This is a genomic window from Sphingomonas azotifigens NBRC 15497 (genome assembly GCF_002091475.1).
GTDB classification, from domain to species: domain Bacteria; phylum Pseudomonadota; class Alphaproteobacteria; order Sphingomonadales; family Sphingomonadaceae; genus Sphingomonas; species Sphingomonas azotifigens.
The window spans coordinates 1-55132 of the sequence record NZ_BCTR01000024.1; the positions used below are offsets into that span (position 1 = coordinate 1).

At 67.6% G+C, this 55132-nt stretch carries 55 protein-coding genes and 2 tRNA genes (1 of these 57 cut by a window edge); 21 read left to right on the plus strand and 36 right to left on the minus strand.

What is annotated here, in order from left to right; all coding sequences use genetic code 11:
• Window positions 1-49 precede the first annotated feature (49 nt).
• The 3 genes from SAZ01S_RS10120 to SAZ01S_RS10130 form a co-directional block, all read right to left on the minus strand.
• A complete protein-coding gene (locus SAZ01S_RS10120; protein ID WP_084582155.1) occupies window positions 50-1813 on the minus strand; it encodes a putative bifunctional diguanylate cyclase/phosphodiesterase in 1764 nt (587 codons plus the stop codon).
• Between the two features lie 69 nt (window positions 1814-1882).
• Window positions 1883-3493 carry an NAD(P)/FAD-dependent oxidoreductase gene (locus tag SAZ01S_RS10125; protein WP_084582156.1) on the minus strand — a complete coding sequence of 537 codons (1611 nt, stop codon included), beginning with the start codon at window positions 3491-3493 and terminating at the stop codon, window positions 1883-1885.
• Between the two features lie 227 nt (window positions 3494-3720).
• Entirely contained in the window at window positions 3721-4152 is a 432-nt protein-coding gene (locus SAZ01S_RS10130) for a MarR family winged helix-turn-helix transcriptional regulator (protein ID WP_084582202.1), read from the minus strand.
• Window positions 4153-4291: 139 nt separating this feature from the next.
• Here SAZ01S_RS10130 and SAZ01S_RS10135 point away from each other — a divergent pair, with 139 nt between their 5' ends.
• On the plus strand, window positions 4292-4717 hold the full coding sequence (locus tag SAZ01S_RS10135) for an organic hydroperoxide resistance protein (protein ID WP_084582157.1): 426 nt from the start codon (window positions 4292-4294) through the stop codon (window positions 4715-4717).
• 180 nt (window positions 4718-4897) lie between these two features.
• Here the strand turns inward: SAZ01S_RS10135 and SAZ01S_RS10140 are convergent, their stop codons facing one another.
• The 4 genes from SAZ01S_RS10140 to SAZ01S_RS10155 form a co-directional block, all read right to left on the minus strand.
• Window positions 4898-5314 (minus strand): flagellar basal body rod protein FlgC, encoded by a 417-nt coding sequence (locus tag SAZ01S_RS10140; RefSeq protein WP_084582158.1) that lies wholly within the window; start codon window positions 5312-5314, stop codon window positions 4898-4900.
• Window positions 5315-5436: 122 nt separating this feature from the next.
• The gene (locus SAZ01S_RS10145) at window positions 5437-6267 is read right to left on the minus strand and encodes an alpha/beta fold hydrolase (RefSeq protein WP_139810025.1); all 831 of its coding nucleotides are present in this window, start codon (window positions 6265-6267) and stop codon (window positions 5437-5439) included.
• 391 nt (window positions 6268-6658) lie between these two features.
• A tRNA-Ala gene (locus tag SAZ01S_RS10150) sits at window positions 6659-6734 on the minus strand.
• An 83-nt stretch (window positions 6735-6817) separates the two neighbouring features.
• On the minus strand, window positions 6818-7144 hold the full coding sequence (locus tag SAZ01S_RS10155) for a TIGR02300 family protein (RefSeq protein ID WP_084582160.1): 327 nt from the start codon (window positions 7142-7144) through the stop codon (window positions 6818-6820).
• A 104-nt stretch (window positions 7145-7248) separates the two neighbouring features.
• Here SAZ01S_RS10155 and aroA point away from each other — a divergent pair, with 104 nt between their 5' ends.
• The 5 genes from aroA (at window position 7249) to SAZ01S_RS10180 (ending at window position 12048) form a co-directional block, all read left to right on the plus strand.
• On the plus strand, window positions 7249-8577 hold the full coding sequence (gene aroA / locus SAZ01S_RS10160) for a 3-phosphoshikimate 1-carboxyvinyltransferase (RefSeq protein ID WP_084582161.1): 1329 nt from the start codon (window positions 7249-7251) through the stop codon (window positions 8575-8577).
• A 60-nt stretch (window positions 8578-8637) separates the two neighbouring features.
• The gene (cmk, locus tag SAZ01S_RS10165; protein ID WP_084582162.1) at window positions 8638-9264 is read left to right on the plus strand and encodes a (d)CMP kinase; all 627 of its coding nucleotides are present in this window, start codon (window positions 8638-8640) and stop codon (window positions 9262-9264) included.
• 478 nt (window positions 9265-9742) lie between these two features.
• The gene (gene rpsA, locus SAZ01S_RS10170) at window positions 9743-11455 is read left to right on the plus strand and encodes a 30S ribosomal protein S1 (RefSeq protein WP_084582163.1); all 1713 of its coding nucleotides are present in this window, start codon (window positions 9743-9745) and stop codon (window positions 11453-11455) included.
• A 180-nt stretch (window positions 11456-11635) separates the two neighbouring features.
• Window positions 11636-11914 carry an integration host factor subunit beta gene (locus SAZ01S_RS10175; protein ID WP_084582164.1) on the plus strand — a complete coding sequence of 93 codons (279 nt, stop codon included), beginning with the start codon at window positions 11636-11638 and terminating at the stop codon, window positions 11912-11914.
• 47 nt (window positions 11915-11961) lie between these two features.
• Window positions 11962-12048: transfer RNA gene (locus SAZ01S_RS10180), tRNA-Leu, on the plus strand.
• A gap of 12 nt (window positions 12049-12060) precedes the next feature.
• On the opposite strand, the gene SAZ01S_RS10185 is transcribed toward SAZ01S_RS10180, so the two are convergent.
• Entirely contained in the window at window positions 12061-12531 is a 471-nt protein-coding gene (locus SAZ01S_RS10185; RefSeq protein WP_245824755.1) for an NUDIX domain-containing protein, read from the minus strand.
• A 137-nt stretch (window positions 12532-12668) separates the two neighbouring features.
• Between SAZ01S_RS10185 and SAZ01S_RS10190 the strand changes: the two genes are divergently transcribed.
• Together SAZ01S_RS10190 and SAZ01S_RS10195 are read left to right on the plus strand one after the other, a co-directional pair.
• Window positions 12669-14126 carry an ABC transporter substrate-binding protein gene (locus tag SAZ01S_RS10190; RefSeq protein WP_084582165.1) on the plus strand — a complete coding sequence of 486 codons (1458 nt, stop codon included), beginning with the start codon at window positions 12669-12671 and terminating at the stop codon, window positions 14124-14126.
• Window positions 14127-14135: 9 nt separating this feature from the next.
• Window positions 14136-14555, plus strand: coding sequence for a DUF4112 domain-containing protein (locus SAZ01S_RS10195; RefSeq protein ID WP_084582166.1), 420 nt, complete (start codon window positions 14136-14138; stop codon window positions 14553-14555).
• Between the two features lie 265 nt (window positions 14556-14820).
• Here SAZ01S_RS10195 and SAZ01S_RS10200 read toward each other — a convergent pair whose 3' ends face one another.
• The 3 genes from SAZ01S_RS10200 to SAZ01S_RS10210 are packed head-to-tail and all read right to left on the minus strand — an operon-like array spanning window position 14821 to window position 17383.
• Window positions 14821-15531 (minus strand): ribonuclease T2 family protein, encoded by a 711-nt coding sequence (locus SAZ01S_RS10200; protein ID WP_084582167.1) that lies wholly within the window; start codon window positions 15529-15531, stop codon window positions 14821-14823.
• 11 nt (window positions 15532-15542) lie between these two features.
• Complete coding sequence (gene nadC / locus SAZ01S_RS10205; protein WP_084582168.1) at window positions 15543-16388, minus strand: carboxylating nicotinate-nucleotide diphosphorylase; 846 nt, start codon at window positions 16386-16388, stop codon at window positions 15543-15545.
• Between the two features lie 32 nt (window positions 16389-16420).
• Window positions 16421-17383, minus strand: a complete 963-nt coding sequence (locus SAZ01S_RS10210; RefSeq protein ID WP_245824757.1) for a helix-turn-helix domain-containing protein — start codon at window positions 17381-17383, stop codon at window positions 16421-16423.
• Between the two features lie 145 nt (window positions 17384-17528).
• On the opposite strand from SAZ01S_RS10210, the gene SAZ01S_RS10215 reads away from it, so the two are divergent.
• Window positions 17529-17909, plus strand: a complete 381-nt coding sequence (locus SAZ01S_RS10215) for a helix-turn-helix domain-containing protein (RefSeq protein WP_167693133.1) — start codon at window positions 17529-17531, stop codon at window positions 17907-17909.
• 13 nt (window positions 17910-17922) lie between these two features.
• Here the strand turns inward: SAZ01S_RS10215 and nadA are convergent, their stop codons facing one another.
• From nadA to SAZ01S_RS10295, 17 genes are all read right to left on the minus strand, one after another.
• Window positions 17923-18924: a quinolinate synthase NadA gene (gene nadA / locus SAZ01S_RS10220; protein WP_084582171.1), complete on the minus strand. Its 1002-nt coding sequence runs from the start codon at window positions 18922-18924 to the stop codon at window positions 17923-17925.
• 77 nt (window positions 18925-19001) lie between these two features.
• Entirely contained in the window at window positions 19002-19778 is a 777-nt protein-coding gene (locus tag SAZ01S_RS10225; protein ID WP_245824759.1) for a hypothetical protein, read from the minus strand.
• Window positions 19779-19884: 106 nt separating this feature from the next.
• Window positions 19885-20748, minus strand: a complete 864-nt coding sequence (locus tag SAZ01S_RS10230; protein WP_139810022.1) for an MBL fold metallo-hydrolase — start codon at window positions 20746-20748, stop codon at window positions 19885-19887.
• 125 nt (window positions 20749-20873) lie between these two features.
• Window positions 20874-22514 carry a M56 family metallopeptidase gene (locus SAZ01S_RS10235; protein ID WP_084582173.1) on the minus strand — a complete coding sequence of 547 codons (1641 nt, stop codon included), beginning with the start codon at window positions 22512-22514 and terminating at the stop codon, window positions 20874-20876.
• The gene (locus tag SAZ01S_RS10240; RefSeq protein WP_084582174.1) at window positions 22511-22879 is read right to left on the minus strand and encodes a BlaI/MecI/CopY family transcriptional regulator; all 369 of its coding nucleotides are present in this window, start codon (window positions 22877-22879) and stop codon (window positions 22511-22513) included. Before SAZ01S_RS10240 ends, SAZ01S_RS10235 begins: the two co-directional genes overlap by 4 nt.
• 539 nt (window positions 22880-23418) lie before the next feature.
• Entirely contained in the window at window positions 23419-23751 is a 333-nt protein-coding gene (gene grxD, locus SAZ01S_RS10245; protein WP_084582175.1) for a Grx4 family monothiol glutaredoxin, read from the minus strand.
• A gap of 3 nt (window positions 23752-23754) precedes the next feature.
• Window positions 23755-23994 (minus strand): BolA family protein, encoded by a 240-nt coding sequence (locus SAZ01S_RS10250; RefSeq protein WP_084582176.1) that lies wholly within the window; start codon window positions 23992-23994, stop codon window positions 23755-23757.
• Between the two features lies 1 nt (window position 23995).
• Window positions 23996-24319, minus strand: a complete 324-nt coding sequence (locus SAZ01S_RS10255; protein ID WP_084582205.1) for a DUF1476 domain-containing protein — start codon at window positions 24317-24319, stop codon at window positions 23996-23998.
• A 319-nt stretch (window positions 24320-24638) separates the two neighbouring features.
• Window positions 24639-24791, minus strand: coding sequence for a hypothetical protein (locus tag SAZ01S_RS24030; protein WP_167693134.1), 153 nt, complete (start codon window positions 24789-24791; stop codon window positions 24639-24641).
• Window positions 24792-24876: 85 nt separating this feature from the next.
• Window positions 24877-25878, minus strand: a complete 1002-nt coding sequence (locus SAZ01S_RS10265) for an NADPH:quinone oxidoreductase family protein (protein ID WP_174596102.1) — start codon at window positions 25876-25878, stop codon at window positions 24877-24879.
• Window positions 25841-26470, minus strand: a complete 630-nt coding sequence (gene leuD / locus SAZ01S_RS10270; protein WP_084582178.1) for a 3-isopropylmalate dehydratase small subunit — start codon at window positions 26468-26470, stop codon at window positions 25841-25843. The genes SAZ01S_RS10265 and leuD overlap by 38 nt, the downstream gene beginning before the upstream one ends.
• A gap of 98 nt (window positions 26471-26568) precedes the next feature.
• Window positions 26569-26709, minus strand: coding sequence for a hypothetical protein (locus tag SAZ01S_RS24035; protein ID WP_157105662.1), 141 nt, complete (start codon window positions 26707-26709; stop codon window positions 26569-26571).
• Window positions 26710-26729: 20 nt separating this feature from the next.
• Complete coding sequence (gene leuC / locus SAZ01S_RS10275) at window positions 26730-28172, minus strand: 3-isopropylmalate dehydratase large subunit (protein ID WP_084582179.1); 1443 nt, start codon at window positions 28170-28172, stop codon at window positions 26730-26732.
• Window positions 28173-28263: 91 nt separating this feature from the next.
• Window positions 28264-28749, minus strand: coding sequence for a DUF6680 family protein (locus SAZ01S_RS10280; protein ID WP_084582180.1), 486 nt, complete (start codon window positions 28747-28749; stop codon window positions 28264-28266).
• A 754-nt stretch (window positions 28750-29503) separates the two neighbouring features.
• Window positions 29504-32470 carry a TonB-dependent receptor plug domain-containing protein gene (locus tag SAZ01S_RS10285; protein ID WP_084582181.1) on the minus strand — a complete coding sequence of 989 codons (2967 nt, stop codon included), beginning with the start codon at window positions 32468-32470 and terminating at the stop codon, window positions 29504-29506.
• A 376-nt stretch (window positions 32471-32846) separates the two neighbouring features.
• Window positions 32847-33803, minus strand: coding sequence for an NAD-dependent epimerase/dehydratase family protein (locus tag SAZ01S_RS10290; RefSeq protein WP_084582182.1), 957 nt, complete (start codon window positions 33801-33803; stop codon window positions 32847-32849).
• A complete protein-coding gene (locus tag SAZ01S_RS10295) occupies window positions 33803-34765 on the minus strand; it encodes a bile acid:sodium symporter family protein (protein ID WP_084582183.1) in 963 nt (320 codons plus the stop codon). The genes SAZ01S_RS10290 and SAZ01S_RS10295 overlap by 1 nt, the downstream gene beginning before the upstream one ends.
• Before the next feature lie 165 nt (window positions 34766-34930).
• Here SAZ01S_RS10295 and SAZ01S_RS10300 point away from each other — a divergent pair, with 165 nt between their 5' ends.
• Genes SAZ01S_RS10300 through SAZ01S_RS10310 form a run of 3 tightly spaced genes read left to right on the plus strand, consistent with a single transcriptional unit; the run spans window position 34931 to window position 36374 of the window.
• Window positions 34931-35419: a DUF2975 domain-containing protein gene (locus tag SAZ01S_RS10300; RefSeq protein WP_084582184.1), complete on the plus strand. Its 489-nt coding sequence runs from the start codon at window positions 34931-34933 to the stop codon at window positions 35417-35419.
• The gene (locus tag SAZ01S_RS10305) at window positions 35419-35637 is read left to right on the plus strand and encodes a helix-turn-helix domain-containing protein (protein WP_084582185.1); all 219 of its coding nucleotides are present in this window, start codon (window positions 35419-35421) and stop codon (window positions 35635-35637) included. The genes SAZ01S_RS10300 and SAZ01S_RS10305 overlap by 1 nt, the downstream gene beginning before the upstream one ends.
• Complete coding sequence (locus SAZ01S_RS10310; protein WP_084582186.1) at window positions 35634-36374, plus strand: hypothetical protein; 741 nt, start codon at window positions 35634-35636, stop codon at window positions 36372-36374. Before SAZ01S_RS10305 ends, SAZ01S_RS10310 begins: the two co-directional genes overlap by 4 nt.
• Here SAZ01S_RS10310 and SAZ01S_RS10315 read toward each other — a convergent pair whose 3' ends face one another.
• The 5 genes from SAZ01S_RS10315 to SAZ01S_RS10335 all read right to left on the minus strand — a co-directional run bounded on the left by SAZ01S_RS10315 (window position 36375) and on the right by SAZ01S_RS10335 (window position 40431).
• The gene (locus tag SAZ01S_RS10315; protein ID WP_084582187.1) at window positions 36375-37049 is read right to left on the minus strand and encodes a hypothetical protein; all 675 of its coding nucleotides are present in this window, start codon (window positions 37047-37049) and stop codon (window positions 36375-36377) included.
• 31 nt (window positions 37050-37080) lie between these two features.
• Window positions 37081-37491, minus strand: coding sequence for an acyl-CoA thioesterase (locus SAZ01S_RS10320; RefSeq protein ID WP_167693135.1), 411 nt, complete (start codon window positions 37489-37491; stop codon window positions 37081-37083).
• Between the two features lie 105 nt (window positions 37492-37596).
• Window positions 37597-38367 carry a FadR/GntR family transcriptional regulator gene (locus SAZ01S_RS10325; RefSeq protein WP_084582188.1) on the minus strand — a complete coding sequence of 257 codons (771 nt, stop codon included), beginning with the start codon at window positions 38365-38367 and terminating at the stop codon, window positions 37597-37599.
• 55 nt (window positions 38368-38422) lie between these two features.
• Window positions 38423-39496, minus strand: coding sequence for an NAD(P)/FAD-dependent oxidoreductase (locus SAZ01S_RS10330; protein WP_084582189.1), 1074 nt, complete (start codon window positions 39494-39496; stop codon window positions 38423-38425).
• Entirely contained in the window at window positions 39493-40431 is a 939-nt protein-coding gene (locus tag SAZ01S_RS10335; RefSeq protein WP_084582190.1) for an alpha/beta fold hydrolase, read from the minus strand. The genes SAZ01S_RS10330 and SAZ01S_RS10335 overlap by 4 nt, the downstream gene beginning before the upstream one ends.
• Before the next feature lie 47 nt (window positions 40432-40478).
• Between SAZ01S_RS10335 and SAZ01S_RS10340 the strand changes: the two genes are divergently transcribed.
• From SAZ01S_RS10340 to SAZ01S_RS10380, 9 genes are all read left to right on the plus strand, one after another.
• Window positions 40479-40955, plus strand: coding sequence for an A24 family peptidase (locus SAZ01S_RS10340; RefSeq protein ID WP_084582191.1), 477 nt, complete (start codon window positions 40479-40481; stop codon window positions 40953-40955).
• Window positions 40956-41012: 57 nt separating this feature from the next.
• Entirely contained in the window at window positions 41013-42032 is a 1020-nt protein-coding gene (cpaB, locus tag SAZ01S_RS10345) for a Flp pilus assembly protein CpaB (RefSeq protein ID WP_084582192.1), read from the plus strand.
• Window positions 42033-42034: 2 nt separating this feature from the next.
• On the plus strand, window positions 42035-43624 hold the full coding sequence (locus tag SAZ01S_RS10350) for a type II and III secretion system protein family protein (RefSeq protein ID WP_084582193.1): 1590 nt from the start codon (window positions 42035-42037) through the stop codon (window positions 43622-43624).
• A 23-nt stretch (window positions 43625-43647) separates the two neighbouring features.
• On the plus strand, window positions 43648-44283 hold the full coding sequence (locus SAZ01S_RS10355) for a CpaD family pilus assembly protein (protein ID WP_245824760.1): 636 nt from the start codon (window positions 43648-43650) through the stop codon (window positions 44281-44283).
• Window positions 44280-45554: a CpaE/TadZ family protein gene (locus tag SAZ01S_RS10360; protein ID WP_084582195.1), complete on the plus strand. Its 1275-nt coding sequence runs from the start codon at window positions 44280-44282 to the stop codon at window positions 45552-45554. Before SAZ01S_RS10355 ends, SAZ01S_RS10360 begins: the two co-directional genes overlap by 4 nt.
• Before the next feature lie 7 nt (window positions 45555-45561).
• Window positions 45562-46542, plus strand: coding sequence for a type II secretion system F family protein (locus SAZ01S_RS10365; protein WP_084582196.1), 981 nt, complete (start codon window positions 45562-45564; stop codon window positions 46540-46542).
• Between the two features lie 5 nt (window positions 46543-46547).
• Window positions 46548-47537 carry a type II secretion system F family protein gene (locus tag SAZ01S_RS10370; RefSeq protein ID WP_084582197.1) on the plus strand — a complete coding sequence of 330 codons (990 nt, stop codon included), beginning with the start codon at window positions 46548-46550 and terminating at the stop codon, window positions 47535-47537.
• Between the two features lie 59 nt (window positions 47538-47596).
• Complete coding sequence (locus SAZ01S_RS10375; protein ID WP_084582198.1) at window positions 47597-48139, plus strand: helix-hairpin-helix domain-containing protein; 543 nt, start codon at window positions 47597-47599, stop codon at window positions 48137-48139.
• 377 nt (window positions 48140-48516) lie between these two features.
• Window positions 48517-51240, plus strand: a complete 2724-nt coding sequence (locus tag SAZ01S_RS10380; protein WP_084582199.1) for a TonB-dependent receptor — start codon at window positions 48517-48519, stop codon at window positions 51238-51240.
• Window positions 51241-51518: 278 nt separating this feature from the next.
• On the opposite strand, the gene SAZ01S_RS10385 is transcribed toward SAZ01S_RS10380, so the two are convergent.
• The 3 genes from SAZ01S_RS10385 to SAZ01S_RS10395 all read right to left on the minus strand — a co-directional run.
• The gene (locus SAZ01S_RS10385) at window positions 51519-52001 is read right to left on the minus strand and encodes a chorismate--pyruvate lyase family protein (protein WP_084582200.1); all 483 of its coding nucleotides are present in this window, start codon (window positions 51999-52001) and stop codon (window positions 51519-51521) included.
• Window positions 52001-54664: a pyruvate, phosphate dikinase gene (gene ppdK / locus SAZ01S_RS10390; RefSeq protein ID WP_084582201.1), complete on the minus strand. Its 2664-nt coding sequence runs from the start codon at window positions 54662-54664 to the stop codon at window positions 52001-52003. Before ppdK ends, SAZ01S_RS10385 begins: the two co-directional genes overlap by 1 nt.
• Window positions 54665-54826: 162 nt before the next feature.
• The coding region annotated (locus SAZ01S_RS10395) for a glycine--tRNA ligase subunit beta (protein ID WP_139810024.1) crosses the window boundary (this coding region is incomplete at its 5' end): on the minus strand, window positions 54827-55132 show 306 of its 975 nt. The annotated region continues 669 nt past the right edge of the window.

Below are 55132 nucleotides of genomic sequence, written 5' to 3' on the forward strand. Positions count from 1 at the left end.
CCGCCTTCGGCGGCGGTCCCCCTCCCCCGCTTCGCGAGGGAGGAAATGCTCAAGCTGCGAGTGCGGTCCGCGCGGCAATCCAGTCCGCGAACGCCGCCGCTTCCAGCGGCCGCGCGAACCAATATCCCTGCGCTTCCTCGCACCCCATGCCGGCGAGGATCTTGGCGGCATCCTCGGTCTCGACGCCTTCCGCCACCACGCTGCGACCGAGCTTGTGGATCAGGTCGACCATCGTCTCGACGAGCACATAATCGGCGCCCCAGGGTGCGCTCAGCCCGCGGACAAACGCCTGGTCGATCTTCACCACCTGCGCCGGCACCTGCTGGAGATAGGCAAGGCTGCTATGCCCGGTGCCGAAATCGTCGATCGCCAGCGCGATCCCCGCCTCGGCAAGCTCGCGCAGCATCGCCAGCGCCTTTTCCGGCTCCGCCATCATCGCGCTTTCGGTGAGTTCGATCTCCAGCTGCGCCGGCCGCAGCTGGCGCGTGATCAGCGCCAGTTGGAGGCGCTGGATCAGGTCCGCCTCCATCAGGTTGGCCGCCGAGATGTTGACCGACAGCGTCAGCTCCAGCCCTGCCGCCTGCCATGCGGCAAGCTGGTCGAGCGCAGTATCGAGCACCCACTGGGTCGTCGGGCGCGCGAGCGCAGTCTGTTCGATGATCGGGATGAACTCGGCGGGCGAAACCTCGCCAAGCTCGGGATGGCGCCAGCGCAGCAGCGTTTCCGCGCCCAGACAGCACCCGGTCGCGAGGTCGACCCGCGGCTGATAGACCAGCCGCAACTGGTCGCCCGCCTCCAGCGCCGCGCCGAAATCCTGCAGCAGGTCGTAGTGACGGCGCATCTCGTTGTCGCGATCCGCGGAGTAGAGCGCGATCGCACCGTCGTTCCGGCGCGCATCCTGCGCGGCGCTGGCCGCCCCGCGAAGCACATCCTCCGGCGGTACCTCGCCCAGCCGGAACGGCCGCATGCCGATCGCCACGCTGGTTACGAACCGCACGCTGGATGTCGCCCGGATCGCTTCGAAACCGCGCTCTATCACGGCGATATAGGCCGCCACGTCCACATCGGGCGGCGACAGGAAGGCGAATTGGGTGGTGCCGACATGATAGGCCGTGCGGTCCGCGCCGAGGGCGCTCTGGATCGCGCGCGATGCCTCGCGCACCATTTCGTCGAGCCGCGCCGCGCCCATCGCGCCGACGATCTTCGCGATCTGGTCGTCCCGCGCGAGATCGGCGATCACCGCGATGCGGGCCTGCCCGGGGCAATCGAGCGCCAGGTCGGCAAGGTCGTCCCGGAACTGCGCGCGCGTCGGCAGCCCGCTGATCGGATCGATCCGCCCGAACGCATGCTGAAGCTCGATCTGCTCCATGACCATCGCGGCGAGGTCGGTCAGCGCCGCCAGTTCTTCGGGCGCGGCGAGACGCGGCTCTACACCCAGCACGCACAGCGCGCCGAGTCCGTAGCCGTCCTTGGTCACCAGCGGCGCCCCCGCATAGAAGCGGGTGCCATGCTCGGCGAGCAGGCTTTCGGCGTAGCGAGGGTGTGTCGCGAAGTCCTCGATCACCACCAGATGGCCTTCCTCGGCGACCTCCGCGCAGGGTGCCTTGTCGCGCGGGATGCTGCCATGCTCGACGCCGACGCGCGACTTGAACCATTGCCGGTCCCGGTCGGTCAGCGACACGGCCGCGATCGGCAGGCCGAAGATCTGCGCCGCCATCCGCGTGATACGATCGAAATGCTCGCTAGGCGGCGTGTCGAGCAGCTTCAGCTGGTGCAGCGCGTCCAGCCGCGCCGCTTCGCGGTAATTCTGCACAATCGTTCCCTTCGCCGTTCATTATAGACACGGCGCGGTCGCGATCCGGAATCCCGGAAAATCCGGTGGTTAACCGGCCGTCATGCTCTTCGCCACCGCCTCGGCGATCTTGATGCCGTCGATCGCCGCCGAGAGGATGCCCCCGGCATAGCCCGCGCCCTCCCCCGCCGGGAACAGCCGCGGCGTGTTGAGGCTCTGCAGGTCCGCCCCGCGGGTGATCCGCACCGGCGAAGAGGTGCGAGTCTCCACCCCGGTCATCACCGCCTCGGGATGGTCGTAGCGGGCGATCTGGCGGCCGAACACGGGCAGCGCCTCGCGGAACGCCTCGATCACGAAGTCGGGCAGGCAGGCGGCGAGATCGGTGGGCGTGACGCCCGGCTTGTAGCTCGGCACCACCTGCCCCAGCGCGGTTGAGGGCCGCCCGGCGAGCAGGTCGCCGACCAGCTGGCCCGGCGCGTTGTAGTTGGAGCCACCGGCGAGGAAGGCCGCATCCTCCCATTTGCGCTGCAGTTCGATGCCCGCGAGCGGACCACCCGGATAGTCGCGCGCGGGATCGATCGCCACGACGAGCCCCGAATTGGCGTTGAACTCGGCGCGCGAATATTGGCTCATGCCGTTGGTGACGACGCGGCCCTCCTCGGAGGTGGCCGCCACCACGCGCCCACCCGGGCACATGCAGAAGCTGTAGACGGTACGGCCATTGGCGCAGTGGTGCGACAGCGCATAGGCGGCGGCGCCCAGGTCCGGATGCTTGGCGCAGTTGCCGAAGCGCGCCTGGTCGATCCAGCTCTGCGGATGCTCGATCCGCACGCCGATCGAGAAGGGCTTGGCCTCCAGATGGACGCCCATGCGGTGGAGCATCTCGAAGGTCGGCCGCGCGCTATGGCCCACTGCCAGCACGACATGGTCGGCCTCCAGGAAGCTGCCGTCGTGGAGGTGCAGGCCGCGCATCTTGCGCTCGCCGTCGAGCTCGATCGCGTCGACGCGGGTCTGCCAGCGATATTCGCCGCCCAGTTCCTCGATGGTGCGGCGCATGCTCTCCACCATCGATACGAGGCGGAAGGTGCCGATATGCGGATGCGCCTGCCACAGGATGTCCTCGGGCGCGCCGGCCTTCACGAATTCCTCCAGCACCTTGCGGCCGAGGAAGCGCGGGTCCTTGACCCGGCAATAGAGCTTGCCGTCCGAGAAGGTCCCCGCCCCGCCCTCGCCGAACTGGACGTTGGAATCCGGGTTGAGCTCGGAGCGGCGCCACAGGCCCCAGGTGTCCTTGGTCCGCTCGCGCACGATCTTGCCGCGATCGACGATGATCGGGCGGAAGCCCATCTGGGCGAGGATCAGCCCGGCGAACAGTCCGCACGGCCCCGCACCGATCACCACCGGGCGTAGACCGTTCCAGCCCTCGGGCGCCTGGACGGGCGGGCGGTAGGTCATGTCCGGGGTCGGTCGCACGTCCTTGTCCCCGGCAAGGCGCGCCAGCACCTCGGCTTCGTCGGTCAGATCGACGTCGACGGTATAGACCAGCAGGATCGCGTTGCGCCGCCGCGCATCGTTGCCGCGCTTGAACACGGTGAAGCCACGCACCTCGGCCGGCGCCACGCCCAGCCGCGCCGCGATCGCGGGCGCGAGCGCATCGGCGGGGTGGTCGAGGGGCAGGGAAAGTCCGGACAGGCGCAGCATCGAAACTCGGGTTCCAGCAGATGTGGGGGAGCGTGATCGTCCCTTAGCGTGGTCGAACGGCGCAGCAAACCTGGGATTGCGGACCAACCGCGCGACTAAAATCCTCGTCATTCCCGCAAAGGCGGGAATCCATTTGCCAGGACGCTCGGGGCTGGAACCGCCGGTTCAGCGCCAATGGATCCCTGCCTTCGCGGGGAGGACAGCAAGAAGGAGGGCGCGAAACGCTCTCACTCGCGTGCCAGCGAATCGCGCAGCGCCTGCGCCTCGCGGTTGAGCGCCGCCAGCCGCTCCAGCGTCAGGTCGGTCTTCTCGAGGATCGCCTCGCCCAGGCAGCCGCATTCCTCGCGGATCGCGCGACCCTGCGCGGTGAGGAACACCTGCACCTGGCGTTCGTCCTCGGGGTTCCGCTTGCGCTCGACCAGCCCCGCCGCCTCCAGCCGCTTCACCAGCGGCGTGATCGTGCTCGATTCGAGCGCGAGCCGCTCGCCGATCGCGCCTACCGTACGGCCGTCCTTCTCCCACAGCGCGTGGAGCACCAGATATTGCGGATAGGTGATCCCCAGCCGATCGAGGATCGGCTTGTAGACGCGCGTGATCGCCATGCTCGCGCTGTAGAGCGAGAAGCAGAGCTGGCCGTCGAGCGGAAGCGGGGCAGGCATGGGCAGAAACTCCTTTCCGCCGAAGCTCGGCGGACAAAACATATATCGCGATAAAGAATCCTCTGGACAAGGGGCGCGGCCTCGCCTATCTGATCGTTTATCGCGATAATTATTGTCGCAGCACCAAAGGAGACACTCGATGTCGGTCGATGTGAAGTACACCACCAAGGCAACTGCAACCGGCGGCCGCGACGGCAGCGCGCGCTCGGAAGACGGCGTTCTGGAAGTGAAGCTCTCCACCCCGAAGGAACTGGGCGGCGCCGGCGGCGACGGCACCAATCCGGAGCAGCTGTTCGCGGCGGGCTATTCGGCCTGCTTCATCGGTGCGCTCAAGGCGGTCGGCGCGGGCATGAAGATCAAGGTCCCGGCCGAGACGACGGTCACCGCGACGGTAGGCATCGGCCCGCGTTCGGAAGGCGGCTTCGGCATCACCGCCGATCTGCTCGTCAATCTGCCCGGCCTCGATCGCGAGGTGGCGCAGCAGCTGGTCGACGCCGCGCACCAGGTCTGCCCCTATTCGAACGCGACCCGCGGCAACGTGAATGTCGGCCTGACGCTGGCGTGATCACGCGATGCCCTCTCCCTCCGGTGAGAGGGCATCACTCTCGACAAAATACCCCGTCATCCCCGCGAAGGCGGGGATCCATTGGTGGTGAAGCCGCGGCTCTTTTCCCCGACGTCCTCGCAAATGGATTCCCGCCTTCGCGGGAATGACGATCGTTTTCGAGAAGCTGGCCGGACGCCCTCAGACCCGCATGTCCAGCAGCGAACCCATCATCCGGTCCTCGGTCTTGACCACGGAGAGGTTCGCGCGGAACGAAAAGAGCGCCTTGCGCTGCTCGACATCCTCGCTCGCGAAATCGACGTCGGGCGCCTCGATATTCCCGTCCTCGTCGGCATCCTGCGATTCCGGATCGTAGCGCGGGCCCGTGCCGGGCACCGCCGGCACCGGCTTGGCGTTGACGCCGCCCGCGGCAGCCGCCGCCTGGTAGATCGCAATCGGCTGATAGGCGTGGTTGATCGTCTTGCCGATCGCGTTCGGCGCGGTCACCGCCTTGACGGTCTCGCCGGTCGTGTTCGCGTTGGCGACGTTCTGCGCGCTCACCGTGAGCCGGGTGGCACTGGCCTGGATGCCGCTGAGAGCGATGTTGGTGGCGATCATGGCGCTACTCCAATGCGCCATTGTCGCAGCAGCGCGTAAACGCGCCCTTGCCAACCATGGTTAGCAGCCCGTTCGCCGAAAAGGCTGCGCCCGCCCGATCGCCGGACGCAGCCCTCTCCCCATCACTTGCGGATGAACGCCAGCAGATCGGGGTTCAGCACGTCGGCGTGCGTGGTCAGCATGCCGTGCGGGAAGCCCTTGTAGACCTTGAGCTCGCCATTCTTGACCAGCTTGACGCCGAGCATCGCCGAATCCGCGATCGGCACGATCTGGTCGTCGTCGCCATGCATGAACAGTACCGGCACCTGGATCTTCTTGAGATCCTCGGTCTGGTCGGTTTCCGAGAACACCTTGATGCAGTCATACTGCGCCTTGGCGCCGCCGATCATGCCCTGGCGCCACCAGTTCTGGATCACGCCCGGCGAGACCTTCGCGCCCGGACGGTTGAAGCCGTAGAACGGCCCCGACGGCACATCGAGGTAGAATTGCGCGCGGTTGGCGGCGAGCGCGGCGCGGAAGCCGTCGAACACCTCGATCGGCAGCCCGCCGGGGTTGTTCGCGGTCTTGAGCATCAGCGGCGGGATCGCGCCGACCAGCACCGCCTTGGCGACACGGCCCGGCTTGGACCGCGCGACATAGGCCGCGACCTCGCCGCCGCCGGTAGAATGGCCGATATGCACGGCATTCTTCAGGTCGAGCGCATCGGCCAACTCGATCACGTCGGCGGCATAGGTCGCCATGTCGTTGCCGGTGTCGGTCTGGGTCGAGCGACCATGACCGCGGCGATCATGCGCGATGACGCGGTAGCCCTTTTCCAGGAAATACAGCATCTGCGCGTCCCAATCGTCCGCACTCAGCGGCCAGCCATGGTGGAAGACAATCGGCTGGGCGGTCTTGGGGCCCCAGTCCTTGTAAAAGATCGTCGTGCCGTCCTTGACCGTGATCGTCGCCATGTTCGCTTCTCCGTGATGTGAATGGCCCTGCGCCATCGCCTGTGCCGCCGGCGCGATCGCCACGACCGCTCCGATGGCCAGCGTCCCCTCGAGCAGTTCGCGGCGCGTGACGTGCGCCAAGTCTCCGAACCTGTTCATCCCCCGCGCTCCTGTTTTTTGAAGTCCGTGCCGATCCGGCAAGGGCGCGTACGCCACGCCCGATCGGCTGCGCTGACCATGGCAGCAGCGTAGCGGCGGCGGAATCGAACGCTGGTATAGGGGAACCACCCCGCGGGTGGAGCTATGCGCGCAGGGCGCAGACGCGAGAAAGGGCGCACGGCATCGCGGGGAAGAACCCCGCGGCACCCTACGCCGCGATCACACAAACCATGTCGTGAAGGGGGGGGGGAAATGGTGGAGCCGAGGGGGATCGAACCCCTGACCTTCGCAATGCCATTGCGACGCTCTCCCAGCTGAGCTACGGCCCCATTCCCCGGGAAGGCGGCCCCTCTATAAGGGGCTCGCCGGGTTGGCAAGCGCCTTTTTTCGCGCTTGCCAAATTTTTTCGAACTTACTGCTCGTCGTCGTCGCTGGCAGTCTCGACGCCCAGGTCGTCGTCGCCGCCCAGATCGACGTCGTCGTCCGGCGAGGGCTCCTCGTCGTCGGCACCGATGTCGAGATCGTCATCGCCCACCAGATCCGAATCCTCGGCTTCCGGCTTGTCGCTATTGGCCTTTACTGCCTCGAACGGCAGCGGCTGCTTCGACTTCAGGATGGGCTCGGGCTCCCAGGCGAAACCGCAATTGATGCAGGTGACCGGCTCGTCCTTGGTCAGATCATAGAAGCGCGTACCGCACTTCGGGCAGCTGCGCTTGGTGCCCCATTCCGGCTTCACCATGTGTTGCCTCTTCGCCTTTCGCTGTGTTCGGAGATTTCGGGATATGATCCCGGAAAGTGGGGCGCGCCTTGCCATGCTGCAAGCCGCCTGTCAAAGCCGCGCCCATGTCGAACACCGATCCCCGCCCTCTCACCCTCGCCGCGCGCGGTCCGCTGCGCGGCACCGTTACCGTTCCCGGCGACAAGTCGATCAGCCACCGCGCAATCATGTTTTCCGCGCTCGCCATTGGAGAGAGCCGGATCGAGGGGCTGCTGGAGGGAGAGGATGTGCTCGCCACCGCTGCAGCGATGCGCGCAATGGGCGCCCAGGTCGAGCGCGGCGAAGACGGCGTCTGGCGCGTCCACGGCGTCGGCGTTGGCGGGCTGCAGCAGCCGGCCCAGGCGCTCGACATGGGCAATTCCGGGACCTCGACCCGCCTGCTGATGGGGCTGGTCGCCAGCCACGGCATCACCGCCACCTTCACCGGCGATGCCTCTCTTTCGGGCCGCCCGATGGGCCGCGTGATCGAGCCGCTGAGCCAGATGGGCGCCGAGATCACCGCCAGCCCCGGCGGCCGCCTGCCGCTGATGCTCCGCGGCATGTGCCCGGCGGTGCCGATCGAATACACCCTTCCCGTCGCCTCGGCGCAGGTGAAGTCGGCGATCCTGCTCGCCGGCCTCAACACGCCGGGCATCACCCGCGTGATCGAGCCGGTCCCCACCCGCGACCATAGCGAGCGGATGCTGCGCGGGTTCGGCGCCGAGCTGACCGTGGAAGACGGCCCCGACGGCAAGATCATTGCGATCACCGGCGAGGCCGAGCTCAAGCCCCAGCACATCGTCGTGCCGGGCGACCCCTCCTCCGCCGGCTTCTGGATGGTCGCCGCGTCGATCGTACCGGGTTCGGAAATCACCATCGCCAATGTCTGCATGAACCCGACGCGCACCGGCCTGATCACCGCGCTGCGCATGATGGGCGCCGACATCGCCGAGACCAACGCCCGCACCGTCGGCGGCGAACCGGTCGCCGACCTGGTCGTGCGCCACGCGCCGCTCAAGGCGATCGAAGTCCCCGCCGACCTCGCCCCGAGCATGATCGACGAATATCCGGTGCTGTTCGTCGCCGCGTCGCTGGCCGAAGGCCGCACCGTCGCGCGGGGCGCGCACGAGCTGCGCGTCAAGGAGTCGGATCGCATCGCCGCCATGCGCGCGGCGCTCGAAGCCTGCGGCGTCGTGACCGAGGAGTTCGAGGACGGCCTCGCCATCCAGGGTTCGGCGGGCGCACCGCTCGCCGGCGGGGGATCGGTCGCGACGCTGCTTGACCACCGCATCGCGATGAGCATGACGGTGGCCGCGCTGGCGGCGCACGCCCCGATCGCGATCGACGACGTCGCCCCGGTGGCGACCAGCTATCCGAATTTCTTCCCCACGCTCGACGCACTGACGACCCGGTAATTGCGCCAAGTGGAGGGCAAGTCCCTTGACGTGCGTCGCCCGTATCGCGAGGGGGAGCGCATGATTATCGCAGTCGACGGCCCGGCAGCTTCGGGCAAGGGCACCATCGCGCGCGCCCTCGCCCGGCATTATCACTTGCCGCATCTGGACACCGGCCTGCTCTATCGCGCCGTCGCCGCCACGGTACTGCGCGAGGGCCTGGATCCAACCAAGGAAGCCGACGCCGTCGCTGCCTGCGGATTTGACGATTCGCTGCTTGCCGATCCGATGCTACGCACCGACGAGGTCGGCCAGACCGCCTCGATCGTCTCGGCGTACCCGCTGGTGCGCGCGGCGCTGCTCGCCCGGCAGAAGCGCTTTGCCCAGCAGCCTGGCGGCGCGCTGCTCGATGGCCGCGACATCGGCACCGTGATCGCGCCCGACGCCGAGGTGAAGCTGTTCGTCAAGGCGACGCCGATGATCCGCGCCCAGCGCCGGCATCTCGAACTGCGCAAGAACGGCATCAATGTCAGCCTCGACAAGGTGCTGGCCGACATTCGCTCCAGGGACGAGCGCGACTCGCAGCGCAGCGAGGCGCCGCTGGTGCAGGCAGACGATGCGGTGACGCTGGATACCAGCTTCCTGTCGATCGACGCGGCGGTGCAGCGGGCGATCGAGATCGTCGAGAAGAAGCGGACGACCGCTTAAGCCCCTCCCCTTCAGGGGAGGGGTTGGGGTGGGGCAGTGTCTCACCGAGACCAACGAGCGTTCTGGAATCCCTCCACCCCCAACCCCTCCTCCAAGGAGGAGGGGCTAAGTACTGGGACGGCGATTGCCCTGCCCGCTGACCGCCCCGCGCCTGGCGGCGCGGCCCCTCCACCATTGGCTGCGCCAATGGTCCCCCTCCCCGTGCCGGGGAGGAGCTGGGAGCTGCCGAAAACCTTGCTTTCTCACCCCATCCGCAGTATGGCGCGCACGTCCTGCGGGCGGGTGCTCGTGGGGGATGGCGCTGGGAGCCTCGCTTCCATGCGCCCTTTTCGCGTTTCGGCGCGACTTGCTCGTCCTCCACTGGAACCCGCACGAAGGATGTCGCGACCGGCATTCGGCCGCCGCGGCGTTTCTGGCCCTCAAGACCGCCGGATCCAACCGGCTGGCCGGAAAAACGAACGTTAGGAACCTCTTTTTTATGGCCACTACGGCAACACCTTCCCGCGACGATTTCGCGGCACTGCTCGACGAAACCTTCGGTCAGGCGGACGGCTTTGAAGGCCGCGTCGTGATCGGCACCGTCACCGGCATCGAGAACGACCTTGCCGTCATCGACGTGGGCCTCAAGTCCGAAGGCCGCGTGCCGCTGCGCGAATTCGCAGCGCCGGGCCAAAAGGCGGACCTCAAGGTCGGCGACGAAGTCGAAGTCTATGTCGACCGCGTCGAGAACGCGAACGGCGAAGCGATGCTCAGCCGCGACCGCGCCCGCCGCGAAGCCGCCTGGGACAAGCTCGAGGCGGAATTCGCCCAGAACACCCGTGTCGAAGGCGTCATCTTCGGCCGCGTCAAGGGCGGCTTCACCGTCGACCTCAACGGCGCCGTGGCCTTCCTGCCGGGCAGCCAGGTCGACATCCGTCCGGTGCGCGACGTCACCCCGCTGATGGACATCGCCCAGCCCTTCCAGATCCTCAAGATGGACCGCAAGCGCGGCAACATCGTCGTGTCGCGTCGCGCGGTGCTCGAGGAAACCCGCGCCGAGCAGCGTTCGGGCCTGATCCAGAGCCTCGCCGAGGGCCAGGTGATCGACGGCGTCGTCAAGAACATCACCGATTACGGTGCGTTCGTCGACCTGGGCGGCATCGACGGCCTGCTGCACGTCACCGACCTGAGCTACAAGCGCGTCAACCACCCGTCGGAAGTGCTGAACATCGGCGACACCGTCCGCGTTCAGATCATCCGCATCAACCGCGACACGCAGCGCATCTCGCTGGGCATGAAGCAGCTCGAGAGCGATCCGTGGGATGGCGCGAGCGTGAAGTACCCGGTCGGCGCCAAGCTGTCGGGCCGCGTCACGAACATCACCGAATATGGTGCGTTCGTCGAGCTGGAAGCCGGCATCGAGGGCCTGGTCCACGTCTCGGAAATGAGCTGGACCAAGAAGAACGTCCATCCGGGCAAGATCGTCTCGACCTCGCAGGAAGTCGATGTGGTCGTGCTCGAGGTCGATCAGGAAAAGCGCCGCATCTCGCTCGGCCTCAAGCAGGCGCAGCAGAATCCGTGGGAACGTTTCGCCGAAGAGCACCCGGTCGGTTCGACCGTCGAGGGCGAAGTCAAGAACGCCACCGAGTTCGGCCTGTTCATCGGTCTGGACAACGACGTCGACGGCATGGTCCACATGTCCGACATCGCCTGGGGCATCTCGGGTGAAGACGCGCTGGCGCTGCACCGCAAGGGCGAGATGGTGAAGGCCGTCGTCCTCGCGGTCGAAGCCGACAAGGAGCGCATCTCGCTCGGCATGAAGCAGCTCGAGCGTGGCGGCGTCGCCGCTGCCGGTTCCACCGGTGGTGCGGATCGCCTCGGCAAGAACGCGGTCGTCACCGTCACCGTCCTCGAAGTCCGCGACGCGGGCCTCGAAGTGCAGGTGGGCGACGATGGCGCGACCGGCTTCATCAAGCGCACCGATCTCGGCCGCGACCGTGACGAGCAGCGTCCGGAGCGTTTCCAGGTCGGCCAGAAGTTCGACGCGATGGTCACCGGCTTTGATCGTTCGAAGAAGCCGACCTTCTCGGTCAAGGCGATGCAGATCGCCGAAGAGAAGCAGGCCGTGCAGCAGTATGGCTCGTCCGACTCGGGCGCGTCGCTGGGCGACATTCTGGGTGAGGCCCTCAAGGCCCGCAGCCAGAACAACTAATTTCCTTCTGAAGGGAGGGCCCGGGAGCAGCAAAAGCCGCTCCCGGGCCCTTCTTTTTTGATTTTAGGGTACCATCAACCACATCTTCTGGTTGATGCAGATTGGCAAAAAGCGCTAGGGTTTCCTTGGGGATAGCCGTTCGCGGCCATTTTGGGCGCGTTCGCCAAGGGAGGGGCGCGGATGATCCGTTCTGAGTTGGTTCAATTGCTGGTGCAGGAAAATCCCGGGCTCTCCGTCCGGGAAGTCGAAAAGATCGTCTCGATCTTCTTCGACGAGATCGTTGCCCGGCTGAGTGAGGATGGCCGCGTCGAGCTGCGCGGCTTTGGCGCATTCTCGACCCGCGCGCGCGATGCCCGCGTGGGCCGCAATCCGCGGACGGGGGAGTCCGTGGAGGTGGACGCCAAGCGCGTTCCCTATTTCAAGCCCGGCAAGGAAATGCGCATTCGCCTCAATATGTGATGCGCGCTTGACACGCGGCGTGCGGCAGCGTCTTGCCTGCCGCCCACGCGGACGTGGCGGAACCGGTAGACGCCGGAGACTTAAAATCTTCTGCCCCTCGGGGCGTGCGGGTTCGAGTCCCGCCGTCCGCACCAGGCTCGCCTGAATCACCAGGCTTCGGAGATCGGATGCCCCTGTCGCCATTCGGCAAGGCGGCGCCCGGTCCCTGCGGTGATGCCCGGCGGCAACGCGTCCGGCGCGAACGCCGCCGCCTCGACGATTTCCAGCGAGGGCCGGAACGCGAAGGCCACCTGTTCGACCACCGCCAGCGTCACCGTGTCGCGGCGAAAGTTCGGACGGTGCTGCAGCGTGCCGAGGAGGCGCACCGGACCATGCGAAACCATGCCGATCTCCTCGCGCAATTCGCGCAGTACGGCCTGCTCGGCGGTTTCACCAGGCTCGTGGCCACCGCCCGGCAGATGCCAGCCCTCCAGGTAGCTATGCCGGACCAGCACCACCTGCCCCTCCGGCGTCAATGCGATCGCGCGCACGCCGCGGGTCTGCGGCCGGGTAACGAACCAGCCGATCGTCCGAACCGCGAGATAACCGCGCAGCGCCACCGAAATCGCGGCGGACACGGCAGGATGCGAGCGGAATCGAGAGCGCGTCATATCCCGACGTGATAGGCCCAGACGGCCCCCCGCGATACCTCCCGGGCTTGGCAGCGTGCGTTTGCTTCCATAGAGCTTGGCGCTTCGTCGCCCGGGATCCGCCGATGCCTCGCCTGCGCCTGCCCTTGATCGCCCTTCTGCTGACCGCCACGGCCTGCAGCCAGACCGGCCAGCGCAAGGACGACGCGCCGGTGGTGGTGAGCGCGATCGGCAGCGAGCGGCTGCTCGTCGACCCCGCGACGACGGTGATCGACGAGGCGCAGGCGGTCGCGCTTGCCGCCACCGCCCAGGGCCTGGTCCGCTACGACCGCACCGGCCAGATCGAGCCGGCGCTGGCCGAGCGGTGGAACGTGTTCGACGACGCGCGCAGCTATATCTTCCGGCTCGGCGAAGCGACCTGGCCGGATGGCCAGCCGGTCACCGCCGGCGAAATCGTCCGCGCGCTGCGCCGGGCCATCGCCGCCAATCGCCAGAGCAGGCTGGCGCCGCATCTCGCCGTGATCGACGAGATCGTCGAAATGACTCCGCAGGTGATCGAGGTCCGCCTCAAGAGCCCGCGCCCGGACCTGCTGAACCTGTTCGCCCAGCCGGAACTGGCGGTATTCCGACCCCGCAGCGTCGCCGGTTCCGGCCCGTTCCGAATCGTGCCGGGCAAGCGCGACGGCCTGCTGCTCCGCCCCGCCGAGACGCCGGGCGACGATCCCAAGGCGGCGCCCGCGCCGCAGGACTTCGTCCGGCTGCGGGGCGAGCGCGCCGCCGCGGCGATCGCCCGTTTCCGCACCGGTGCCTCGGATCTGGTGCTGGGCGGCACGCTCGTCGACTGGCCGATCGTGGCAGCGGCAGGAATCGCCCCCGAAAACATCCACATCGATTCCGCGATCGGGCTGTTCGGGCTCGCGATCCTGCACCGCGAGGGGTTCCTCTCCACGCCGCAGAACCGCGCGGCGCTGGCCATGGCGATCGACCGGGCGGCGCTGACATCCGCGATCGCGCCGGACTGGGCGCCCGCCGAGACGATCCTGCCCGCCCAACTCGATTCGGCGGCACCGCCTGCGCCCGGCAGCTGGATGACGGTCGCCCCGGACCAGCGCCGTGCGCTCGCGGCCCAGCGGGTGCGCGAGTGGCAGGCAGTGCATCGCGGACCGGTGGACATCACCATCGCACTTCCCGGCGGCGCAGGGGCGACGCTGCTCTGGGGCCACCTCGCCGCGTCGATGATCGCGATCGGCATCACGCCGCACCGCGTCGGCATTGGCGATCCGAGCGCCGATATCGAACTGGTCGACCAGGTGGCGCCCTATGACAGCGGCCGCTGGTACCTTGCCAATGCCTGCCGCGCCTGTTCGGACGATGCGGCGACGCTGATCGCCGCCGCGCGCGACGCGCCGGACCTCTACAACCGCACCCACCGCATCGCCGAGGCGGACGCGATGCTTGCCAGCGACGTCGCGTTCATTCCGATCGCGCAGCCGCTGCGCTGGTCGATCGTCGCGCTGCGGCTGATCAACTGGCAGGGGAACGCGCGCGCCTGGCACCCGTTGAACCACCTGCGCAAGCAGTGAGGTCAGGGAATGGCACGGGCGACAAGGCTCAACGAGGGTTTCGCGCAGCGGCTGCCGATCGGCACCGATGCGACGGCCGTACGCCAGCGGGTCGAGGCGATGGAGCGGCTGCTCGAAGGCATGGTGACGATCCCCGGCACGCACCGGAAGGTCGGGCTGGACGTGCTGTTGGACTTCGTGCCGGCGGTCGGCCCCAGCGTCGCGGCGGCGATGGGCGCCTATCTCGCCTGGGAAGCGCGCAACCTGGGCATGCCGAAGCGCACGATCGCGCGCATGGCCGGCAATATCGGCGTCGACTGGGCGCTGGGGATGATTCCCTTCGTCGGCGCGGTGCCGGACTTCTTCTTCCGATCCAACACGCGCAACCTGAAGCTGATCAAGCGGTTCCTCGACAAGCACCACCCTTCGAGCCGGGTGATCGAGGTGTGAGGTGCGCCCCCTTCAGCCCCTCCCCTGAAGGGCAGGGCAATCGCATTTGGAACCTCGCGACGACGGCACGTCCAAAACAATCGTCATCCCGGCGGAAGCCGGGATCCATTCGCGCTGAAATGGCGGTTCTTTCCCCCCGCGTCGAGGGCAATGGATCCCGGCTTTCGCCGGGATGACGATGTGCGGCATGGTGAGTCCGCCTCAATGCACCTTGGTATTAGAGCGCCTTCGCCCACGGTGAAAACACTCTAGTATTAGAAGTGGGTCACCGCCCCCGCCAGATCTTCAGCGCCGCATCGTCGGTCGCGCCGCCCGTCCCCGCCTCGCAGCGGCGGTAGCGGAAGCGGGTGTCGAGGCACAGCCACAGCTCGTCGAGCCAGCCTTCCCTGGTCGTCGTCACCCGGATCGCGCTGGCCGGGATCGCACGGTTCTTTGCGGCGAACGCGCGCTTGAAGTCGCCCACCGTCAGCGGCCCGCGCGAGAGCGCGTCCATGTCGGGGTAGCGAATCGCGCGGTACAGGCTGGTCGAGCGCTGGAAATAGGCGTCGGGCGTGGTCTGCATGCAGGTGCCGTGCTTGGCCCATTCGTGCTGGATCAGCTGTTCGGAAGGCGTCGCGCACATCGTCTTGCGGATCAGCGCCGGCGGCAGGATCGGCGTGGCCTTGCAATATTGCGGCCACAGCTTGCCGCGCCCATCCGGCCACAGCCCGTGCAGGGTGAAACCGAAGCGGTTCTCGCCGCCGCACTGAAAGGCCTTGTCCGGCGCGTCGCCATGGGCACGGCAGAAGCCCGGTGCCCAGGTCAGCGCCAGCGTATAGCTGCCGATCGGTAGCACCCGCTGCGGCTCCTTGGCGCTCGGCAGTTCGGGCAAGGGTCGCTCGACCTTGCTCGGCACCACGCACATCTGCGCCTGCGCCAGCGCCGCCCCCGGCAGCAGCGCCATCATTGCCGCGAAGCTTCCCAGAAACACCTTCATGCCCCTCTCCCTCACAATGCCGCGAAATCGAGACCGATATCGGCAGCGGGCGCCGATTGGGTCAGCCGGCCGACGCTGACATAGGTCACGCCGGTTTCCGCGATCGCGCGAATCGTGTCGAGCCGCACCCCGCCCGAGGCTTCGGTCGGCACGCGCCCGGCGACCAGCGCGACCGCCTCGCGCAGCACCGGCGGCGGCATGTTGTCGAGCAGCAGATGGGTAGCACCGGCCACCAGCGCCGGTTCGATCTGGCCGATCCGGTCGACCTCGACGATGATCCGCGCGATCCCCGCCGCCACTGCACGCGCGACCGCAGCCTCGACCGAACCGGCGACCGCGACATGGTTGTCCTTGATCATCGCCGCGTCCCACAGGCCCATGCGATGGTTGGTCGCGCCGCCCATGCGCGTCGCGTATTTCTCGAGCACGCGCAGGCCCGGCAGCGTCTTGCGGGTATCGAGCAGCGTTGCGCCGGTGCCGGCGATCGCATCGACATAGCTGCGCGTCATCGTCGCGATGCCGCTCAGATGCTGGACCGTGTTGAGCGCCGAACGCTCGGCGGTGAGCAGCGCCCGCGCCTGCCCGCGCAGCCGCAGCAGCGCGGTGCCCGCCGCCACCTGCGCGCCGTCCTCGACCAGCCGCTCGATCGCGACCTCGGGATCGAGCGCGCGAAAGAACGCCTCGGCGATCCCCAGCCCCGCGACGGTGATCGGATCGCGGCTGTCCATCACGCCGGCGAACCGCGCCTCGGCCGGAATCACGGCGGCGGCGGTGATGTCGCCGGCATCGCCCAGATCCTCGGCCAGGGTAGCGCGGACGAACGAGTCGCAATCGAAGCCGGGAAGCGCGAAGGTCATGGCGGGCCTGTAGAATCCCCGGGCGTGCGCGTCTATGCGAACTGCAGCAGCGCCGGCCGGGGCGCGAGATAATTGGCCTCCGGCGCGTCGAAGCGGAAGCCGCCCGCAGCAAGGCGAATCAGGATCTGCCGCACATGAAGCATGCTGGTGCGGCGCTCCTCGGTTCGGGCGGGATCGGTATGAATCGCCTCGGCCAGCACCACCCCGCGGGCACGCCGTACCAGCACCCCCGCCTCGATCATCGCCGCGACACGCCGGTGCGCGGTCGACGCCGGCAGGCCGAGCGCGCGGGCGACGGCGCCGGTCGACACCGGCTGGCACAGCCCCTCGGGCGGCGGTACCCCATCGTCGGCATAGGCCATCGCCAGGTCGCGACTCCGAACCAGCGGCCGGGCATTGGCGCACAGGATCGCGTTGGCCAGCACCATGTCGGTCCAGGACTGGTGGCGATGGGCGTGGAATTCGATCCCGGTCAGCAGCACGTCGTGCGCCGCGGCCAGCCCGGTGTGCCAATCATAGGCGCGGTGCGCGCGCGTGTCCGGCAGCGGCAGGCCGAAGCGGGCGAAATCTTCCGTCACCCGTACCAGCGCATCATGGTTGCTGCGGAACAGCGCCTGGATCTCCGGACGTCCATGCACCGCTTCGGGCACCGTCACGCCGGCCGGTCCGCGCACACACAGCCCCATGGCGCACAGCGCGTGGATATGGCGCCGCATCGTCTCGAACGGGCGGCCCAGCGACGCCGCGAGTGCGTTGATGCTGATCGCCTTGGCGCCCCGCCCTTCGCCGCCGGCATGCCCGGCGCCGTGCGGCGACAGCATCTCGCTCGCCCGCGCCACCACCATGAAGATGATCGCGCGATCCAGATCCCCGCCCAGCGCCCGAATCCCCGCCGCGATCATCGTCGTTTCCAGCTCGGCAATCAGGCGGACCATCAGGCTGGCGCGGGGCAACGGACCCTGCCTGCGATCGGGTGCCGGAACGGATCGGATCATATCCTGCATCGACAAAATCGGTCCGCGCGGGATGGAAGCATGCAAGCCCTCATTCCCCCACCAGAATGAGTACCCGAAAGTTTGCGAATCATTCCTAGCCCATATCAAGGGCTGGGTCGACGCACCGGGGGGTCGCCAAAGAAAAATGCCCTATTCGACGTTGCCAGAAAGCTGGATTCACGCCGCCGCCACGCTTCGCGCCCGCCGCGAATCGGTGGGCATGTCGCTCGCGCAACTCGCGAGCCGTACCCGTATCGGACAGAATTATCTGGCGGCGATCGAAGAGGCCCGGTTCGATCGCTGCGGCGCGGCGATCTACGCGATCGGGTTCACGCGCTCGGTCGCCCGCACGCTCGAGCTGCCCGAAGGGCCGATCGTCGCGGCGGTGCGCGACGGCCATGCCGTGGCGCCCACTAGCGCAGTGCCGGCGCCGCCACCCGCGCCGCCGCGCCGGCTGGTGCCCAATCTCGGCATCGCCGCCACGGCAGCGCTCGTGCTTTCGCTGCTTGGCAGCGTGCGGCCTTAGCGCGCGATGGCGATCAGGCCGGCACCGGCCCCAGATCGCCCTGTCCCACCGTGCCGCTGGCCAGCTCCAGCATGCGGTCGAGGCTCTTCTTGGCCCGAACGCGCAGTCCGTCCTCGATCTCGATTCGGGGGCTGAGGTCGCGCAGCGCGAGGTAGAGCTTCTCCATGGTGTTGAGCGCCATGTAGGGGCAGATGTTGCAGTTGCAGTTGCCGTCTGCTCCCGGCGCGCCGATGAAGTTCTTCTCCGGCATCGCCTTCTGCATCTGGTGGATGATGTGCGGCTCGGTCGCGACGATCAGCGTGTCGCCGGGGATCGTCTTGGAGAAATCGAGGATGCCCTTGGTCGATCCGACATACTCGGCGTGATCGAGGATATAGGCCGGGCATTCGGGGTGCGCGGCGATCGGGGCGCCGGGATGCTCGGCCTTGAGCTTGAGGAGTTCGGTCTCGCTGAACGCCTCATGGACGATGCACACGCCCGGCCACAGCAGCAGCTCGCGCCCGGTCTTGCGCTGGAGATAGCCGCCCAGGTTGCGATCGGGGCCGAAGATGATCTTCTGCTCCGCCGGGATCTGCGCCAGGATCTTCTCGGCCGAGGAGCTGGTGACGATGATGTCGCTCAGCGCCTTCACCTCGGTCGAGCAGTTGATATAGGTCAGCGCGATATGGTCGGGATGCTGCGCGCGGAAGGCGGCGAACTGGTCGGGCGGGCAGCTGTCTTCCAGGCTGCAGCCGGCGTCCATGTCGGGCAGCACGACGATCTTGTCGGGCGACAGGATCTTGGCGGTCTCCGCCATGAAGCGCACGCCGCAAAAGGCGATCACGTCGGCATCGGTCTCCGCCGCCTTGCGGCTGAGGTCGAGGCTGTCGCCGACGAAGTCCGCCAGGTCCTGCAATTCGGGCTTCTGATAATAATGCGCGAGGATCACCGCGTTGCGCTCCTTGCGAAGCCGCTCGATCTCGGCGCGGAGGTCGAGTCCGCTGAGGCTGCCGCCGATGCCGTTGCGCGCGTCCATGTCCAAAACTCCCGTTGTGCGCCCGCCACATGGCCCGGCGGCGCGCCGGGATCAAGGGAGCGGCCGCCCGCGCGGGATCAGTGCAGCCAGGCCGGCGGCGCGGGATAGGCTTGGCCGGGCACCGCAGCACCCGGGCTGCCCGCGGTCGCCTGGGCATAGATCGCGGCGCCGACCGGGCCGTTGCCGACCACCTCCATCAGCAGCATCGTTGCCGACATCGCGCCGCAGCCCCACCACCAGGCGGGATGCACCCGCCCGCTGCGTCGCAGATCGGCGAGGATGCCGATCACCGGGAACAGCATCAGCGTGCTGAACACCCAAAGGCCGGCGTGCGGGATCAGGAACGGCATCGGCAGCAGGCGACCGAGACCCGGGCCGGTGAGCATCGCCATCCCGCAATAATGCAGCCGCCGGTGCCATTCGGTAGCGCGCCGCAGCACCACCGCCGCGATGGTGAGCGCCGCAAAGCTGAGCACCGTCAGCTCGTCCATCACCAGGAAATAGGCCGGGGTGAAGAAGAACGGTACTTCCGCGTTGCGCACCATCGCGATCGTCACCACCGATCCGGCGGCGATCATCGCCACGATCCACACCATGCCGATCCAGCCGAGCGCGCGGTGCAAGTCCCGCCGCCCGGCGACGACGAAGTAGTTCTGCGCGAGATAGAGCGCGACCCAGCCCATGAAGATCAGCGCATGCGCATGCACCCGCACCGGCGAGGCGAAGCTCGATCGCCCCATCGCCGCACTGAGGGAGAAGCCGGCGACGATGGTCAGCGCCATCACGATCGCCATCATGAAGAAGAAACGATCGTTCCCGCGAATCTTCGAGCCTGCCTGGGCTGCCGTCGCCATGCCATCCCCCCGGACTTCTGCTGGCAACAATCTAGCATGATTCGCGAAATTCACGAACCATTTCTTCACCTTTACTGCGCGGGAACGATTGCTCGACCAACCACCCTCAGGCGCGCAGCCGCCATCCCTCGCCTTCGGCGGCCACCCGCGCCCGCGATTCCAGGTCGATCAGATGGGCGAGCACCGAACGGCCCGCCGCGCCGTATAGCTGCGGGTCGAGCCCGACATACATGCGCTCGACCATCGCCGACACCTCGCCGACGCCCTGCTCCAGCAGCCGCAGGATCTGCCCCTCGCGCTGCTTGCGGTGCCCGGCCAGGCCGCGCACGAAGCGATGCGGGTTCTCGATCGGATCGCCATGCGCCGGGTAGTAGATCCGATCCTGCGGGCGATTGATCAGCCGGTCGAGACTGGTCATGTACGCGGCCATGTTGCCGTCGGGCGGCGCCACCACGGTGGTCGACCAGCCCATCACATGGTCGCCGGTGAACAGCGCACCGCTTTCCTCCAGCGCGAAGCAGAGATGGTTGGAGGTGTGGCCCGGGGTCGCCACCGCGGTGAGCGTCCAGCCCTCCCCCGCCACTTGCTCGCCATCGGCCAGCACCTGGTCGGGCGAATAGCCGGTGTCGAACGACGCGTCGGCGCGCGGGCCCGCATCGTCGAGCGCCAGCGGCGCGCAGCCGATGATCGGCGCGCCGGTCGCCGCCTGCAGCGTCGGGGCGGCGGGGCTGTGGTCGCGGTGGGTATGGGTGCAGAGAATGGCGCGCACCGGCCGCTCGCCGACCGCCGCCAGCAGCGCGGCGAGGTGATCGGCATCGTCGGGACCCGGATCGATCACCGCCAGATCGGTGGTGCCGATCAGATAGGTCTGGGTGCCGCTATTGGTGAAGGGCGAGGGATTGCCCGCAAGCACCCGCGTCACCAGCGGTTCGAGTGCGATGGCCAGGCCCGTGGGAGCGTCATCGGTCATGCTGGCGCATTTGGGCATTCCGCGCCGCAGGGCAAGGCGCGTACAAGCGGGACCGGCCCCGAAGGAGTAGGCCGGCCCCGCCGAGAACGCCGCCGCGGGGCAAACTGCGACGGCGCGCTACCGGTTTAGTTGTCGCCGTCGTCGTCCTTGGCATCGGCGCGCAGTTCGGCCAGCGCCTGGTCGATGCCGGCCAGCGCTTCGGCGCGCTGCGCGGCGCTGAGGCTCGCCTGCGCCTCGATGGTACGGCGGGCGTGCTGCAGGCTCATCAGCGCGCTGCGCATCGCCATGTCCTTGTTCATCGCAGCCATGCGCGTGGCGTTGGCGCTCATCGCGGCGATCCGGTCGCTGCAGATGATCATCACCTGCTTGCCGCCCTCTGAGCGGTGCTCGACGGTCGGTGCATCGCCCTTACCGCACTTGCCGTCGCGGATCTCGGGGATGCTCGCCTGGATCGCCACCATGTCGGGCACGGTGATCTCCATGCGCTTCCCGTCGCGCTGGACCATCACCATCTTCCGGATGCCCTTTCCGTCGCTGGAATTATACTCGTAGCGATAGACATGATGCTTGCCGGCGGGACCTTCGGGCACGGCCGGGGCCGGTGGGGCTGGCGGCGCGACCGGTGCGGGCGCACCATGCGGCGCGGCCGGGGCAGCGGGCGCCGCCGGAGCGACCGGCGCAGCGGGCGCAACGGGCGCTGTCGGCGCCACGGGGGCCTGGGCCTGGATCGCGGCATGGACACCCTCGCGGATGCGCTCGGCGGCCTGGCTGCCCGAGGCGGTGAGTGCGAGCGCGGCGAGCGAAACGGTGGTGATCCCGGCCAGCCCCGCGCCGATGCGGATGGGGGAAAGCTTCCGGTGGATCGAGAGCATGCGCAATCTCCCTTTGACGTCGTTTATGGTGTGGAGGTGACAAGCCGCCGAGACCGCGCCCCCATGCGCGGACTTGACGATCGCACGGCCATAGGCATGGCGCAGTGCCTGGGCGCGGCCGGCGAGCACCAGGGCGTCGCAGGCCATTTCCTGGTCGGCGCGGAAGGCGCGGAACGCCCGCCATGCGACCGGATTGAACCAATGGGCGGCCAGTACGATCAGCGCGGCCCAGTTGGCGATCAGGTCGCCGCGCAGATGGTGGCCGAGTTCATGGGCGAGCGCGAGATCGCGTTCGACCTCGTCATAGCGCTCCGAAAAGTCGCGCGGGAACGCGACGTACTTGCGGAAGATGCCGAAGGCGAGCGGGCCATGCGCGGCATCGGTCTCGATCACCCGCACCCGGCCTTCCGCTACGGTGCGATCCACCCGCGCCCGCGACAGCAGGTGACGGCAGAAGCGGCGATGCGCCACCAGATGATAGGCAAGGAAGATCAGCGCACCCGCGCTCCACAGCGCGAGGAGCAGCAGCGTGACGTTCAGCCCCTCGGCCACCGGCGTCGGCGCGACCAGCGCGGCGGGGAGATGGTGCCCCGCCGCTCTGAGGTCGATGGTGACCACCGCGCCCTGATCGACGGTCTCCGGCAGCGTGGCGGAGTTGAGCACGCCCATCGCGACGGCGGGCGCCTCGGCCGCCTTGCGGGTGAGCGGCGCGAGCCACTGGCTGAGGTGCCACTGCCCCGGCAGCGGCGGCAGCAGCATCCGCGCGAAGGGCAGCACCCACAGCGCATAGGCGAGCTGCGGCCCGAAAGCGCGACGCACGGGTCCGCGGAGGGCAAGCGCGAGCAGCATCAGCAGCGTGCTCGCCAGCAGCGTTTCGATCCACCAGCCGATCATTGCTTCAGCTCCTTCAACAGAGCCTCGATCTCGGCGATGTCCTCGTCGGTAATGGCATCGCGCTCGGCCAGATGCGCCACCAGCGGGGTGAGCCGGCCGCCGAACAGCCGGTCGATCAGCTTGCGCGACTCGCCCACCACATAGTCGCCGCGCGCGACGAGCGGGCGATAGCGGTAGCGGCGCCCATCCTCTTCATGCGCGATGACGTTCTTGGCGAGCAGCCGCCCGAGCAGCGTCTTGACCGTGTTGGCGCTCCAGTCGCGATCGGCGGGCACCCGCTCGGTCACTTCCTGTGCGGTGAGCGGCGATTCCTCCCACAGAACCTCCATCACCGCATGTTCGGCTTCGCTGATTCGCTCGGTCATACACCCCTCACTGACTACGCTTGTAATCGCTTTGATTACGTCTGTAGTCAAGCCGCTGAACGACGGATGAACGCGCCGATTTCCGTGTCAAAGCGTCGGCTCGCCTTACACGTCGCAGGAATGGTTAAGGCGGGTTGACCACTGCAACGGGCCGGCAGCGCCGATTTCCCGATTCTGGCACGTGCCCTGCTATTATAAGGGGACAAGGCGTCTCCCCCCAAGACGCTCCAGCGTCCCCCCAGACGCTTCGGGCGGATCAATGGTTCACCGGCATGGCCATCGATCCGCCCACACCGGGGCCGGGCAGCCCCGCCACACACAGCCGCCATCTTCCCTAGCCATCCTCGCCCTCCATGGTCATCCCCGCGTAGGCGGGGATCCATTGGTGGAGTCGTCGCGGCTCTTTCGGCATCGTCCTGGCAAATGGATTCCCGCCTTCGCGGGAATGACGACCCAGTTGTGAAGAGGGCGCCCCACAAACGAAAAGGGCCCCCGCCACCAGCGAGAGCCCTTCCCTTACACCCGTACGAACCCGCGCGTCAGGCCGAAGCCGCGACGCCCTTGTCAGCCATCAGCTGGGTCAGCTCGCCGCTCTCGTACATTTCCATCATGATGTCCGAACCGCCGACGAACTCGCCCTTCACATAGAGCTGGGGGATGGTCGGCCAGTCGGAAAAGGCCTTGATGCCCTGGCGGACGCCCTGGTCCTGCAGCACGTCGACGCTGTCGAACTCGACGCCGAGATGGTTGAGGATCGCCACGGCGCGGCTGGAAAAGCCGCACTGGGGGAACAGGGGGCTGCCCTTCATGAACAGCAGCACGTCGCTGCCATCGACCAGCTGCTGGATGCGGGCCTGGGTATCGTCGGTCATTGCTTACTCCTCGGGCGTCGCTTCGGTGGTCAGCTGGAGCGCGTGGAGCACGCCGCCCATCCGTCCACCCAGCGCCGCATAGACGGCCTGATGCTGCCGCACGCGCGGCATGCCCCGGAACATGGGGGCGACGACCCGCGCTGCATAGTGGTCGCCGTCGCCGGCGAGATCGGTGATCTCGATCTGGGCGTCGGGGATGCCGGCGCGGATCAGCGCCTCGATCTCGGCAGCGGCCATCGGCATGTTACTTGGATTCCATCAGCTGGCGGCGCGCCTCGACGGTCTGCTCCTCGATCTGCCGGCGGATGGTGGCGTCGTCGATCTCGACATTCGCCGCGAGCATGTCGCCCAGCAGCTTGCGAACCACGTCCTCGTCGCCGGCTTCCTCGAAATCGGCCTGGACGACCGCCTTGGCATAGGCGTCGGTCTCTTCGGGCGTGAGGCCCATCTTGGCGGCGGCCCACTGGCCGAGCAGCTTGTTGCGGCGCGCGGTGATGCGGAACGCCATATCCTCGTCGCGCGCGAACTTCGCCTCGAACGCCCGTTCGCGATCGTCGAATGCGGTCATCATATGCCCCTTAGCTAAACTCGGGCCCGAGATAGGAGGGCGGGGCCGCGCTGGCAACGGGGGAGGTTCCGGATGGCGGGGTTGGAGCGTCCGTCCTACGCCACCAAGGCCGAGTTATCGACTTCAACGTCAAGCTATAGCGGCACCTCCAAACCATCGTCATTCCCGCGAAAGCGGGAATCCATTCGCCTGTACGCTGGGGGGATAGGACCGCAGCTTCAGCGCCAATGGATCCCCGCCTTCGCGGGGATGACGCGGAGATTGCGACGATTGGGCGAGTCCAACAGCGACGGGAAGGAGGTGAGGACGATTGCGGAGGTCACACGTTCAGCGCGATGGCGATGATCCCCGCGGCAGTCAGGAACGGCGCGAGGAACGCCGCAACGCCGCCGAACCAGCCCCACCTCCGGTAGGCCCGCTCGATCCCGAACTCCCAGCAGAATTCGAAAACAGCTCCAACGACCTCCGCCATGTCAATGCCCCCAAGACACTGTTGGAGCATCGCCCGCCTCGACTTTAAAGGCAAGCTGGAGACGCAAGGGCGCGTCGGTACACCCCTACCCCGCCACCCGCACCACCACCTTCCCGATCACCGCCCGCGCCGCCATCTTGGCGATCGCAGCACCGCCCTCGGCGAAGGGGAACACCTCCGTCACCCGCGGGGCGATCTTGCCGTCGCTCCACAGCCGGAACAGCGTGTCGACATGCGCGCGGTTGGCTTGCGGGTCGCGCGCGGCGAAGGCGCCCCAGAACACGCCGCACACGTCGCAGCTCTTGAGCAGCGTGAGGTTGAGCGGCAGCTTGGGGATGCCCGCCGGGAAGCCCACCACCAGATAGCGCCCCTCCCAGCCGATCGCGCGCAGCGCCGGCTCGGCATAGTCGCCGCCTACGGGGTCGTAGATCACGTCCGCGCCCTTGGGGCCGACCGCCGCCTTGAACGCCTCGGCCAGCGCCTTCGACGCCTCCTTGTCCAGGGCCCCGCGCGGATAGACGAGCGTCGCATCCGCGCCCGCCGCCCGCGCGGCCTCGGCCTTCTCCTCGGAGGAGACCGCCGCCACCACCGTCGCGCCGTATGCCTTGCCCAGCTCGATCGCCGCGAGCCCGACGCCGCCCGCCGCGCCCAGCACCAGCAGCGTCTGGCCGGCCTTCAGCTTGCCGCGGTCAAGCAGCGCATGGATCGTCGTCGCATAGGTGAGCAGCAGCGCCGCGCCGTCCTCGAAGCTGCGGCCTTCGGGCAGCCGGTAGAGCTGCGCCGGGCTCAGCACCAGCTTCTCGACCAGCCCGCCATGGCCCGGCACCGCGATCACCCGGTCGCCCGGCGCCCAGTCGGTGACGCCCTCGCCCACGGCTTCCACCACGCCGGCGATCTCGCCGCCCGGCGCGAACGGCCGGGGCGGCTTGAACTGGTAGCGATCCTCGATGATCAGCACGTCGGGATAGTTGATCGCGCAGGCGCGCACGCCAACCAGCACCTGGCCCCTCCCCACCTGCGGATCGGGCACCTCTTCCAGGCTTAGAGTATCAGGTCCGCCCGATGCCTTCGACAGCAACGCCTTCATGTCCGCCTCCTACAGCGATCCACGGGCGTTCGTGCGCAACCGCGGATTCGAATTTCGAAATCGCGGTATCTTGTGCCAGCGTCATGCCGATCTCGTCCAGCCCCTGCATCAGGCAGTCGCGGCGGAACGGATCGAGCTCGAAGGCGAAGCGGTCCTGGAAGTCGGTGGTGACGGTCATCGTCTCCAGGTCGACGGTGATCTCGTTGGCGGTCGCCACCTGCACCAGCCGGTCGATCGCTTCCTGCGGCAGCACCACCGTGACGATGCCGTTCTTGAAGGCGTTGCCCGAGAAGATGTCCGAGAAGCTCGGCGCGATCACCGCCTTGATGCCCAGATCGGCCAGCGCCCAGGCGGCATGCTCGCGGCTGGAGCCGCAGCCGAAATTCTCGCCCGCCACCAGGATCGGCGCGCCGGCATAGCGCGGATCGTCGAACAGGTTGCCGGGCTCCGCGCGGACGCTCTCGAACGCGCCCTTGCCCAGCCCCTCGCGCGTCGTGGTCTTCAGCCAGTGCGCGGGGATGATGATATCCGTATCGATGTTCTTGGCGCCCCAGGGATAGGCACGGCCCGAAACCTGCTGGATCGGCTCCATCAGCGGCGCTCCGCCGACACGGTGTTCAGATGCATGGACACAGCTTTCCTAACGAATGGCCGGCGGCCATCCCAATTTCCGGCAATCGGCCGCCCGCGTCAGCGCGGTGCGACGACAGTACGCTCGAGCGCCGGGATGGTCTTGATCGGCGTTTCCGGCCGCGGATAGGCACCCGCATAGGCAGCGGCGACACCGCTAAGAATGGTTCCGGCAATCAATGCGACGAGCGCCTTTTTCACGGCGTCTCTCCCCTTATCAGTTACGCGTGGTTCGCCATCAACTCGCGAACGTCCGTCAGGTGCCCGGTCACCGCCGCCGCTGCCGCCATCGCGGGCGAGACGAGGTGCGTGCGGGCACCCGGGCCCTGGCGTCCTACGAAATTGCGATTCGAAGTGGAAGCACAACGTTCGCCGGCGGGCACCTTGTCCGGGTTCATCGCCAGGCACATCGAACATCCCGGCTCGCGCCACTGGAAGCCGGCCTCCAGGAAGATCCGGTCGAGCCCTTCTTCCTCGGCCTGGCGCTTGACCAGCCCCGAGCCCGGCACGATCAGCGCCTGGCGGATGCGGTCGGCGACCTTGCGGCCCTGCACCACCGCCGCGGCGGCGCGCAGATCCTCGATGCGGCTGTTGGTGCACGATCCGATGAAGATGTGCTCGACCGGAATGTCCTGCATCGCGGTGCCGGGGGTGAGGCCCATATAGTCGAGCGAGCGCTGCGCGGCGGCGCGCTTCGAGGGATCGGCGAAGCTCTCCGGATCGGGCACGACGCCGGTGATCGGCACCACGTCCTCGGGGCTGGTGCCCCAGGTGAGCGACGGCGCGATGTCCGCCGCGTCCAGCGTCACCACCTTGTCGTAGACCGCGCCCTTGTCGGTCGGCAGCGTCTTCCAATAGGCGACCGCGCGGTCCCACGCCTCGCCCGTCGGCGCCAGCGGGCGGCCCTTGAGATAGGCGAAGGTCTTCTCGTCCGGCGCGATCAGCCCCGAGCGCGCGCCGCCCTCGATCGACATGTTGGAGATGGTGAGCCGCCCCTCGATCGAGAGGTTGCGGATCACCTCGCCGGTGAATTCGATGACATAGCCGGTGCCGCCGGCCGCGCCGATCTTGCCGATGATCGCCAGCACCACGTCCTTGGCGCTGACCCCGTGGCCGAGCGTACCCTCGACGCGGACTTCCATCGTCTTGGACTGCTTGAGCAGCAGCGTCTGGGTGGCGAGCACATGCTCGACCTCGCTGGTGCCGATGCCGAAGGCCAGCGCGCCGAGCGCGCCATGCGCCGAGGTGTGGCTGTCGCCACACACCAGCGTGGTGCCGGGCAGCGTGAAGCCCTGTTCGGGTCCGACGACATGGACGATGCCCTGCCGCGCATCGAGCGCATCGATATAGGGCACGCCGAATTCGGCGACATTGCCGCGCAGTGCCGAGAGCTGGCCGGCGCTGGCCGGATCGGCGATCGGCAGCGGATTGCCGGCGGCATCGACACGCGGCGTGGTCGGCAGGTTGTGATCGGGCACCGCGAGGGTAAGATCGGGGCGGCGCACCTTGCGATCGGCCGCGCGGAGGCCGGCAAAGGCCTGCGGGCTGGTGACTTCGTGGACGAGGTGCCGATCGATATAGATCAGGCAGGTACCATCGTTCCGGCGCTCGACCACATGGTCGGCCCAGATCTTCTCGTACAGGGTGCGCGGTTCACTCGACATGCGCGCGCTTTAGTCGAATCATGCGCAGATGCAAGCTTTGGGGACATTTTCTGCCGCACCTCAATCGGCGACCGCCGCCGATCGAGCAGCTTCACTGCTGTCTGCGGCGCCGGAGCTTGGCTTCGCCATCGGCGAACGCGGCCCCCTCCAGCTTGCCAAGGCCGACCGGATAATAGCCTTGTTGGATGTCGTCGACCGTAATCTGATCGCTGAGATCCATCTCCCGTACCACCGCGACAAGGATGTCGTAGAAGCGGTCGACGAGCGGCACGGGCGAAAACGGCTCCGCACCGGCGCACTCCATGAATGCCCGCCGCGCCGCGCGAACGGCCTCCGATTCCAGGAACGCCACATCGATCAGGTTGATGGCGTCCAGCGTATCCTGATGAACGATGGCCCCGCGCCCCTTCATCAACGCGATGAAGACGCTTCTTTGAAGATCGTGGGTCTGCTCGGCCGCACGCGCCTTGGCCCGGTGCTCTTCCGACCATCGCGGGACCTGCGCGGCGATCCACGCGGCCGCCAGCGCGGACAGGAAGGTCAGAATGCCCGCTATTGCTTGGATCCAGGCAGCCACCGTCCTTTAATTCCCCCGCGCCGTCGATGCCCACCCAGTCTGGCGAACCGCCAACTTTAACGAACATGGGCACGCGACGCACGTGACGGAACAGCCGGGCTCCCTGTTAGCGGCCATGTGCCGCAACACCACGCAAGTACCGCTGCACGGCATCCACCTCGTCCGGCCGCAGCGCGTGGAGGTTTTCCTTCCCGACGGCATGGCTGCGGCGGATCACCCATTCGGAGGCGCCAAGCCAAGCGCCGCAAGCACCGCCACGCCCAACCCAAGTCGTACCCAGATCCGCATCGCCATCCCCTTGCACCTCATCTCCCCTCCCGCTTGCGGGAGGGGCTGGGGGAGGGCGTGTGCGAGAAGCCAAGCGAACGCTCAAAGAAGCAGGGCGGCGCCGCGCTGCTTCCACGTCAAGGTATCGCCCGCTCGCCTGACTCACCCTCCCAGTATCAGGTGAACAGCGCCCCGCGCTGTTCAGGCCAGGCCGGGGGCATGGCCGACCTGACACTCCCTCCCGCAAGCGGCAGGGCAATCGCATTTGGAACCTCGCGACGACGGCACGTCCAAAACAATCGTCATCCCGGCGGAAGCCGGGATCCATTCGCGCTGAAATGGCGGTTCTTTCCCCCCGCGTCGAGGGCAATGGATCCCGGCTTTCGCCGGGATGACGGAGCAAATTTGCCAAATGCGATAGCCCTGCCGCAAGCGGGAGGGGACTAGAAGGGCTATGCCAAAGCGGCGCGGGGTTCGCCAGCGTCGCTCAGAACTTGAACCGCAGGCCGGCGCGGTACACCCGGCCGATCTGGTCGTAGAGCGCGGGGTTGTTGAAGATCGTCGAGCGCGCCGGATCGCGATCGAGCAGATTGTCGATCTTGCCGTACAGCGTCACGTCCTTGATCACGTCGAAGGTCGCGCCGACGTCGAGGTAGAACGACCCCGGAATATAGTTGTTGTCGATCGTCGGCCGCTGCGTGGTCGAGGCCGGGCAATTGCTCTGGCAGACGATATATTGGTTGCCGATCGTGCCGGCGGTGAACCAGCGCTCCTGCACCAGCAGCGAGAAGCGGCCGGCATCCCAGCTCTGCACCGCCAGCCATTTCCACTTGGGCGTCGCGCCCAGATTGTTGCCGGCATTGTCGACCGGGATGGTACCCGGCAGGCCGGTGTCGGTAATGTTGTTGATCACATGCGTCGCCAGCGCGCGCAGCGTGAGGTTGCCGGGCAGCCCCAGCGGCCGCGCCCAGCGATAGCTCGCCTCGATGTCGAAGCCCTCGGTGCGGATCGAGGCGAGGTTGAACGCCTGGACGTTGATGAAGTTGGGCCCGGCGGTGTTGCTCAGGTTGAAGGCGCTGCACGTCTCCGGCAGCACCTTCTGGAAGCAGAGATTGACGATGTCGGTCGCCGCTAGGCTCGAGATCACTTCCTCGATCTTGATCTTGTACCAGTCGAACGAGAGGTTGAGCCCCCGCGCCCAGCCGGGATTGGCGAGCGTGATGCCAGCGGTGGTGTTGCGCGCGATCTCCGGCTTCAATGCGGTGTTGCCGATCGAGTTCTGGATGACCAGCACGTTCACCTTGTTGAACGGGTCGAAGAAGTTGGGCAGCGTCGTCGTCACGGGGGCGGCGAACAGCTCGGACAGGTTGGGCGCTCGCACGTCGCGCGAGGTGACGCCGCGGATGCGGAAGCCGTCGATCGGCAGATCCCAGGTGGCGCCGATCTTCCAGGCCCAGACCGTGCCCGAGGTGGTATAGTCGGTCACCCGCGCCGCGCCGTTCAGATTGGCATGGCCCAGTTTCTCCGAATTGAGCAGCGGCAGGTTCGCCTCGAAGAACGCTTCCTTGACGCTATAGGCGCCGGTGCCGTTCTTGTAGTTGCCGGCATACCAGTTGTTGCCGGTGGTGAGCAGCACCGGATCGTCCGGATAGTCGCCGCCCGGCGCGGTTGCCGCGAAGCCGGCGCCATAGGGATCGGCGCGGACCTTGTAATATTCGTGGCGATACTCGCCGCCGAACGCGATCGCCAGCGGCCCCGCCCACAGGTCGAGCGGGGAACCCGAGATGCTGATGCTCGCCACGTCCTGGGTCTGGCGGGTGCGCTGATAGGGCCCGCGCTCGGGCATGATGTAGCGCAGCGCCGCCGCGGAAGGGTTGCCGCCGATGATGTTGAGCGGCTGGCAGCCATTGGCCCGCGCGGTCGCGTCACGGCAGACGATCGCGCCGTTCAGTGTCGTCGCGTCGATCGCCTGGTTGAAGCGGCGCGACAGCATGATGTTGTGCACGTCGATATCGGTATAGTTGGTGCCGTGCTCGCCATAGATGTCGTAGCTCCAGGGCGTGCCGGCGATCTCCACCTTGCCCTTGCCGCCGAGCACGAAGCGATATTGGCGGCGATCGGTATAGACGCGGGTATTGCCCAGCGCGGCGTTGCTGGTGCCGTACTGGAAGCTGGTGATGCCCGCGGTGGCACAGGCCTGCTGGACCAGCGCCGGCACATAGGGGTTGGCGCATTGCAGCGTCAGGCCCGGCCGGTTCTGGCCGTTGACCGGCTGGTTGTTGGTCTTCACCTGGCCGATATTGACGCTGAAATAGATCTCGTTGTTCGGCGCGATGTCGAAGCCCGCACGGCCATAGCCGTTGACCCGCTGGATCGCCGATTTGAGCGAGCGGCCTGCATCGATATTGCCCGAAAGATCGCCGCCCTGGCAGAAGCCGGCAAAGCAGCCGAGGACCGTACCCGCCTTGTCGCGCGCCGGCACGCCGTTCGAGCCATACTGGAACTGGAAGGGCTGGCCGCTCTGGTCGAAGGCGATGCCCTGCAGCGGGCCGGCGGTGATCAGGCCGTATTTGGTGAAGGTGATCGACTGGGCCCAGTCGCGCACGACATATTGCGGCGACCCGTCGTTGAGCACGCCGCGGTCGATCAGCGAGCGCTGGGTGAACCAGTTGCGGCCATTGGCGAGCTTGGTGCCGAACGCGCCGCCGCCGATCCCCTCTTCCTTGTCATATTCGGCGCTGCCGACGAGGTGCAGCCGGTCGCCCAGCGCGCTGGTGCCGGCCGCGAGCTGGACCAGACCGGTGGCATCGTCGCCATAGGTGGTGATTCCGCCCTGGATGTTGCCGCGGATGCCCTTGAAGCGCGTATCGGTGATGAAGTTCACCACGCCGCCCACCGCATCCGAGCCATAGGAGGCCGAGGCGCCGCCGTTGACGATGTCCACCCGCTTCACCAGCAGCTGCGGGAACAGGCTGACATCGGGCACGCCGGTGACATTGGCGCCGACCACCCGCTGGTTGTCGAGCAGCGTCAGCGTGCGGATCGTGCCGAGCCCGCGCAGCGAGAAGGAACTGAGCCCCTGCTGGCCGCTCGAGGTGCTGAAGGTGTTGACCTGGGTGCCCGACGAGCCCTGCAACGACGGCAACTGGGCGATCGTGGTGAACACATTGGGCTGGGCATTGGCGGCGATCTGCTCGTCGCCGAGCACCGTGGTCGGCGTCGGCGCGGTGAAGCCGCTGACCGCGATGCGCGATCCGGTGACGATGATCTCGCTCGCCTGTGCGTCCGAAACGCCCTGCCGGCCCTCCGGCACCGTGTCGCCGGCCTGGGCAGGTGGCGGCGTCTCGCTTTGCGCCAGCGCCGGCAACGGAACGAGGCCGAGCCCCGCGACGACCAGCCGAAGCGATGTGGAGCGCATCAAGGCGCGGCGGCGATCCGTTGCGTGTTCGAACATCCTCAACCTCCCTTTTCCGGCATTCCGGTTCTTCGCGGACCGGCGGGGAGGCAGCGGCGAATGCGTGGCGAGGCCGCGCCGGACATGCCGACGACGTCAGGTCGCACCCATTCCCGTCGCAGTGCAGCAGATGCACCGCGATCGCCGTTCGGCTCCCCTCCAGTCCAACGTCGTGATTCTTCGTAGCGACCGCACGAATGACATGCCCGCAGCACGCTATTGCGCACCACGAACACACCGCCTTCGAGCGATGTTCACGTTAACATCGCCACGCTATTGTTGACTCGGGATGAAGTCAATAGTCCGTGTATATTGGTTTGCCGCGGCGGGTAGCGGCCAGCAACTCAGGCCAGCCGGGCACGATCTTCGCGACCGATCAGCCCGCCGCCTCCTTGGGCGAAACATAGGCCGGGTCGTGCGCAACGGGCAGCGCGCCGCCGTCGCGCAGCGCCGCCAGCAGCGCCGCAAAGTCCGTCTCGCAGCGGAATCCGAGCAACTGCTCGGCCAGTGCCGAATCATAGATCCGGCCGATGCTCGTCGGCAGCGTCCATCCGCGCGCGGCGTAGAGGGCGGGCGCCTCGGGGAAGGTGCGGGCAATGACCGCCGCCGCATCGCGCTTGAGTTCGCCGCAGTCGGCCCGCGCAAACGGCGTCGGCGCCGAGATCACGAACACGCCATGGCCTATCGCCGGTGCCCGCTCCAGCGCCACCAGATGCGCCCGCGCGGCATCCTCCACCGTCAGCCGGCGATGGAGCAGCTCATTGGCCTTCAGGTTTTCGCCCGAGGGTGTGGCGTGGGTATCGTCGTCCTCGGGGAAGAAGCGACTGGTGCGCAGCACGATCGTCGCCAGCCCCTGCTCCAGCCACGCGATCCGGCACAGCCCCTCGGCGGCGAGCTTGGTGACGCCATAGATGTTGCGCGGCTCGATCGGCCCGCTCGTCTCGTCGAGCCATACCGCCGAGTCCCCGGCCTCGTCGCGGATCGCCTGGCTGATCATCAGCGAAGTGGTGGAGGTGAAGACGAACCGGTCATGCCCCGCCGCCTTGGCGCATTCGAGCAGGTTGAGCGTGCCGGTGACGTTGACGTCGACGAAGGCCTGCGCCGGGTACCGCACGATGTCCGGCTTGTGCAGCCCGCCGGCATGGATCACCGCTTCGATCCCGTGCTCAGCGAAGACCTGCTCGACCAGCCCGCGATCGGCGACCGAGCCGAGCACATCGGTGTCCGCGCCGGGCGCGACGTCGAGCCCTATGACCGCGTGCCCCGCCCCCCGCAGCATCGGCGCCAGGAAGCGCCCCAGCCAGCCCGACGATCCGGTGAGCAGCACCCGCATCAGGCGCGGCTTCCGTATTTGCGCGCCAGCACCGCGCAGACGAACAATTGGAGCTGGTGGAAGATCATCAGCGGCAGCACGATCAGGCTGACCGCGCCGCCGGGAAACAGGATCGTCGCCATCGGGATGCCGCTGGCCATGCTCTTCTTCGACCCGCAGAAGACGATGGCGATCTCGTCCTCGGTCGAGAAGCCCAGCTTGCGGCTGCCGAACATCGTCACGACGATCACGATGCCGAGCAGCACCGCGTTGAACGCCAGCACCAGCGCCAGATCGAACAGCGAAACGCGGCTCCATACGCCTGCGACCATGCCCTCGCTGAACGCGGCGTAGACGACAAGCAGGATCGATCCGCGGTCGACCACCATGGTCAGCAGCTTGTGCTTGAGGATGAAGCCGCCGATCAGCGGCCGCGCCGCCTGCCCCGCCGCGAACGGCAACAGGATCTGCATCGCGATCGATTCGAGCTGCGCAAGCGAGAACCCCGCCCCGCTGCCATGGGGCAGCAGCAGCGCCACCAGCAACGGCGTGATGATCACCCCGATCAGGTTGGAAAGCGACGCGCTGCACAGCGCCGCCGGCACGTTGCCCCGCGCAATCGACGTGAAGGCGATCGAGGACTGCACGGTCGACGGCAGCAGGCAGAGGAACAGAATGCCGAGCGCGATGCCCCCCGGCAGCACCTGCCCGGCGAGCGCATAGGCGCCAAGGCCGAGCAGCGGGAAAAACAGGAAGGTGCTCAGGAACACCGTCAGCTGCAGTCGCCAGTTGGTGAGGCCTGCCCAGATCGCCGAGGGTGCCAGCCGCGCGCCATAGAGGAAGAACAGCAGCGCTACGGCGATCGTCACCGCCTCGTCGGAGATATTCGCCCACATGCCGCGCGCGGGAAACAGCGCGGCGAGCCCCACCGTGCCGAGCAGCATCAACAGATAGGGATCAATCCAGCGTCGAAGGGCAGCCATGCGGGTACTCGCAACGGAAAACTGCCGCGCAGATGCGCGCGCCTGCGTAATCGCGCAAGCCTTTCCCTTGCCGAACGAGGGACATATTGATATTCGATATGCGAATCATCGACGTTCGATACGCATCGCATCGATTTTCGAGAAAGGGGACGTCGCGTGCTGCGCATGGTGCGGATACTGCTGATCGGCATGAACCTGCTCAACTGGGCCTTGGCAGCCGGCTTCGGCGCGCTTTTGGTCTTGCTGTTCGCAGCCCCTGCCACCGTGGCGCCGACCTTCGCGAAGTTCGGCAGCCATGCTGCGATGATGGTCCGTGCCGGGGCTGCCACGCTCGGTATCGGCCTTGTCTCGGTGGTGGCAGCGCACATGATCCTCACCCGGCTTACCGCGATGGTAGACAGTGTCGCCACCGGCCGCCCGTTCACCCTCGCCAATGCCGATCGGCTGCGAACCATGGCCTGGGCGCTGCTGGCGTTCCAGCTGCTCGATCTTGCCTATGGTGTGCTCGCCATCCGGATGAGCGCCGCCACCGGTCGCTATTTCGGCTGGAGCCCCGGCATCGGCGGCTGGCTCGCCGTCGTGCTGCTGCTCGTCCTTGCGCGGGTGTTCCGCCAGGGCGCGGCGATGCAGGACGAGGTGGAGGCGACCGTCTGATGCCGCTGCGCGTCACCCTGGACGAGATGCTCTACCAGCGCCGCATGACGCTGACCGAGCTGGCCGACGCGGTGGGCATCACGCTCGCCAATCTGTCGATCCTCAAGACCGGCAAGGCCAAGGCCGTCCGCTTCTCGACCCTCGAGGCGATCTGCGCGGCGCTCGACTGCCAGCCCGGAGACATCCTGATCTATGAACGCGAGGAGAGCGCAGAATGACCTGGCTGAAGCGGTTCGGCATCGACCTGATCGGTGCACATGTCGATGGTGTCCGCGCGATCCGCGCCCTGCCCTGGCTGTTCGGCGTGCTGATCGCGTGGGAACTGGCACAGCACGTCGTCGAGGTGCGGATCGGCTTCTTCACCAGCGTCGACGCCGCGCGGGCGGTGCAGGAGGATGGCGGTCGCATGCTGCTGGGCTGGATCAAGATGCTGTCGGTCTATGTCGGCGGTTTCTTCGTCCTCCGCCAGCTCGCCGGCAGGGTGAATGCGCCGATCGGCACGGCGGCGCTGCGCTACCTGCCGTACCTGGCCTATGCACTGATCGCCTTCGCGCTGATCTTCTATGCGGGCCGGTGGGCCCCCGACCGGGTCGACGAAGCGCGGGCCGTGGTTGCCCTGGCGCAGATTGCGATCGAGCCGCTGCTGATGCTCTGGGTGGTATCCGCCGCTACCGACGGCGAAGTGCGCACGCCATGGCAATCGGCGCGGATGCTCGGCTGGCGCTATGCCTATGCACTGCCGCTGTTCTTTGTCGGGCGGATCCCGGTCAACGCCGTCCACCAGTTGCTGAACCGCTATGCGATGGGCCAGCCGCCCGCTTTGCTTTGGCCGATGCTGGTACTCGACGCGATCACGGTGGGGCTGATCATCGCGGTGATCCCGGCGATTGCGGTGCGCGTGGCGCGCCGCGTACGCGAGCATGTAGCCAGCCGACCGGCCTTGGCCCTCGCCTGATCAGGCCGCGACCGGGAGCGGCGGCACCGCCGCCTCTCCCGCGTCCGCCCATTCGGTGCGCCGCCGCACGAACGGGTTGAGGAACAGGAAGGGCAGCTTCACGAACAGCAGTTCGGAATGGATGAAGCTGTCCACCGCGCGCTCCCACCAGCGCGGTTCGCGCTTGCCGTGCGCGCGCAGCCAGCCGTCATAGGGCGCCCAGTGGCTCGGCTCGTCCTGCTCGATGATGCGGAAGATGCGGGTCAGCACCTTGTCGCCAAGCACCGCCGGATGGTTGAGCAGGACATGGACCTGGCGGTAGCCGCGCTGTTCGGTCAGCGAGATGACACGGCACAGCTTCTCGAACTGGGCATCGTCGTCGATCACCGCCTGGGTATCGAGCGCATCGATGGTGCGGCGGAACATGATCTCCACAAACCGATCGATATGGCCGCAGGTGCGGTCCACTGCGAGCGGCATCCGGCCCTGCAGCTCGAACCAGCGGCGGAACATGTAGTAGTGCTTGCGCTCGTCCGCGCGGTGCTTCTCGATCGCGGCGATCAACGCGGTGTCGTCGGGCGCCCGCACCCGCACCGCTTCGAGCACCCGATCGATGCTCGTATAGCCGCGATGCTCGTTGTAGATGTAGATCGACCCCAGCAGGTCGAGATAGCGGCGGCGGAACGCGGACAACATGGCCAGACGCTATGCGTCTGATATGTTTCCGTCAATCGGCCGCCTTGACGAAGAAATGGTCGATCACGTCCTTCGCCAGCCGCGCCGGGCGCTTGGTCTCGGCATCGAGGCAGCACCAGCTCGACTTCACCTCGGCGAGCACCTCGGAACCGCGCCGGATGATCGTCTCGTAAAAGGCCCGCGCCCCCTGGACCTTCTCCAGCAGCACGGTCGCAACGACATCGTCCTCGAGAAAGGCCGGGCGGCGATAGGTGATCTCGTGCTTGAGCGCGACCCAGAGGTGCTCGGCGACCGCCTCGACCGGGGCCAGCGCCTGCCAGTGGCTCACCACCGCTGCCTGCACCCATTTCAGGTAAGAGGCATTGTTCACATGCCCCATGAAGTCGATGTCGTCCTGTTCGACATCGACCCGGAATTCGAAGGGAATCGCAGCGTTGCTCACCCCTTCATCATAGACCAGCGCGGCCGAACAAGCGACCCGGTGCCCAAGGAAATTCCGCCGAGTCGGGCAGCGCCGCGAAAGCCGCACTTGCCGTAGCGGAATGCGTCAGGCCGGGCCGATTTCCAGCCGCTTGGCCAGCGTGTCGCGCCGCGCGTCGAGCTCGTTGCGGGCGCGTTCGATCAGCTCCAGCTCGGTCGCCTCGAGCAGATCGTCGACCACCCCGCGCAGATGCCGCCGCATCGCCGCGCGGGCGCCGTGCGGATCGCGCGCGTGCAGCGCGTCGAGGATCGGGCGGTGCTCGTCATAGCGCGGATTGACGCCGTTGCGGCGTGCACGATCGAACATGTTCGCGCACAGCGGCGAGCGGCTGCGCAGGTCCCACAGATACTCCACCACGCTGCGGATCGCCGCATTGCCGGTGGCATTGGCGACGGCGATGTGGAAGCGGTGATCGGCATCGAACAGCGTCGCATTGCCGGTGGCGGGATCGGCCATTTCGTGCGCGATCTGGTCGAGTTCGGCGAGCTGCTCGGGCGTGATCGACACTGCCGCCAGCGCCGCCGCCTCGCCTTCGAACAGGATCCGCGCCTCGGTCAGGTCGAACGCGCCGATGTCGAGGTTCAGCGCGTCCTCGCGCAACCCGCCCGAGCTGTCGCGGTGGGTGACGTACAGGCCCGATCCGTGCCGCGCCTCGATCCAGCCCTTCATCTCCAGCGCGATCATCGCCTCGCGGATCGTCGGCCGGCTGACCTTGTATTCCTCGGCGAGATCGCGCTCGCCGGGCAGGCGGGTGCCGACGGCCCAGCGACCGCCCTCGATGCCGTCCGCGATCGATGCGGCGACGCGCTGGTAGAGTTTGCTTCGATTGAGTTTCATCACCCTTGTCTCATAGGCGCGACGCGCATTTTCGCAAAGCCTTTGGTCTTACCAATCAGGCAAGGAACCGCGCCGGGGTGTAGGGTTCGGGATCGAGGTCCGCGGTCTGCCGCAGCAGCAACTGGCAGGCCAATCGGGCCGCCGCGGGCGCGGTCTGGATGCCGAAGCCGCCCTGCCCAGCGCACCAGAACAGGCCCGGCGTGGCGGGATCGAAGCCATAGACCGGCCGTCGATCCGGCGCGAAGCTGCGCAGCCCTGCCCAGCGATGCTCGAGCGCCGCCACCCGCCAGTCGACCACCTGTTCGAACCGGTGGATGGCGGTCGCGACGTCGATCTCCTCGGGGGCGGCGTCGCAGGGCGGGCTGTCGACCTCGTCATGCGGCGTCAGCCAGAGGCGACCGCCGGCCTCGGGCTTGAAGTAGAAGCTGCCGGCGAGATCGCTGACCAGCGGGCAGGCCGAAGGCGGTGCGGGATCGGTCCGGAGCTGGACCATGGTGCGGCGATAGGCGCGGATGCCGATCGGCGCGGCGCCCGCCATTGCCGCGACGCCGTCCGCCCAGGCGCCGGCGGCGTTGACCAGCAGATCGGCGGCGAAGCTCCCGGCACGCGTCTCCAGCCGCCAGTGACCGTCCGCGCGCACCGCGCCGGTCAGCGCCGCCGAGCAGTGCATCACCGCGCCCGCCGCCCTGGCGCGCGCGAGGAAATGCTGATGCAGGGCGGCGACATCGATATAAGCACAGCCGGGTTCGTGCACGCCGAGCGCCCACTCGTCGCGCAGCCCCGGCACGATCCCATGGGGATCGACGACCTCCAGCGCGACCCCGCTGCCCTCGAACGCGCGGAGGAATGCGTCGACACGCTCCGCGTCGCTGCGCCGGGCGAGATGCAGCTCGCCCAGCGGATCGAGGAAGCCGCCATCGCGCAGCATCGGCCCGGAGGCGGTGGTCAGCGGCTGGATATCCGGCCCGCCATAGGTTTCGGACCAGAAGGCGGCGGAGCGGCCGGTGGCGTGATAGCCGGGCCGCTCCTCCGCCTCGAGCAGCAGCACGCGCGCATGCGGCGCCAGTTCGGCCGCGAGGCTCGCCCCGGCGATGCCGGCGCCGACGATGGCGATGTCGAACCCGCTCACCGGCGCGGCGCCCGCGCATCGAGAAAGGCGTCGATTGCGGCGAGCGCGCGGTTCCGCACCGGATCGGCCTCGCGCAGGATCTCGTGCGCGCTTTCGGGGCCGAACCGCACGACATCGGCATCGGGCAGGCGCGGCGCGATCCGCAGCGCGGCGCGGGCATCGACCAAGCCGTCCGCCTCGGCGACGAGCAGCAGCAGCGGGGTGTGCACCCGCTCCAGCGGCGCCTTCTCCAGATCCGCCATCGATCGGAACGCCGCGACCAGCCATTGCCAGCTCGGCGCGCCGGTCAGCAGCGCGCGGTCCTGCGCCTGCCACCACAGCTCGTCGGCATAGCGATCGGGGTCATGGGTCAGCAGGTTGGCGCGGGTCTCGGTGGTATAGGGCTTCTCATTGCCCTTCCAGGCGGGGCGGCGTGGATCGCCGAGCCGGGCGAGCAGCCCGGCCAGCGGCGGCGCCAGCTTGCCGAGCGCGCTACGCACCCCCAGCATCGGCGCAACCAGCACCGCCGCGTCGGGCGCGATGGCGCCTTCCATGAGGCCACGCAGCACCAGATGCCCGCCCATCGAATGGCCGAGCACGACATGGGGGCCGGAGGTCTCGGCAGTCCATTGCGCGGCGAAGGCACGCAGGTCGGCGACATAGGTCGTGAAATCGTCGATATGGCCGCAATTCGCCCTGGGTGTCAGCCGCCCCGAGCCCCCCTGCCCGCGCCAGTCGAACGCGGTGACCGTCCAGCCCAGCGCGTGCCAGTGCGCGAAGCTCTCCAGATATTTCTCGAACACGTCGCCGCGGCCGGTCTGGAACAACAGGCTGCCGCGCGCCGCGCCCTCGGCGGGCCAGTGGAAGCGACGGAGCCCCCAGCCGTCGGGCGCCTGCCACTGGTCCACCTGTGCGCCTGCGGGGATCTCACGGCGAACGGTACGGGAAACTGCCATGCGGCGTGGTTACGGTTTCGTAAGCCCGCCCGTCTACCCCTTCGCGCATGGGGGCGATCTTCCAGGCACTGCTGCTCGGCGCGCCCGCGCTGCTCCTGGTCGCGGCCGGGATCGAGGATATTCGCTATCGTACCATCGCCAATGCCAAGACCGCGGCGCTCGCGCTTGCCGCCCCGCTCTGGTGGTGGGCGAGCGGCATGGGACTCTGGCCGGACATCGCCCTCCAGATCGGATGTGCGGCGCTGGTCTTCGCGCTGTTCGTCGGCGTCTTCGCGCTCGGCATGATGGGCGGCGGCGACGTCAAGCTGATCGGCGCGCTGGCGCTGTGGCTGCCGCCGATGCCGCTGCTGCGCATGCTGGTGCTGATGTCGCTGCTGGGCGGCGCGCTCACCATACTGATGTTGCTGGAGAAAAAGGTTCGCAGGGGCGGCAGGCGCGGCCCGATCGAGGTGCCATACGGCGTCGCGATCACCCTTTCGGCCCTGATTGTCCTTAGCGAACCGATTCTTAACCGGATTGGATGATGCTTAACGCCGCCACAACCGGGTCGGCCAACGAGTCTCTAAAGGGCGTGATTCAACATGGACGCACGTAGGCTTCTGCTGCTCGTCGGAGCGTTGGTGATCGCCGTGATCACCGCGTTTCTCGCGCGCACCCTGGTGATCGGCACGCCGGCGCCGGTCGCGGGCGCGATGGCGAACGGCGCTGCCGGTGCCGCCGCGCCGCCGGTCAACACCACCGAAGTACTCGTCGCCAAGCGCGCCTTGCCGGTCGGCACCATCCTCGATGCGACCGCGCTCGAATTCCGCCCCTGGCCGAAGGACCTGGTGCAGGGCGCCTACTACGTCCGCGGCCAGAGCGAGCCGGCCAAGCTGCAGGGCACCGTGGTGCGCTTCGCCGTTCCCGCCGGCCAGCCGGTGACGCAGGGCGCGCTGGTCAAGCCCGGCGACCGCGGCTTCCTCGCCGCCGCGCTCGGGCCCGGCATGCGCGCGGTGACGGTGCCCGTCTCGGCCCAGAGCGCCGTCGCCGGCTTCGTCTTCCCGGGCGACCATATCGACCTGATCCTCACCCAGACGGTGAACGGCGAAGGCCCGCCGCTGCGCGCCTCCGAAACCGTGCTGCGCAACCTGCGCGTGCTCGCCACCGACCAGCGCACCGACAAGCAGATCGACGACAAGGGCAAGACGATCGTCACCGCCTATTCGACGGTCACCGTGGAGGCGACGCCGAAGATCGCCGAGAAGATCGCGGTCGCGCAGACCGTCGGCACGCTGTCGCTGTCGCTGCGCTCGCTCGCCGACACGCAGAGCGACCTCGACGAGGCGATCGCCAGCGGCGCAGTGAGCGTGCCGGAGGATCCCGCCAAGGAAAAGGCGTTCCTCGCCCATGCCGCCAGCCGCCCGCAGGATGCGAGCGACAGCTTCGTCACCGGCGCCGATGTCTCGCGCTTCCAGCGCCGCACCGTGCCGGCCAAGTCCGAAGGCGCGGCACCGCCGCCCGTCGCGACCAGCTATCCGGGCGCGGCCCCGTCGACCGGCCCGGTCGTGCGTGTCGTCCGCGGCAGCGATGCCAGCCTGGTACCCGTGGGGGGGAAGAACTGAACATGCACCGCACCCTGCCTCTCGGCGCGGCGGCCGTCGCTGCCCTGCTCGCCGCCCAGTCGGCCTTCGCCCAGAACCGCGCCGCCAAGCCCGCCCGGCCCGTCGCTCGCATGGCGCAGCTGCCCGCCGGCAGCCAGCGCCCGGCCCGCGACGTGCTGCTGTCGATCGGCGAAGGCGAGCTCGTCACGCTTCCCGCCGCCGCCGCCAATGTCTGGACGTCGAACCCCGGCGTCGCCGACGTCTATGTCGCGAGCAGCCGCCAGATCCACCTCTATGGCAAGGCGTTCGGCGAAGCGACGGTGTTCGCCACCAATGCCGCCGGCGCAGTGGTCTATTCGGCCAATATCCGCGTCAGCCAGAACATCAGCAGCATCGATGCGATGATGAAGGCGGCGATGCCGGATTCGGACATCACCGTCACCACCGTCGGCCAGATCGCCGTGCTCAACGGCACGGTCCGCTCGCCGCAGGACAGCGAGCAGGCGCAGCGGCTGGTCACCAGCCTGCTAAACCCCGGCGTGAAGGTCGACGATACCAACGCCGCGCTCAAGATCGGCGTGGTCAACCGGCTGCGCACCGCCACGCCGCTGCAGGTGCAGCTGCAGGTCCGCTTCGCCGAGGTGAGCCGCAGCTTCGTCAAGAACCTCAACGTCAATCTCACCAATCGCGACCATGGCAGCTTCCTGTTCGGGATCAGCCAGGGCAAGCAGGGATCGATCACCACCTGGACCGGCGACACGCAGGACCCGGCAAGCGGGGCGGTGAAGGGCGGCAAGGTGTTCACCTTCCCCAATCCGAGCGCGGGCAACACGCTGGTCGGCGCGGCGGGCCATTTCCTCGGTACCGATCTGCTCGCCAGCCTCGATTTCGGCGAGACGATCGGCCAGGTTTCCACCCTCGCCTCGCCCAGCCTCACCGCACTGTCGGGCGAGACCGCGAACTTCCTGGCGGGCGGCGAGATCCCCATCCCGATCGCGCAGGCGCTCGGCACGACGACGGTCGAGTACAAGCAATATGGCGTCAGCCTCGCCTTCACGCCCACCGTGCTGGCAGACGGGCGCATCTCACTGCACGTTCGGCCGGAAGTGTCGCAGCTCTCGTCCTCGGGCGCGGTGACACTGGCCAATACCACCATCCCTGCGCTCACCACCCGCCGCAGCGAGACCACGGTGGAAATGGGATCGGGCGAGAGCATGGTGATCGGCGGGCTGCTGCAGAACAGCCACAACAACTCGATCACCAAGACGCCGGGCCTGGGCGACATGCCGATCCTCGGCGCGCTGTTCCGCTCGAACGGCTTCCAGCGCAACGAGACCGAGCTGGTGATCGTGATCACCCCCTATCTGGTCCGCCCGGTCAACGCGAACCAGATCCGCCTGCCGACCGACGGCTACAAGGCGCCGAACGACTTCAACCGCCTGTTCCTCGGCGAACTGGCCGGGGGCAAGAGCGGTAGCGAACGCCCGATGCCGCAGATGGCCCCGTCCAGCGCCGCGCCGGCGACGGATGCGCTGGTGCCCGCGCCGGTCGCGCCGCCCAGCCCCGGCCGCAAGTCGAAGAACGCCGCCGCCACGCCGGGCTTCGGCCTGTGATGCGCTCCCCGAGGAGAACCGCCTTGTTCCCGCGCCCCGCCTTCGCCCTTCTCGCCCCCAGCCTGCTGCTGGCGGGCTGCGCCGGCTATAATGGCAGCCTGGATTCGGTGCACCAGCCGGTGGTCGCCCGCCAGGACCTGACGCTCGACCTCCAGGCCGATAGCGGCCGCCTCGCCCCCGGCGAGGATCGGCGACTGACCGAATGGATGGCGGCGATAAACCTGCGCTATGGCGACCGCCTGTCGATCGACGACGGCGGCGACGGCAGCACCGGGCGCGCCGAGGTGGCCGCCGCCGCCGGCCGCTACGGGCTGCTGCTGGCCGATCGCGCGCCGGCCACCGGCCGTCCCGATGGCGCCGGCACCGTCCGCATCGTGCTCACCCGCACCACGGCGAGCGTGCCAGGATGCCCCGATTATTCGCACCCGACGACGATGACCGCGGACGCCAGCACCAGCTCCAATTTCGGCTGCGCCACCGCATCCAACCTTGCCGCGATGGTCGCCGATCCGGCCGATCTGGTGCGCGGCGCGCCGGGCTCCCCCACCGCCGATCCGCTGACCATGAGCAAGGCCATCGGCGCCTATCGCGCCGCCGTCCCCTCGGGTGCCGGCGGTGCGACGGTGAAGGGCGACTCGGCCGGGAGCAGCCCGAAGTGAACATGCCCTTCAACCCCGCGCGCGCCGCGAGCCGCGAGCCGTTCACCGCCTTTGTCTGCGACGAGGCAACGGCAGAGCTGATGCGCCCGATCGCGGTCGAGCTCGGCTGGTCGCCGGAAAAGGTCAACAAGGGCGGGCTGCGCAACGCGGTGCAGACGCTCGCCGTCTCGGCCAGCCCGAACATCCTGTTCGTCGACCTGTCCGAATCGAGCGACCCGCTGAACGACATCAACGCGCTCGCCGAAGTGTGCGAGCCGGGCACCATCGTGCTCACCGCCGGCGCGGTGAACGACGTGCGGCTCTACCGCGACCTCGTCGCCAGCGGCATCCACGATTATCTGCTCAAGCCGATCCACCCGGACATGCTGCGCGACGCGTTCCTTCAGGCGCAGAGCGCGCTCGCCGCGCCCAAGTCGAGCGACGCCGGACTGGCCCGCCCGCACTGCGCGGTCGCCGTGATCGGCACCCGCGGCGGTTGCGGCGCGACCAGCATCGCGACCTCGCTTGCCTGGCTGATGAGCGAGCGCCAGGCACGCACCACCGCGCTGCTCGACCTCGACGTGCATTTCGGCACCGGCGCGCTGGCGCTGGACCTCGAGCCCGGCCGCGGTCTGACCGACGCGATCGAGAATCCGAGCCGCATCGACGGGCTGTTCATCGAGCGGGCGATGGTCCGCGCGTCCGAGCGGCTAGCCGTCCTGTCCGCCGAAGCGCCGATCAACGCACCGCTGCTCGGCGACGGCGCCGCCTTCTACCAGCTGCAGGAGGAGATGCGCGGCGCCTTCGAATGCACCGTCACCGATCTGCCGCGCCAGATGCTGGTCCAGCATCCGCACCTGATCGCCGATGTGCAGGTGGCAGTGCTGGTCACCGAGTTCACCCTTGCCGCCGCGCGCGACACGATCCGCATCCTCAGCTGGTTCAAGTCGAATGCGCCGCAGACGCAGCTGTGCATCGTCGCCAACAAGGTTCCCCAGCCGGCCCTCCTCGAAATCAGCCGCAAGGACTTTGAAGGCTCGATCGAGCGCAGCATCGACATGGTGCTGCCGTTCGAGCCCAAGATCGCCAGCCAGGCCGCCAAGCTGGGCAAGCCGATCGCCGAGGTGGGCCGCAACCATCGCGGGATCGCGCCGCTTGCCGAACTCGTCCGCCGCATCCTCGACACCACCGATGCCGGCGAAGGCAGCGAGCCGCAGGTCGCCGCCAAGGGCGGGTCGCTGCTCAGCAAGCTGGGCGACCTGAAGGCGCTGATGGCGAGCAAGAAGAAATAGCCGGCCGATGGCGCTGATGCCGCTCCTGATGCTCGTGATCGCCGCGGCGGCGGTGCTGGTGCTGCTGGTGCTGGCGCTGTCCGGTCCGTCGGCGCAGCGCGCCAGCGCCCGGCGGCTGACCTCGCTGCGCGACCGGCACATGGTGAGCGCCAGCGGTACGAACGCGATGGAGGCGCAGCTTCGCCGCATCTCGACCGCCCAGGCCTCCGGCTTCGACCTGACGCTGGCGCGGCTGCTGCCGAACCAGGAACAGCTCGAGCGCCGGCTGGCGATGACCGGCAAGAGCTGGACGCTGGGCCAGTACGGCCTCGCCACTCTGTTGCTCACGCTCGCCACCATGAGCCTGTTGCTGCTCAAGGGTGCGCCGCTGCTGCTCGCGCTGCTGTTCGGTATCTTCGTCGGCGTCGGGCTGCCGCACTTCGTCGTCGGCTTCTTCATCGGCCGGCGGATCGCCAAGTTCACCGCCGCCTTCCCCGACGCGATCGACCTGCTGGTGCGCGGCCTGCGCTCCGGCCTGCCGATCACCGAGACGATGGGCGTGGTGGGGCAGGAAGTGGACGGGCCGGTCGGCGAGGAATTCCGCGCGATCAGCGACAAGATGAAGATCGGCCGCACGCTCGATGCCGCGCTCCAGGAAACTGCGGATCGGCTCGGCACGCCCGAATTCCAGTTCTTCACCATCACCATCGCGATCCAGCGCGAAACCGGCGGCAACCTCGCCGAGACGCTGAACAACCTTTCCGACGTGCTGCGCAAACGCGCGCAGATGAAGCTGAAGATCAAGGCGATGTCATCGGAGAGCAAGGCCTCGGCGCTGATCGTCGGCGCGCTGCCGTTCGTCGTCTTCGGGCTCGTGTGGTTCATCAACAACAACTACATGATGCACTTCTTCACCGATCCGCGGCTGATCGTCGCCGGCGGCGGCGGGCTGGTCTGGATGGCGATCGGCGCCTTCATCATGGCCAAGATGGTCAATTTCGAGATCTGACGGCGATGGACCCCACCGGCCCCACCCTGCTCGGCATCGATGTCACCTGGGTCGCGACGATCCTGTCGGGCGTCGCCGCCTTTTCGGTGCTCGTCGCCATCTACGCCGCGACCACCGTGCGCAATCCGATGGCGCGGCGGGTGAAGGCGCTCAACGAACGGCGCGAGCAGCTGAAGGCCGGGATCGCCGCCGCGCAGGTGAAGCGCCGCGCCAAGCTGGTCCAGCGCAGCGAGACGACCGACCGCATCCGCAGCCTGCTCACCGGCCTCAAGGTGCTGCAGGACGAACAGCTCAAGGTCGCCCAGCGCAAGCTGCTCCAGGCCGGCATCCGCCGCCGCGAATGGGCGGTGGGCGTGATCTTCGGGCGGCTGGTGCTGCCGATCGTGATCGGCGGGCCGATGCTGTACCTCGTCTACGGCACGCAGCAATTCGCCACCTGGTCGCCGCTCAAGGCCTATGGCCTGGTCGCCGGCACGCTGATCCTCGCCTACAAGACACCCGACCTCTACCTGAAGAACCGCATCCAGAAGCGCAGCCACGCCATCCGCAAGGGCCTGCCCGACGCACTGGACCTGCTGGTGATCTGCGCCGAGGCGGGTCTCACCGTCGACGCAGCCTTCGGCCGCGTCGCGCGCGAGCTGAGCCGTGCCTATCCGGAACTCGGTGAGGAATTCTCGCTGACCGCGGTCGAGCTCGGCTTTCTCACCGATCGCCGCACTGCCTTTGAGAATCTCGCGGTGCGGATCGATCTTGAGGCGATCCGCGGTGTCGTGACGACGATGATCCAGACCGAGAAGTACGGCACGCCGCTCGCCTCCGCGCTGCGCGTGCTGGCTGCAGAGTTTCGCAACGAACGCATGATGCGCGCCGAAGAAAAGGCCGCCCGGCTGCCGGCAATCATGACCGCCCCGCTGATCCTGTTCATCCTGCCGGTCCTGTTCATCGTCATTCTCGGACCGGCCGCCTGCTCGATCAACGATGCCCTGATGCATTGATCCGACCGGAACCTCATGCGGCCTGACCGGTTCTTGGCGGGACGCCAGGAGCCTTATCGATGAGCGACTTACCCTATACTACCCCGCTGCAGTTCATCGGCCTTGCGCTCGCGCTCGTCGCGGGCTGGCTGCTTGGCATGGCGACCAGCGCGGGCGGGCGGCGCTGGCGCGAGCGTTACGAGGCAGAGCGCGATGCGCATGCCGCGGCCCGCAACGAACTGACGGCGGCCAACGCGCAGATCCGCGAGCTGGAGACGGCGAATGCGCAGCTCGAACGTCGGCAGACCGAGATGCGCGCCCTCCCCGCGAGCGATCCGGCGCCCCGCCGCGACTCGGCGATCCGCAGCTGGTTCTATGGCGGCACCGATGTGCTCGCGCGGATTCACGGTATCGACGAACATCGCGAGCGCCAGCTCAACGAACTCGGTATCCAGCACTTCCGAGACATCGAGGACCTGCGCCCGGAGGACGAGCTGGCGCTGGAGGAGCGACTCGGGCTTCCCCGCGGCACGATCGTCGGCGAACACTGGCGCGAACAGGCGGCACTGCTGCGGGCCGGGCGGACGGACGAGCATCTGCGACGCTTCGACCATTTGGCGTGACGTCGCCAAACTAGTTGCGATATTTTAGTTGACTGTCGCCCGGGCGCCACGCTCGGGCGATTTCGTTGGTGCGCCGCCCGCCATCCGCCCACATCGTATGGCCCGGAAACCGCCCGGAACTTTCCGCTGCTTTTCCGCTGCTTGAAACCGCTTTTGGCCATCAGGCATCGAGCAGGCCCCACCGCTGTTGCACCAGCTGCAGATAGCGCACGGCGATACCATTCACAGCCACGTCTTGAATAGGTCATGTATTTGTCCCTGAGTGGCTTGACAATTGGTCAGGCCTCCCGGAGATTTGTCGGACCACGGGTAGCAAGCTCGGGACAGAAAATAGAGCACCGCAGCAGGGTTCGCCATTTTTGATGAGGGGTGGTTTGATGCTGAGTCACACGACATGCAAGGCGCGTAGCGCTGTTACCGGTACCAAGTTGGTACTGCTCTCGGCAGGCTGTATTGCCGCCATCGCGCTGGGTGACCCGGCGCTCGCCCAGACGAGCGACGCCCCGGCCGCGCAGGGTCAGGACGATTCCGGCGGCGAGATCGTCGTTACCGGCTTCCGCTCCAGCCTCGCCTCCGCGCTCGACGCGAAGCGCAAGGACATCCGTATCACCGACGGCATCTCGGCCGAGGATATCGGCAAGTTCCCGGCGCAGAACATCACCGAAGCGATCCAGCGGATCCCCGGCGTCCAGATGTCGAACATCAACGGCCGCGGGTCGACGATCAGCATCCGTGGCCTTGGCGCACAGTACGCCCGTACCACCATCAACGGCCAGACCTTCGCCAGCGCCGACTTCAAGGACGGCTTCCGCTACGACATCATCCAGACCGATCTCGCCAGCGCGATCCAGGTGGTGAAGTCGCCGACCGCGGACATGGACACCGGTGGCCTTTCGGGCACCGTCAACATCGATACCGTGAAGCCGCTCGCCTATAAGGGCCCGCGCTTCATCGTCGGCGTGAAGGGCTACAACTCGGAATATCGCGGCAAGGAGTGGACGCCCAAGGTCAGCGGCGCGTACATCGACACCTTCGCCGGCGGCACGCTGGGCGTGATGGCGAACGTCAGCTACCAGAAGCTGAAGGACCGCGGCGATTACGTCTTCATCAAGAACTGGTACAATGCCGGCGTGATCGATCCCGACGTGCGTGTGCCGGGCAATTTCCGGTTCCGCCGCATCGATCGCGATACCGAGCAGCTGATGGCCAGCGGCGCGCTCCAGTGGAAGCCGAGCGACAATTTCGAAGCGCTGCTGCAGGGCGAATATTCGCGCGACCACACCCGCTACACCACCCGCCAGTACGTGTTCGGCCGCTGGGCGTCGAGCGCGGTGAAGGTGAATGGCAAGGCCAATGGCATCGCCAACAACATCACCATCAGCAACTTCAACGTCGACAACAATACCCAGCCCGAACTGCGCAACCTGAAGACCCAGGCCTATACCGGCACGATCAACTGGCAGCCGGGCGACACCTGGAAGGTGCACGCCGTCGCCCACTACACCAAGGGCGACGCGGCGCTGTACGAATGGGCGTCGATCGACGAAGTCAACTTCGCGCAGGGCGGCACGCTCGACATCTCGAACCCGAGCAACATCAAGTGGACCACCCAGAGCCTGACCGACGGCTCGCTGTGGAACACCGCCAACCGCACCTGGTTCGCGTTCGTCGATGGTGCCACGCACATCCAGACCGCCAAGGACAAGGCCGCACAGTTCGACGTCACCAAGGACCTCGGCTGGCACGGTATCCAGTCGCTGGTGATCGGCGCCAAGTATCACCACGAGAGCTTCGCCACCAACGCCTATCGCCATGACCGCGATGGCGATGTGACCGATACGGTGAAGTACCCCGAATATGCCTGGATCCCGAACCTCGGCACGACGGGCCAGCTGGTCACCAACTTCCTCGACGGCGCGATGTCGATCCCGCATTCGTTCCTGTCGACCAATGCCGACGAATGGCAGCGCGTGCTCGCCTCGAAGGGCATCACCGTGCCGGACGTGCCCGATTGGCCCAGCACCTATCGCGTCGATCGCTACGTGCCCGCCGTCTATGCCATGGCCAATGTCGACACCACGGTCGGCGGCATGGCGCTGCGCGGCAACCTGGGCGTGCGCTACGAGCACACCCACCAGAACGTCACCGCCAGCCTGACCGACGGCACCGGCAGCGACGCCGCGCTGCTCGGCCAGCAGCACATCATCCAGGATTATGGCAACGTCCTGCCGAGCGCGAGCTTCGCCCTCGACCTGACGCCGAAGCTGGTCGCCCGCTTCGCCGCGGCCAAGGTGCTGGTGCGCCCGCTGCTCAACAGCCAGACGCAGATGGCCGACACCATCAGCACCGGCATTTCGCAGCAGAAGCGCCCCTTCACCAGCGTTTCGGCAGGTGAATCGCGCCTCAAGCCGCTGACCGCGAACCAGCTCGACCTCAGCCTGGAATTCTACCATGGCCGCGGCAACTCGATCAGCGTCGCCGGCTTCTACAAGGCGGTGAAGAACGGCACCTTCACCCAGTTCTACTGCCCCACCTCGTACAACGGCGTGGCGCTGAACGGCGTGACCACCGACTGCCAGTCGGCGGACCTGAAGAGCGACTACAGCTTCAGCCGCGTGCTGAACGACAACCGCACCATCCACATCAAGGGCGTCGAATTCTCGGCGACTGAGAATTTCGATGGCTTCCTGCCGGTCAAGGGCTTCGGCGCCACCGGCAACGTGACGCTGGTCGACACCAATTCGAGCGCGCTGGGCACCGGCTTCAACCTGCGCGACCTGTCGAAGTTCACCGCCAACATCACGCCCTATTGGGAAAACGAGATGTTCAGCGTGCGCTTCTCGGTCAACCACCGCAGCTCGTACAAGCAGGACGCCGCCAGCAGCTTCTTCGTCAACGGCGGCGAGATCCACACGGTGCGCTCGCGCACCCAGATGGACCTGGCGCTGGGCTTCACGCCCAACAAGTGGCTGAGCTTCACCGGCGGCATCATCAACCTGAACAACACCCACGAAGACGCCTATCAGACCACCGCGGACACCTTCCAGATGGCCAGCCGCACCGGTCGCACCTTCTACCTGTCGGCCACGACCAAGTTCTGATCGACCGACACCGGGCTATCCCCGGAAGCGCCCCTCTTCCCACGCGGAAGGGGGGCGTTTCTCGTTTGGGGGGCGGATAAGCGAAAAAAGCCCCTCCCCTTCAGGGGAGGGGTTGGGGGTGGGGCCTGACGGAGAAGCCGAGTGCCGGGGACGCAGAAGGGTCCCGCCCCCACCGTGAAAGGCGTTGGATCGGAGATATTGAAACAGAAGCTGGTCTGCGAGACACTGCCCCACCCCAACCCCTCCCCTGAAGGGGTGGGGCTTGCGGGCGGAAGCGCTTACCGAAGCACCGCCGTCGTGTAATTCTCCACCACTTCCGCCAGCGCCCGGCCCTCGCCATCCAGCACCAGCGCACGGTGGCGGAGCACGTATGGCGCAACGCCCGTCAGCACCTGCTCCAGCGGCTTACGGTGCGGGTGGAGCGGCCGGATCACCGCACCGAACGGAGTATCCCCCTGCTCCAGCGCGGCGTTCATCTCCGGGGTCAGCCGCGAGGGCACATACCAGTTCTCGGCGAGCGACAAGGCCACGCCCGCGCAACTGAGCACGACGCTGCGATAGACCACCCGCTCGTCCGGCCCCACGCCCAGCCGCGTCCGCTGCTCGAGCGTCGGGTCCTTGTGTGCCGTGCGGTCCACTTGCGCCCGGATCGGCCCGCCGCAGCGGCGTTCCAGCACGGCGGTGGCGGTAGGGCTGGCGAGAAGGTCGCGGCTGAGTGCCGCCGCATCGTCCGTCGCTACCGCTACCGCCACTACCAGCATCACTTTCCTCGAATTGCCGCCTGCGCTGCCGCAAGCCGCGCGATCGGCACGCGATAGGGCGACGCCGAGACATAATCGAGCCCCGTCTTCTCGCAGAACGCGATCGACGCCGGATCGCCGCCATGTTCGCCGCAGATGCCGAGCTTGATGTCGCCCCGCGTCTTACGCCCGCGCTCGGCGGCGAGCGCGATCAGCTGGCCGACACCCTCCACGTCGAGGCTCACGAACGGATCCTTGGCGTAGATGCCCTTCTCGACATAGGTCGTCAGGAAGCGCGAGGCATCGTCGCGGCTCACGCCCAGCGTGGTCTGGGTGAGGTCGTTGGTGCCGAACGAGAAGAAGGCGCCGACCTCGGCGATCTCGCCCGCCATGAGTGCTGCGCGCGGCAGCTCGATCATCGTGCCGACCAGATAGTCGAGCGTGCGGCCCTTTTCGGCGAACACCGCTTGCGCCGCCTTGTCGACCACCGCCTTCATCAGCTCCAGCTCGCGCTTGGTGGCAACGAGCGGGATCATGACTTCCGGCACCGGCGCCGCACCCGACCTCTCGGCCACGGCAATCGCCGCCTCGAAGATCGCGCGCGCCTGCATCTCGTAGATTTCGGGATAGGTCACGCCGAGGCGGCAGCCGCGATGGCCGAGCATCGGGTTGAACTCGTGCAGCTCGGCCGCCCGACGCTTGAGCGTATCCACGTCCACCCCCGCTGCCGTGGCGACTTCGGCGAACTCCGCCTCTTCGTGCGGCAGGAATTCGTGGAGCGGCGGATCGAGCAGGCGGATCGTCACCGGCAGCCCCGCCATCACCTCGAAGATTTCGAGGAAGTCGCTGCGCTGTTCGGGCAGCAGCTTCTCGAGCGCGGCGCGTCGGCCGGCCTCGTCCTCGGCGAGGATCATCTGGCGCACCGCGGTGATGCGGCTCTGCTCGAAGAACATGTGCTCGGTGCGGCACAGGCCGACGCCCTCGGCGCCGAACTCGCGCGCGGTGCGGCAATCGAGCGGCGTCTCGGCATTGGCGCGGACCTTGAGGCGGCGGACCTCGTCGGCCCAGGTCATCAGCGTGCCGAAATCGCCCGACAGCTCGGGCTGCACGGTCGGCACCTGGCCGGCCATGACTTCGCCGGTGGCACCGTCGATCGTCACCATGTCGCCCTCGCGGACCTCACGGCTACCCACCCGCATCACCTTCTCGCGCGCGTTGATCGACAGGCTGCCCGCGCCGGAGACGCAAGGACGCCCCATGCCGCGCGCGACGACCGCCGCATGGCTGGTCATGCCGCCGCGTGCGGTGAGGATGCCGCGCGCCGCGTGCATGCCGTGAATGTCCTCGGGGCTGGTCTCGACGCGGATCAGGATCACCGCATCGCCCGCATTGGCGCGCTTCTCCGCCGTGTCGCTGTCGAACACCGCAAGGCCCGAGGCCGCACCCGGCGAGGCGGGCAGCCCCTTGGTCAGCACGTCGCGCGGCGCCTTGGGATCGAGCGTCGGGTGGAGCAGCTGGTCGAGCGCGGCGGGGTCGACGCGCAGGATCGCTTCCTCGCGGGTGATCAGCCCCTCGTTCGCCATGTCGACCGCAATCTTGAGCGCCGCCTTGGCGGTGCGCTTGCCGCTGCGCGTCTGCAGCATCCACAATTTGGCGCGTTCGACGGTGAACTCGATGTCCTGCATGTCGCGGTAATGGGTTTCGAGCCGGTCGAACACCGCCGCCAATTCGCCATAGACCTCGGGCATCGCCTCTTCCATCGAGGCGGGCTTGGCGCCTGCCGCCTCACGGGCGCGCTGGGTGAGGTATTGCGGCGTGCGGATGCCGGCGACGACGTCCTCGCCCTGCGCGTTGATCAGGAACTCGCCATAATAAGCGCGCTCGCCGGTCGAGGGGTCGCGGGTGAAGGCCACGCCCGTCGCCGAGGTGTCGCCCATATTGCCGAACACCATCGCCTGCACGTTCACCGCCGTGCCCCAATCGGCCGGGATGTCGTTCAACCGGCGATAGACCTTGGCGCGCTCCGACTGCCACGACCCGAACACCGCGCCGATCGCGCCCCAGAGCTGGTCGTGCACGTCCTGCGGGAACGGCTTGTTCCACAGCGCCTCGACGATGCTCTTATATTCGGCGACCAGCGCCTGGAGATCGCTGGCCGACAGCTCGGTATCGAGCGTGAAGCCGCGATCTTCCTTGGCGATCTCCAGCGCTTCCTCGAACCGGCCATGGTCGAGGCCGAGCACCACATCGGCATACATCTGGATGAAGCGGCGATAGCTGTCCCAGGCGAAGCGGTCATCGCCGCTGGTGGCGGCCAGCCCCTGCACGGTCTGGTCGTTGAGGCCGAGGTTGAGGACGGTGTCCATCATCCCCGGCATCGAGACGCGCGCGCCCGATCGGACCGAGACAAGCAGCGGATCGGCCGCGTCGCCGAACTGCTTGCCGGTGATCGCGGCGATATGCGCGATGCCGTTCGCGACCTCGGCCTTCACGCTCTCCGGGAAGGTCTCGCCTTCCTCATAATAACGCGTGCACATCGCGGTGGAGATGGTGAAGCCCGGCGGCACCGGCAGCCCGATCGAGGCCATCTCGGCAAGGTTCGCGCCCTTGCCGCCGAGCAGATTCTTGTCGCCCGCACCGCCGTCCGAAACACCACCGCCGAAGCGGTACACATATTGCGTCATTCTGATCCCCTTCCGGTCGAAAGCGCCCCTTCGAGACAGAAGGGCCGCTACCGCAGCTGCGAAGACTCAGGAACCACTGATTGCGTTGTCGGCCTCGGTTTATTTCAGGACAATGGCAGTTTCTGGCCAATTTTACCGATGATTAATCGTACAATTGAGCCGTCAACCTTCGATCTTGGCGAAGTCCGCCACCTTGTGCACTGCATCACGCATCCGTGCGAGCAGGCCGAGGCGCGCGGCGCGCTTGGCCGGATCGGCATCGTTGACGGTCACCTGATCGAAGAAGGCATCGATCGGCGCGCGCAGGATCGCGAGCGCGGCCATGGCGTCCTCGAACTGCTCGGCTTCGATCGCGGCGGTCGCCTTGGGTTCGGCCGCGTCGAGAGCGGCGGCAAGCGCGGCCTCGGTGGGTTCGGGATCGTAGGCGAACCCGGACGCGTGCTGCGCGACTTCGCTCCCCTGCGAAAG

Excerpts from the sequence above, each read along its gene's own strand:
- SAZ01S_RS10230 (WP_139810022.1), bottom strand. The coding sequence starts at position 20,748 with ATGACCGATGACGCTCCCACGGGCCTGGCCATCGCACTCGAACCGCTG.
- aroA (WP_084582161.1), top strand. The coding sequence starts at position 7,249 with ATGTCGAACACCGATCCCCGCCCTCTCACCCTCGCCGCGCGCGGTCCG.
- SAZ01S_RS24030 (WP_167693134.1), bottom strand. The coding sequence starts at position 24,791 with ATGGCGGAGGTCGTTGGAGCTGTTTTCGAATTCTGCTGGGAGTTCGGG.
- nadC (WP_084582168.1), bottom strand. The coding sequence starts at position 16,388 with ATGACCTTCGCGCTTCCCGGCTTCGATTGCGACTCGTTCGTCCGCGCT.
- SAZ01S_RS10290 (WP_084582182.1), bottom strand. The coding sequence starts at position 33,803 with ATGCGGGTGCTGCTCACCGGATCGTCGGGCTGGCTGGGGCGCTTCCTG.
- SAZ01S_RS10125 (WP_084582156.1), bottom strand. The coding sequence starts at position 3,493 with ATGCTGCGCCTGTCCGGACTTTCCCTGCCCCTCGACCACCCCGCCGAT.
- SAZ01S_RS10375 (WP_084582198.1), top strand. The coding sequence starts at position 47,597 with ATGAGCGACTTACCCTATACTACCCCGCTGCAGTTCATCGGCCTTGCG.
- leuD (WP_084582178.1), bottom strand. The coding sequence starts at position 26,470 with ATGGAGCCGATCCAGCAGGTTTCGGGCCGTGCCTATCCCTGGGGCGCC.
- SAZ01S_RS10380 (WP_084582199.1), top strand. The coding sequence starts at position 48,517 with ATGCTGAGTCACACGACATGCAAGGCGCGTAGCGCTGTTACCGGTACC.
- cmk (WP_084582162.1), top strand. The coding sequence starts at position 8,638 with ATGATTATCGCAGTCGACGGCCCGGCAGCTTCGGGCAAGGGCACCATC.
- SAZ01S_RS10195 (WP_084582166.1), top strand. The coding sequence starts at position 14,136 with ATGGCACGGGCGACAAGGCTCAACGAGGGTTTCGCGCAGCGGCTGCCG.
- SAZ01S_RS10145 (WP_139810025.1), bottom strand. The coding sequence starts at position 6,267 with ATGGCGACGATCACGGTCAAGGACGGCACGACGATCTTTTACAAGGAC.
- SAZ01S_RS10340 (WP_084582191.1), top strand. The coding sequence starts at position 40,479 with ATGGGGGCGATCTTCCAGGCACTGCTGCTCGGCGCGCCCGCGCTGCTC.
- ppdK (WP_084582201.1), bottom strand. The coding sequence starts at position 54,664 with ATGACGCAATATGTGTACCGCTTCGGCGGTGGTGTTTCGGACGGCGGT.
- SAZ01S_RS10315 (WP_084582187.1), bottom strand. The coding sequence starts at position 37,049 with ATGTTGTCCGCGTTCCGCCGCCGCTATCTCGACCTGCTGGGGTCGATC.
- leuC (WP_084582179.1), bottom strand. The coding sequence starts at position 28,172 with ATGTCGAGTGAACCGCGCACCCTGTACGAGAAGATCTGGGCCGACCAT.
- SAZ01S_RS10240 (WP_084582174.1), bottom strand. The coding sequence starts at position 22,879 with ATGACCGAGCGAATCAGCGAAGCCGAACATGCGGTGATGGAGGTTCTG.
- SAZ01S_RS10265 (WP_174596102.1), bottom strand. The coding sequence starts at position 25,878 with ATGAAGGCGTTGCTGTCGAAGGCATCGGGCGGACCTGATACTCTAAGC.
- SAZ01S_RS10130 (WP_084582202.1), bottom strand. The coding sequence starts at position 4,152 with ATGCCTGCCCCGCTTCCGCTCGACGGCCAGCTCTGCTTCTCGCTCTAC.
- SAZ01S_RS10335 (WP_084582190.1), bottom strand. The coding sequence starts at position 40,431 with ATGGCAGTTTCCCGTACCGTTCGCCGTGAGATCCCCGCAGGCGCACAG.
- SAZ01S_RS10200 (WP_084582167.1), bottom strand. The coding sequence starts at position 15,531 with ATGAAGGTGTTTCTGGGAAGCTTCGCGGCAATGATGGCGCTGCTGCCG.
- SAZ01S_RS10285 (WP_084582181.1), bottom strand. The coding sequence starts at position 32,470 with ATGTTCGAACACGCAACGGATCGCCGCCGCGCCTTGATGCGCTCCACA.
- SAZ01S_RS10300 (WP_084582184.1), top strand. The coding sequence starts at position 34,931 with ATGGTGCGGATACTGCTGATCGGCATGAACCTGCTCAACTGGGCCTTG.
- SAZ01S_RS10135 (WP_084582157.1), top strand. The coding sequence starts at position 4,292 with ATGTCGGTCGATGTGAAGTACACCACCAAGGCAACTGCAACCGGCGGC.
- SAZ01S_RS10175 (WP_084582164.1), top strand. The coding sequence starts at position 11,636 with ATGATCCGTTCTGAGTTGGTTCAATTGCTGGTGCAGGAAAATCCCGGG.
- SAZ01S_RS10370 (WP_084582197.1), top strand. The coding sequence starts at position 46,548 with ATGGACCCCACCGGCCCCACCCTGCTCGGCATCGATGTCACCTGGGTC.
- SAZ01S_RS10210 (WP_245824757.1), bottom strand. The coding sequence starts at position 17,383 with ATGATCCGATCCGTTCCGGCACCCGATCGCAGGCAGGGTCCGTTGCCC.
- SAZ01S_RS10140 (WP_084582158.1), bottom strand. The coding sequence starts at position 5,314 with ATGATCGCCACCAACATCGCTCTCAGCGGCATCCAGGCCAGTGCCACC.
- grxD (WP_084582175.1), bottom strand. The coding sequence starts at position 23,751 with ATGACCGACGATACCCAGGCCCGCATCCAGCAGCTGGTCGATGGCAGC.
- rpsA (WP_084582163.1), top strand. The coding sequence starts at position 9,743 with ATGGCCACTACGGCAACACCTTCCCGCGACGATTTCGCGGCACTGCTC.
- SAZ01S_RS10255 (WP_084582205.1), bottom strand. The coding sequence starts at position 24,319 with ATGACCGCATTCGACGATCGCGAACGGGCGTTCGAGGCGAAGTTCGCG.
- SAZ01S_RS10385 (WP_084582200.1), bottom strand. The coding sequence starts at position 52,001 with ATGCTGGTAGTGGCGGTAGCGGTAGCGACGGACGATGCGGCGGCACTC.
- SAZ01S_RS10155 (WP_084582160.1), bottom strand. The coding sequence starts at position 7,144 with ATGGTGAAGCCGGAATGGGGCACCAAGCGCAGCTGCCCGAAGTGCGGT.
- nadA (WP_084582171.1), bottom strand. The coding sequence starts at position 18,924 with ATGGACGCGCGCAACGGCATCGGCGGCAGCCTCAGCGGACTCGACCTC.
- SAZ01S_RS10310 (WP_084582186.1), top strand. The coding sequence starts at position 35,634 with ATGACCTGGCTGAAGCGGTTCGGCATCGACCTGATCGGTGCACATGTC.
- SAZ01S_RS10350 (WP_084582193.1), top strand. The coding sequence starts at position 42,035 with ATGCACCGCACCCTGCCTCTCGGCGCGGCGGCCGTCGCTGCCCTGCTC.
- SAZ01S_RS10215 (WP_167693133.1), top strand. The coding sequence starts at position 17,529 with ATGCCCTATTCGACGTTGCCAGAAAGCTGGATTCACGCCGCCGCCACG.
- cpaB (WP_084582192.1), top strand. The coding sequence starts at position 41,013 with ATGGACGCACGTAGGCTTCTGCTGCTCGTCGGAGCGTTGGTGATCGCC.
- SAZ01S_RS10325 (WP_084582188.1), bottom strand. The coding sequence starts at position 38,367 with ATGAAACTCAATCGAAGCAAACTCTACCAGCGCGTCGCCGCATCGATC.
- SAZ01S_RS10225 (WP_245824759.1), bottom strand. The coding sequence starts at position 19,778 with ATGGCGACGGCAGCCCAGGCAGGCTCGAAGATTCGCGGGAACGATCGT.
- SAZ01S_RS10295 (WP_084582183.1), bottom strand. The coding sequence starts at position 34,765 with ATGGCTGCCCTTCGACGCTGGATTGATCCCTATCTGTTGATGCTGCTC.
- SAZ01S_RS10235 (WP_084582173.1), bottom strand. The coding sequence starts at position 22,514 with ATGATCGGCTGGTGGATCGAAACGCTGCTGGCGAGCACGCTGCTGATG.
- SAZ01S_RS10305 (WP_084582185.1), top strand. The coding sequence starts at position 35,419 with ATGCCGCTGCGCGTCACCCTGGACGAGATGCTCTACCAGCGCCGCATG.
- SAZ01S_RS10365 (WP_084582196.1), top strand. The coding sequence starts at position 45,562 with ATGGCGCTGATGCCGCTCCTGATGCTCGTGATCGCCGCGGCGGCGGTG.
- SAZ01S_RS10190 (WP_084582165.1), top strand. The coding sequence starts at position 12,669 with ATGCCTCGCCTGCGCCTGCCCTTGATCGCCCTTCTGCTGACCGCCACG.
- SAZ01S_RS10250 (WP_084582176.1), bottom strand. The coding sequence starts at position 23,994 with ATGCCGATGGCCGCTGCCGAGATCGAGGCGCTGATCCGCGCCGGCATC.